The 41861-nt window shown below is 56.9% G+C and carries 45 protein-coding genes and 2 pseudogenes; 25 read left to right on the forward strand and 22 right to left on the reverse strand.

The features are described from left to right. A pseudogene (locus JJD66_RS28175) lies at nt 1-182 on the reverse strand (hypothetical protein); the annotation flags it as partial. Between the two features lie 23 nt (nt 183-205). After that, on the reverse strand, nt 206-769 hold the full coding sequence (locus tag JJD66_RS22685) for a nucleotidyltransferase family protein (RefSeq protein ID WP_198716510.1): 564 nt from the start codon (nt 767-769) through the stop codon (nt 206-208). A gap of 487 nt (nt 770-1256) precedes the next feature. Here JJD66_RS22685 and JJD66_RS22690 point away from each other — a divergent pair, with 487 nt between their 5' ends. The 12 genes from JJD66_RS22690 (at nt 1257) to JJD66_RS22745 (ending at nt 12607) form a co-directional block, all read left to right on the forward strand. After that, nucleotides 1257-1958 (forward strand): LuxR family transcriptional regulator, encoded by a 702-nt coding sequence (locus JJD66_RS22690; RefSeq protein ID WP_230960017.1) that lies wholly within the window; start codon nt 1257-1259, stop codon nt 1956-1958. Nucleotides 1959-2117: 159 nt separating this feature from the next. Then, a complete protein-coding gene (locus JJD66_RS22695; RefSeq protein ID WP_186563074.1) occupies nt 2118-2693 on the forward strand; it encodes an acyl-homoserine-lactone synthase in 576 nt (191 codons plus the stop codon). 139 nt (nt 2694-2832) lie between these two features. Further along, on the forward strand, nt 2833-3426 hold the full coding sequence (locus JJD66_RS22700; protein WP_052199940.1) for an NAD(P)H-dependent oxidoreductase: 594 nt from the start codon (nt 2833-2835) through the stop codon (nt 3424-3426). 13 nt (nt 3427-3439) lie between these two features. Beyond that, complete coding sequence (locus JJD66_RS22705; RefSeq protein WP_096143277.1) at nt 3440-3970, forward strand: DUF2867 domain-containing protein; 531 nt, start codon at nt 3440-3442, stop codon at nt 3968-3970. Next, nucleotides 3967-5166: an AfsA-related hotdog domain-containing protein gene (locus JJD66_RS22710; protein WP_200649081.1), complete on the forward strand. Its 1200-nt coding sequence runs from the start codon at nt 3967-3969 to the stop codon at nt 5164-5166. Before JJD66_RS22705 ends, JJD66_RS22710 begins: the two co-directional genes overlap by 4 nt. A 13-nt stretch (nt 5167-5179) precedes the next feature. Beyond that, the gene (locus tag JJD66_RS22715; protein ID WP_200649082.1) at nt 5180-6325 is read left to right on the forward strand and encodes an oxidoreductase; all 1146 of its coding nucleotides are present in this window, start codon (nt 5180-5182) and stop codon (nt 6323-6325) included. A 1-nt stretch (nt 6326) separates the two neighbouring features. Beyond that, a complete protein-coding gene (locus tag JJD66_RS22720) occupies nt 6327-7097 on the forward strand; it encodes an SDR family NAD(P)-dependent oxidoreductase (RefSeq protein ID WP_200649083.1) in 771 nt (256 codons plus the stop codon). Nucleotides 7098-7105: 8 nt separating this feature from the next. Continuing rightward, complete coding sequence (locus JJD66_RS22725) at nt 7106-7873, forward strand: SDR family NAD(P)-dependent oxidoreductase (protein WP_200649084.1); 768 nt, start codon at nt 7106-7108, stop codon at nt 7871-7873. Beyond that, the gene (locus JJD66_RS22730; RefSeq protein ID WP_072447925.1) at nt 7854-8291 is read left to right on the forward strand and encodes a hypothetical protein; all 438 of its coding nucleotides are present in this window, start codon (nt 7854-7856) and stop codon (nt 8289-8291) included. Before JJD66_RS22725 ends, JJD66_RS22730 begins: the two co-directional genes overlap by 20 nt. A gap of 239 nt (nt 8292-8530) precedes the next feature. Beyond that, nucleotides 8531-9871, forward strand: coding sequence for a cytochrome C (locus JJD66_RS22735; RefSeq protein WP_200649085.1), 1341 nt, complete (start codon nt 8531-8533; stop codon nt 9869-9871). A 4-nt stretch (nt 9872-9875) separates the two neighbouring features. Next, entirely contained in the window at nt 9876-10367 is a 492-nt protein-coding gene (locus JJD66_RS22740) for a sorbitol dehydrogenase (protein ID WP_198716516.1), read from the forward strand. Next, complete coding sequence (locus tag JJD66_RS22745) at nt 10364-12607, forward strand: GMC oxidoreductase (RefSeq protein WP_200649086.1); 2244 nt, start codon at nt 10364-10366, stop codon at nt 12605-12607. Before JJD66_RS22740 ends, JJD66_RS22745 begins: the two co-directional genes overlap by 4 nt. Before the next feature lie 129 nt (nt 12608-12736). On the opposite strand, the gene JJD66_RS22750 is transcribed toward JJD66_RS22745, so the two are convergent. Then, entirely contained in the window at nt 12737-13183 is a 447-nt protein-coding gene (locus JJD66_RS22750; RefSeq protein WP_200649087.1) for a GNAT family N-acetyltransferase, read from the reverse strand. Between the two features lie 444 nt (nt 13184-13627). On the opposite strand from JJD66_RS22750, the gene JJD66_RS22755 reads away from it, so the two are divergent. After that, a complete protein-coding gene (locus tag JJD66_RS22755; RefSeq protein ID WP_169912643.1) occupies nt 13628-13861 on the forward strand; it encodes a DUF6124 family protein in 234 nt (77 codons plus the stop codon). Between the two features lie 3 nt (nt 13862-13864). Here JJD66_RS22755 and JJD66_RS28545 read toward each other — a convergent pair whose 3' ends face one another. Next, on the reverse strand, nt 13865-14092 hold the full coding sequence (locus JJD66_RS28545; protein WP_442800182.1) for a hypothetical protein: 228 nt from the start codon (nt 14090-14092) through the stop codon (nt 13865-13867). A gap of 392 nt (nt 14093-14484) precedes the next feature. Here JJD66_RS28545 and JJD66_RS22760 point away from each other — a divergent pair, with 392 nt between their 5' ends. After that, nucleotides 14485-15447 carry a retron St85 family effector protein gene (locus tag JJD66_RS22760; RefSeq protein ID WP_200649088.1) on the forward strand — a complete coding sequence of 321 codons (963 nt, stop codon included), beginning with the start codon at nt 14485-14487 and terminating at the stop codon, nt 15445-15447. Next, complete coding sequence (locus tag JJD66_RS22765) at nt 15447-16385, forward strand: retron St85 family RNA-directed DNA polymerase (protein WP_200649089.1); 939 nt, start codon at nt 15447-15449, stop codon at nt 16383-16385. Before JJD66_RS22760 ends, JJD66_RS22765 begins: the two co-directional genes overlap by 1 nt. Nucleotides 16386-16666: 281 nt before the next feature. Here JJD66_RS22765 and JJD66_RS22770 read toward each other — a convergent pair whose 3' ends face one another. Together JJD66_RS22770 and JJD66_RS22775 are read right to left on the reverse strand one after the other, a co-directional pair. Continuing rightward, nucleotides 16667-17089 (reverse strand): hypothetical protein, encoded by a 423-nt coding sequence (locus tag JJD66_RS22770; RefSeq protein WP_200649090.1) that lies wholly within the window; start codon nt 17087-17089, stop codon nt 16667-16669. Nucleotides 17090-17379: 290 nt separating this feature from the next. Beyond that, nucleotides 17380-17937: a hypothetical protein gene (locus tag JJD66_RS22775; RefSeq protein ID WP_069558284.1), complete on the reverse strand. Its 558-nt coding sequence runs from the start codon at nt 17935-17937 to the stop codon at nt 17380-17382. A gap of 285 nt (nt 17938-18222) precedes the next feature. On the opposite strand from JJD66_RS22775, the gene JJD66_RS22780 reads away from it, so the two are divergent. Continuing rightward, nucleotides 18223-18516 carry a hypothetical protein gene (locus JJD66_RS22780; RefSeq protein ID WP_200649091.1) on the forward strand — a complete coding sequence of 98 codons (294 nt, stop codon included), beginning with the start codon at nt 18223-18225 and terminating at the stop codon, nt 18514-18516. 258 nt (nt 18517-18774) lie between these two features. On the opposite strand, the gene JJD66_RS22785 is transcribed toward JJD66_RS22780, so the two are convergent. Both JJD66_RS22785 and JJD66_RS22790 read right to left on the reverse strand, forming a co-directional pair. Beyond that, complete coding sequence (locus tag JJD66_RS22785) at nt 18775-20604, reverse strand: hypothetical protein (protein ID WP_200649092.1); 1830 nt, start codon at nt 20602-20604, stop codon at nt 18775-18777. Between the two features lie 274 nt (nt 20605-20878). Next, nucleotides 20879-21394, reverse strand: coding sequence for a GNAT family N-acetyltransferase (locus JJD66_RS22790; RefSeq protein ID WP_200649093.1), 516 nt, complete (start codon nt 21392-21394; stop codon nt 20879-20881). Nucleotides 21395-21513: 119 nt separating this feature from the next. On the opposite strand from JJD66_RS22790, the gene JJD66_RS22795 reads away from it, so the two are divergent. Continuing rightward, nucleotides 21514-22008 (forward strand): GNAT family N-acetyltransferase, encoded by a 495-nt coding sequence (locus JJD66_RS22795; protein WP_200649094.1) that lies wholly within the window; start codon nt 21514-21516, stop codon nt 22006-22008. Between the two features lie 6 nt (nt 22009-22014). On the opposite strand, the gene JJD66_RS22800 is transcribed toward JJD66_RS22795, so the two are convergent. Then, on the reverse strand, nt 22015-22248 hold the full coding sequence (locus JJD66_RS22800; protein WP_003192651.1) for a hypothetical protein: 234 nt from the start codon (nt 22246-22248) through the stop codon (nt 22015-22017). Nucleotides 22249-22408: 160 nt separating this feature from the next. Here JJD66_RS22800 and JJD66_RS22805 point away from each other — a divergent pair, with 160 nt between their 5' ends. After that, nucleotides 22409-22951, forward strand: coding sequence for a GNAT family N-acetyltransferase (locus JJD66_RS22805; protein WP_200649109.1), 543 nt, complete (start codon nt 22409-22411; stop codon nt 22949-22951). Nucleotides 22952-22991: 40 nt separating this feature from the next. Here the strand turns inward: JJD66_RS22805 and JJD66_RS22810 are convergent, their stop codons facing one another. Next, nucleotides 22992-23720, reverse strand: a complete 729-nt coding sequence (locus JJD66_RS22810; RefSeq protein ID WP_200649095.1) for a hypothetical protein — start codon at nt 23718-23720, stop codon at nt 22992-22994. A gap of 428 nt (nt 23721-24148) precedes the next feature. Between JJD66_RS22810 and JJD66_RS22815 the strand changes: the two genes are divergently transcribed. The 3 genes from JJD66_RS22815 to JJD66_RS22825 all read left to right on the forward strand — a co-directional run bounded on the left by JJD66_RS22815 (nt 24149) and on the right by JJD66_RS22825 (nt 25341). Continuing rightward, complete coding sequence (locus JJD66_RS22815; RefSeq protein WP_200649096.1) at nt 24149-24703, forward strand: cytochrome b; 555 nt, start codon at nt 24149-24151, stop codon at nt 24701-24703. Between the two features lie 70 nt (nt 24704-24773). Next, a complete protein-coding gene (locus tag JJD66_RS22820; RefSeq protein WP_169921996.1) occupies nt 24774-24938 on the forward strand; it encodes a hypothetical protein in 165 nt (54 codons plus the stop codon). A 37-nt stretch (nt 24939-24975) separates the two neighbouring features. After that, nucleotides 24976-25341: a hypothetical protein gene (locus JJD66_RS22825; RefSeq protein ID WP_200649097.1), complete on the forward strand. Its 366-nt coding sequence runs from the start codon at nt 24976-24978 to the stop codon at nt 25339-25341. A gap of 36 nt (nt 25342-25377) precedes the next feature. Here JJD66_RS22825 and JJD66_RS22830 read toward each other — a convergent pair whose 3' ends face one another. Continuing rightward, nucleotides 25378-26094 carry a class I SAM-dependent methyltransferase gene (locus JJD66_RS22830; protein WP_200649098.1) on the reverse strand — a complete coding sequence of 239 codons (717 nt, stop codon included), beginning with the start codon at nt 26092-26094 and terminating at the stop codon, nt 25378-25380. 185 nt (nt 26095-26279) lie between these two features. On the opposite strand from JJD66_RS22830, the gene JJD66_RS22835 reads away from it, so the two are divergent. Then, nucleotides 26280-26660 carry a cupin domain-containing protein gene (locus JJD66_RS22835; protein WP_200649099.1) on the forward strand — a complete coding sequence of 127 codons (381 nt, stop codon included), beginning with the start codon at nt 26280-26282 and terminating at the stop codon, nt 26658-26660. 144 nt (nt 26661-26804) lie between these two features. Here JJD66_RS22835 and JJD66_RS22840 read toward each other — a convergent pair whose 3' ends face one another. The 7 genes from JJD66_RS22840 to JJD66_RS22870 form a co-directional block, all read right to left on the reverse strand. Beyond that, nucleotides 26805-27890, reverse strand: a complete 1086-nt coding sequence (locus JJD66_RS22840; protein WP_054896289.1) for a GlxA family transcriptional regulator — start codon at nt 27888-27890, stop codon at nt 26805-26807. Between the two features lie 22 nt (nt 27891-27912). After that, complete coding sequence (locus tag JJD66_RS22845; RefSeq protein WP_200649100.1) at nt 27913-29319, reverse strand: amino acid permease; 1407 nt, start codon at nt 29317-29319, stop codon at nt 27913-27915. Between the two features lie 138 nt (nt 29320-29457). Next, nucleotides 29458-30198, reverse strand: coding sequence for a BPL-N domain-containing protein (locus JJD66_RS22850; RefSeq protein WP_200649101.1), 741 nt, complete (start codon nt 30196-30198; stop codon nt 29458-29460). A gap of 110 nt (nt 30199-30308) precedes the next feature. Continuing rightward, the gene (locus tag JJD66_RS22855; protein WP_200649102.1) at nt 30309-32039 is read right to left on the reverse strand and encodes an OPT family oligopeptide transporter; all 1731 of its coding nucleotides are present in this window, start codon (nt 32037-32039) and stop codon (nt 30309-30311) included. Between the two features lie 204 nt (nt 32040-32243). Then, nucleotides 32244-32870: a glutathione S-transferase family protein gene (locus tag JJD66_RS22860; RefSeq protein WP_200649103.1), complete on the reverse strand. Its 627-nt coding sequence runs from the start codon at nt 32868-32870 to the stop codon at nt 32244-32246. 67 nt (nt 32871-32937) lie between these two features. Next, complete coding sequence (locus JJD66_RS22865) at nt 32938-33633, reverse strand: tRNA (adenine(22)-N(1))-methyltransferase (protein ID WP_198715689.1); 696 nt, start codon at nt 33631-33633, stop codon at nt 32938-32940. Nucleotides 33634-33643: 10 nt separating this feature from the next. Then, entirely contained in the window at nt 33644-34357 is a 714-nt protein-coding gene (locus JJD66_RS22870; protein WP_032896089.1) for a FadR/GntR family transcriptional regulator, read from the reverse strand. A 336-nt stretch (nt 34358-34693) separates the two neighbouring features. Here JJD66_RS22870 and JJD66_RS22875 point away from each other — a divergent pair, with 336 nt between their 5' ends. Both JJD66_RS22875 and gudD read left to right on the forward strand, forming a co-directional pair. Continuing rightward, nucleotides 34694-36043 carry an MFS transporter gene (locus JJD66_RS22875; protein ID WP_200649104.1) on the forward strand — a complete coding sequence of 450 codons (1350 nt, stop codon included), beginning with the start codon at nt 34694-34696 and terminating at the stop codon, nt 36041-36043. 19 nt (nt 36044-36062) lie between these two features. After that, the gene (gudD, locus tag JJD66_RS22880; protein WP_200649105.1) at nt 36063-37388 is read left to right on the forward strand and encodes a glucarate dehydratase; all 1326 of its coding nucleotides are present in this window, start codon (nt 36063-36065) and stop codon (nt 37386-37388) included. A 196-nt stretch (nt 37389-37584) separates the two neighbouring features. On the opposite strand, the pseudogene JJD66_RS22885 reads toward gudD, so the two are convergent. The 4 genes and pseudogenes from JJD66_RS22885 to JJD66_RS22900 form a co-directional block, all read right to left on the reverse strand. Next, a pseudogene (locus JJD66_RS22885) lies at nt 37585-38586 on the reverse strand (chitinase); the annotation flags it as partial. 40 nt (nt 38587-38626) lie between these two features. Beyond that, nucleotides 38627-39262 carry a lytic polysaccharide monooxygenase auxiliary activity family 9 protein gene (locus tag JJD66_RS22890; protein ID WP_200649107.1) on the reverse strand — a complete coding sequence of 212 codons (636 nt, stop codon included), beginning with the start codon at nt 39260-39262 and terminating at the stop codon, nt 38627-38629. 323 nt (nt 39263-39585) lie between these two features. After that, nucleotides 39586-39960, reverse strand: a complete 375-nt coding sequence (locus JJD66_RS22895; RefSeq protein WP_198715692.1) for an addiction module antidote protein — start codon at nt 39958-39960, stop codon at nt 39586-39588. Between the two features lies 1 nt (nt 39961). After that, entirely contained in the window at nt 39962-40264 is a 303-nt protein-coding gene (locus tag JJD66_RS22900) for a type II toxin-antitoxin system RelE/ParE family toxin (protein ID WP_032896084.1), read from the reverse strand. Between the two features lie 328 nt (nt 40265-40592). Here JJD66_RS22900 and JJD66_RS22905 point away from each other — a divergent pair, with 328 nt between their 5' ends. After that, nucleotides 40593-41777, forward strand: a complete 1185-nt coding sequence (locus tag JJD66_RS22905; protein ID WP_200649108.1) for a hypothetical protein — start codon at nt 40593-40595, stop codon at nt 41775-41777. Nucleotides 41778-41861 lie beyond the last annotated feature (84 nt).

Raw genomic sequence — 41861 nt, forward strand, 5'->3', positions numbered from 1 at the left:
GAAGCTGTTTGGAGCTTCCTCGGATAGGCCTGATACATAGATGCAACCGGGTACCAATGTTTGAAAAGCGGGTTGAAAGTGGGGGCGAGTCCATACATAGGAGCGAGCTTGCTCGCGAAAAACTCACGGGCGCCGCGTTTAATCTGAAGGCACGCGTTATCGTTAACGATTTTCGCGAGCAAGCTCGCTCCTACAGCATTGGGGCTCAGCCCGGCTCGACTATCTTGAGCCACGGCCAACGCGCCTGATAACTCCGGGCCTTGTGCAAAAACAGCTCGGGCTCCGCGTGCAGCGGATTGATGCGCAGCACGCCCTGCTCCACATCTTCCAATCCATAAGGCGCATACACCTCGCCCGAGGCAATATCCAGCGCAATGCACGTACCCGCCACCAGGTAACGGTCAACCCCCTGCCGAGCCGAATGCAACTGCGGGTAAGGCCGGCCAAACCGCTGACCATACCAAAGGTGCACCCGCGCCTGATTCCTGACCTCCACATTCACCCCCAGGTCTTGGAATAGCCCCTGCGCCGCACGAATTACCGCGTCTTCCGCCTCGTAGGACAGGTCCTCGTCAAAGTAAAAAACGTCGTAATCCTTCACGCCCTGAGCCGCCGGCAGATTCGCCTGATGGTTCCACACCGCCTGGAACAAACAGCCCGCCGTGAGCATGCACTGCTGCACACCAAGATCCGGCAGGCGCGCGGTGATTTGCGCATTGATAGGGTTGGCCATGGCCAATTCGAGCAGGGTGTCGACCGTCAATGTCATGTTCAGTCCTCCATAATCTGGCGCAACAATACCACCCCAACATGTCACTTCTGTAGGCGCGGGCTTTTAACACCGAAACGAATCAGAAGTTTGACGAAATCACCTCGCGCCCTGCGTACAACTCGGCGCGAAGCCGAACAAATGAAACCAACATGAAGAATGCCCCCGCCTGCTTGTAAAGCAACTTTACGCAGCACTACCCTTACACGCCTTACCTCAGCTGCCCCCGCTGAAATTGATCAGGACACCGGCTAAATGGAGTTCGCCCCTTGCACGCTCCACTGCTCACTCTTAAAGGTGCGTATCGCGATACCTGCAACGCCTTCTCGCGCCTGAAGTAAGAAGGCCCAGAGCGCTGCATAAATGTGTCTAACTTTAACGCCGAGCATCTAAACCCACACCGTTGATGACACCGGCGTAGTGCCGTCATGGTTTTCGGCGCAGATAGAGCGTAAAGGTCAATTCAAGGAGAATGACAGTGAAGTGGATGGATGATGTGCTGGACACGATCGACAATGCCCGAACCGAAGCTGAATTGTTGGCTCGGATCGTCAGCACGGCAAAACACCTGGGGTTCGACTATTGCGCCTATGGAATCCGAATCCCTATCCCCGTCACCCGCCCCAAAATCGTGATGAGCAATAATTTTTTGCCTTCATGGCGACAACGCTACGCCCACTGCAAATACATCGCCGTGGACCCGACGGTACAGCACTGCACAAAATCGACGATACCGATTGTCTGGGACGAGCAAATGACCCGGCAAAACCCGCAGATGTGGGAAGAAGCCCGCGGCGCCGGGCTGGCCCATGGTTGGGCGCAATCCTGCCTGGACGGCCGCGGCAGCGGCGGCATGCTGACACTGGCGCGCTCCAATGACCCTATTACGGCACAAGAGCTTGCTGCCAATCAAAAATACATGCGGTTTTTGGTGCATGTCGCTCATCAGGGGTTCTTGCGCGTGCTGACGCCGCACTGGCAGTTACCGCAGGAAAAAACCCTGTCGCAGCGTGAATGTGAAGTGCTCAAGTGGGCAGCCGATGGCAAGACCGCCCACGAGATCGGTTTGATCCTCTCGCTATCGCGGGAAACCATCAAATTCCACCTGCGCAATGCAGGCTCGAAACTGGGCGTGCATAACTGCACCGCTACCGTCGTGCGCGCCACTTCACTGGGTTTGCTCGTCTGACACACACCTGATTGGCGCCCCCCTGATGCGTTAATGTCGCTCAGTGTGAACAACAACAATAATACGCGCCCCCTTACGACACACCTGCCCAAAAGAGCAGTACCTAAGTGCTCGATTATTCTGCCGAATGGCCCCTCGATTTTTTGCCGAGGGTTCCTCATGTATATAACCACGGGTACGCGCCTGACATTACCGACCGAGCTGTGGCAGGCCCTGTTGCTGTATCGCTATCGCGTATTTGTCGAAAAACTTGGGTGGCATCTGGACTGTGCGGTCGGTAAGGAACTGGACCAATTTGACCGCGACGACACGGTATACGTGATCGCCCGTCAAGGCCCGCACATCGTCGGTGTGGCGCGGCTGCTGCCCACGCACAAGCCCTATCTGCTCAAGGAAGTGTTCCCCCAGGTGCTGGGTGGCCAGGCACTCCCTCATTCTGCGCACATCTGGGAAATCTCCCGGTTTGCCGCCGTCGACCTGCAACAACAGACCTTCACGGGCCACTCCCTGTCATCGCCCAACGCCGTGGCGCTGCTGCACGAAGTGCTCAAGGTCGCCGCTTGCCACAAGGTTCGCCAATTGATCACGGTATCGCCGCCGGGAATTACCCGCTTGTTGCGCAACGCGGGGTTCGACGCTCATTGCGAGGGCAAGCTGACCGTGATCGACGGGCACAAGATCATGGCCAACTGGATCAGTGTGCCGCCCTGCCTGGCTGATCGAGAAGTGGCCTGAAGCAGCGCAAATGGCCTGCCGCTGCGGGCAAGTCGGCCGAGCCGACTCCCCAAAAGGTTAGGTTACAACCTCAGGCGCCTGCTCTTAAATAACACTGCATCGGCATTCCAACCGACTATAAATGGGACACACGATCTACATGAAAAAAGTCATTGTCATTTCTGGCCATCCTGATCTTTCGGTTTCCCGCGTCAATACCGCGATCATGGGCAAGATCAGCCAGCGTGGCGTCAAGGTCCATAGCCTGGCCAGCGCGGTGACGCCCACCGGGTTCGATATGGGTGCAGAGCAGGCATTGCTCAATGCCCATGACCGCATCGTGTTGCTGTTTCCGTTGTACTGGTATTCCTGCCCGGCAATCATGAAACAGTGGATCGATGAAGTCTTCACCCCAGGCTATGCCTACGCACGCGGCGGCGACAAGCTCAAAGACAAGGAATTCATGATCATCACCACAGTGGGTGCGCCCTCCACCGGCTACCGCGCCGGCGGGTTCAACCGTTACACCCTGGATGAATTGCTCAGGCCTTTGCAACAGACGGTGGCGTACGTCAAAGGCATCTACCTGCCTGTAGTCGGGATTTACGAATCGGTGTTCATCGATGACGAATCAATCGACGTCACCGCTCGGAATGTCGCCGCACAAGTGATTGAGGACCAGGCCAGCGCCGACCAACTCTACGAGAACATGCTGTTGCAGGCCGAGCAGGCACAAATCGCCCTGCTGCAATAAGGTGCCCTCACGCATGAAGACGTCAAATAACCAGATCCCACCGTGCGCCAGCCTGGTGGCCGCGCGCAACGAACTGGGTTTTCTGCACTCTGCCAGCGCACTCATCGACACCCAAGCCACGCCACTGGAACTGTACTGCCAGATGACCGCCGCGACGCCCGCCTGGCTCAAAGGCGCGTTCAGGTTGCGCGACAGCATCTCACAGCACTTTCACGTCGAGCGGATCGGCGGGTTCTCGGGTGTCACACCCCAGTGCGCCCCGGTGGTCGGCGAAAAGCTCGACTTCTTCACCATCGAAGCCATCAGCGCACAGAAGCTGGTACTGACCTCACGCGATACCCACCTGGCGGTCATGGTCTCGATCGATACCACACTCACGCAACCGCGTTGCCTGCATATCACCACCTCCGTCAAGACCTTCAACACGTTCGGCCGCCTGTACATGCTGCCGGTGGCGCCGGTACATGGGCTCATCATCAAGCGTTTGCTGTCCCGTCTCCCCCTACATTCCCCAACTCGCTCACTTGGAGATCGCAACTCATGAACAGCGCAGACTCAATTGACCCTCATCTGTTGCACAAAGACACACCCAGGGATGTATTGATCGGTCGACCCAGGCTGATTCTGCCCAGCTTTCTCAGCGCTTCGATCGGTGCCGACATACTGGCTGGCCCCCCCCAGGATCAGGACCTGTTCAAACAGCTGTACCGTGCCCAAGACGGCCGGTATGTGCTGCGCCATCTGCCCCTGACCCTCAGTGCGGAACAGGCCGGCACACTCTCCACCTTCGAGATCCGCCTGGCTGACTTCTATACCGAGTGCGACGACCGCTTCATCCTCACGGCTGAATTCATCCCCCACCAAGCCCAACGCTACCTGGCCCAGCATTTCCAAGGCGGTGATGCCCAAATACCGCCCGACCAGGTAATACGCATGATCGAATGCCTTGAGGCGCTCGCGCAGTGGGACAAGGCCAGGCAGGGCTCTTACTTGTTGATCAACGACACCAAGAATTACTACTTCTACAACAAGCAGCACGAACATGTGCCGGGCCTGATGTTGATCGAAGTGGCCAGGCAAGCCATGTACCACTACGTCTACAACTACTTGGGCCATCAGCGCGGTGCGGTTTCCATTTCCATCGAAGACTTGCGCATTTCCTTCAACGCCTACACCGAATCGGCTTACGAGGTCGAAGTCGTGGTGCAACAGACCCACGGCCTGAAGCGATCGCAACCCAAGTCCATCGACAAGTGCGCAAACTTCTATCAGAACGGCCGGCTGGTATCGCGTCTCTGGCTGCAAGGCGCAGTGATCAAGTTACCGCTGTTCAAACGCATGCGTTCGTTGAACTACCCTCAGGATCACTGGTTCACCCCTTCCGATCGCTTGCCCAAGAACATCCTCGTGCATCACGCCGACAGTGCGCTGCAAGCCAGGCTGAGCCTGCTCTCGGTACTGGGCGTGCTGGTGACTCACCAGGCCGAAGGCATCAATTGGAGCACGGTCACGACCGTATCGCTGTATATCGAAGGGGGCGGCTTCCTCAGCCTGCCTGTTGCTTCGACTTGCTCCACCGGCGAACCCGACCAGCGCGTGCTGGTGTTCGACAAACTGTCCAAGAGCCAGGCCAGCGAACTGCGTGAAACGATCAAGTGCCACTGCTTCTTTGCCGGGCAGATGCAATGGAACGCTGGCTCTTCACCTGACCCTCTGGCCCCCGAGCAAATCGTGGCATGAGGATCCTGCGCCCATGAGCTATGAGTTATCACAACGCCCACTGATGATCGGTCAGGGCGTTTCGCTGAAAAACCGCGTGTACTTCGCGCCGATGGGCATCGACCTGGCTACCTCGGACGGTTCGCTGTCCGAGGAAATGCTCAGTTTCTATCACCATGTGATCGACGGTGGCTGCGCCATGGTGGTGCTGGGCAACTCCTCCATAGCGCCCTCCACGCGTCTGCATGCGCGTGGCCTGTGCCTGCACAGCCATGCCAACGTGGAAAAGCTCGCGCCGCTGGTGGAGTACGGTCGCCAGCGGGACTGTCCAGTGGTGGTGCAACTTCAGCATTACGGCGCCCAAGGTGGCACACAGATCAGCGGCCAACCGCTGCTTTGCCCGAGCCGCAGTGCGTTATCCGGCAGCCGCGGCGCCGAGGCATTGGAGATGAGTGTCGAGGACATCGACGCCGTTTGCGATCAGTTTGCTCAAGCGGCTCTGCGAGCCAGACAGGCCGGCGCCAGGATGGTCCAGCTTCAGGCCTCCAATGGCTACCTGCTGAGCAGTTTTCTATCGCCCTGGACCAACCATCGCCATGACGCTTACGGCGGCAGCCCGCTCAAGCGAGCACGGTTTCTGTTGGAAGTCATCGACCGCATTCACAGGGTTACCGCAGGAGAGCTGGAGGTTTCCGTGCGCCTGGGCATTGATGATTGCGTAGGCGCCAACGGGCAGCAACCGGAACTGCTCCAGGATGTGGTGGCGGCCCTGGAAAACGCCGGGACCTCGGCAATCATGTGCTCGATCACCATCAAGGAAACCTTCCGCTACATGCTGTCTGCCCATCCGACGATTCAGCAACAGTTCGTCGAAGGGGTACGCCTGATCAAGTCATTCACCTCGCTGCCGGTCGGCTATGCCGGTTTCATTGGCTCCCTGCAGGAAGCAGAAAATCAACTGCAGCTGGGTCACTGTGACCTGATCGGTATGAGCCGAGCCCTTTTTGCCGATAACGACCTGATCAACAAATCGCTCGCCGGCCATGAAGACAAGGTTCAGCAATGCCGGTTTGACGGTAACTGCTTTCGGGACAAGAGCAACCCGCAACTCGACCGGGTGTATTGCTGCGTGAATGAGAACTACAAGCGTCCCGCTCACATCCACTACGGAAATCAATAACATGGAATTTCAAGACAAGAACATCGTCATTACCGGCGGTGCCAGCGGCATCGGCCTGGCGGTGGCAAAACAACTGGCCAAAGCGGGCGCACGCCTGTTTCTGATGAGCAGGAACCAGCAAAAGGCCGACGCCGCGCTGGAGATACTGGGGGCTTCGGCGCAGTTCATCTTTTGCGATGTGGTGTCGCACACCTCGGTAGCCGAGGCATTCGCGACGGTGGCTGGCGAGGTGGATCAGTTGCACTTTGCAATCAACAACGCAGGCATTACCGCCCCCTACGCGCCGATCGCGACCAGCGCACCGCAGGACTGGGACAGGGTCATCCACACCAACCTGAACGGCCCCTTTTACTGCCTGCAAAAAGAACTGGAACTGATCAGCCGGTACCCCGATGGGGCGATCGTCAATGTGTCTTCGTGCGCGGGCGTGATGCCTATGGCCAATCAGGCCGCCTACGTCGCCAGCAAGACCGCGCTCAATGCCTTGACGCAGGTCGCCGCGATGGAGAATGCCTGCGACAGCGGATCCGGTTTTGCCGTACGCGTCAACGCCGTAGCGCCCGGGCCGACACTGGGCGGTATGAACTCTGCGGAACGGCTGGCGGCCCATCCGGAAAACACCCAGCGCAAGCGTGACGTGACCGCCATGAAACGCTTTGCCCATCCAGAGGAAATCGCCGACGCGATCGTGTTTTTGTTGAGCCGCAGATCCAGCTACATCACCGGCTCGGTGCTCAGTGCCGATGGCGGCTATCACATCGGTAAATTCTAGGGGCAATCATGGCTAGCATATTGATCACCGGTGTGAGCACCGGTATCGGCAACGCTCTGGCACGTTATCACTTGGCCAGGGGCGACGAGGTGCTCGCGGTATCACGCAATCCTGCGGCCAATATCCCGTCACAGGAGCGCTTTCACTTCCTCAGGTGCGACTTGACCGATATCGACCGCGCCCCGGCAACCTTGCAGGCGTTGCTGTCGCGCTCCCCTGCCCCGGTAGACACCGTCTACCTGAATGCGGGTCGGTTCGGCAGCCCTCCACAACTGGCCACGCAAACTTCGATGCAGGAGTTCAACAGCGTCCTGGCACTTAACCTGGGCGCGGTGAAAATGGTCCTGGATATCCTGCTGAGTGCGAGGCAGCCTCCCAGCACCGTGGTGTTTTCATCATCGATTTCGGCACTGCGCCAACGTGCCGGGATGCTCTCATATTCGGTCTCCAAGGCGGCGCTGAACGCTCTGGCAAAAATCTATCATTTGGAAAACCCACACACATTCTTTGCCGTGCTGGGGCTCTGCAACGTCCAGACGACGGTGGCGAAGACCATCATGGCGGCGGACGAACGCTTCAGTGACCTTGTCGCACTCCGCCAACGGGCGGCAGTGCCCGGCTACATCGTCGACGCAGAATCCCGCGCTGCGCATATCGTTCAGGTCTTGGCCGAGCGCCATCATCTTGGACTGAAATCGGGTGAGTTCCAGGAAATCCGCGACTTGTTGAACCAGCCACTCCAGGAGGAGACCCGCAATGACCCAATCCACCCATGAAAAAATCGTACGTGTCGGCGCTGCATACGACATTCTCGCGATGGCTCCCTTCGCTTTGCCGATCGTGTCCGTCTGGGCCTATGCACTGATCCAATGGGTTGATTTGCAACTGGGCTTCGACAGCCACTTCTCGGCGCTCGACCCCACGGCTATGTTCCTGCTCAACATCGGCGCTTGGGCATACCTTGTGTGGGGCGTTGTACGTTGGCGAGCCCCTACACGCGAACATGCCCGTCTCAGCGCCCTGCTACGCGTGATCGTAGTGGTAGTGCAGGTAGTGGCCGTCAGCAGTGGCGCTTCACCTTTCCTGCTGGTGCTGGGTGCCGTTCAATTGTTGCTGGCGGTGCTGGAGTTTTCGCATAGATTATTCGAACGCAGCGGTGCCCCATCCAGCCGAGAAGAGGCACGCGCCTACTAATCCTGCCGGGGGCCAACCTGGCGCTTGATGAAGGCCCCGCCTTCATCTCCTCGACATCGCCCCCGGACCATCCACCCACTGAGCCCTCCTGCTTATCCCTACCTTTAGTCGGATATTTCTGGCGGTTCAAGCGCAACGGCTAGCCTTCAGCCTAGCGTAAGGGATAACGCTGAACTATCGGTCCATGAAGGGCCAGTACGCCTCGTCGTCCCGACGCTTTATCTGCTGAGGAGACGATAATGAAAATAACCTTGAAACGGTTGGCGTGCCTGGGTGCGAGCTTCACCAGCGTGCTCGCCATGGCCGATGCGGCCAGCCCGCCGCCGCTGTCACCTGCGATTCCCTTCGACGTCACCGCCAATGCCCCCTTCACCCTGGACAACCTGCAACACGATTTCGACGTGCTGTCGTGGCAGACCTTCGTCGCGCTGAACTGGCCCGCCAACGCCGACGGCAGCGCCAACACCTCGGCGCAGATCGGCGCGCCGGGGCAGACGGTTTGGGAGTCGTGGAAGGAGAGCTACGAGATTTTCCTGCCCCAAGGCCAGAAGCCTGTCGCCTGGAACCAGAAGGCGCCGCTACCCCCGGCCTGCCAAGGCAAGGGTGACCTGCCCGTGCTGCAGCAGATGGGCAAGGTCGCCGGTGTGCTCGACGAGACCATCCAGCCGTTCAAGACCGGCCCACTGGTCGATCAGAGCGGCACTTACACGCGCAACGCGATCATGGTCAACCAGCCGATGTTCGACACCATCGTCAACAATGGTCTGTACAGCAAGGAAGGCCAACAGGCTTTCTTCACCAAGGCCGACAACCGCATCGCCTTCTCCTGCGGCGTGAAGGAGGACAAGCAGGTCGGCGCGATCATGGTCAAGTCGGCCTGGAAGGTACTCGGCGGCAACGACAACCCGCAGGACTTCCACGCCGTCGACGCGCTGGTCTACACCCCAGGCAACGCCGACCCGAGCAAGGGCGCGGTGATCCCCGAATCGTGCAACGCGCAGAAGGTCGGGCTGGTCGGCCTGCACATCGTGCACAAGACCAAAGATGCGCCGCAGTGGGTGTGGTCAAGCTTCGAGCACGTGCGCAACGTACCGGAAAAGACCACCCCCATGAACGAGCGCAAGGGCCCCTACCTGTTCTACAACGCCCAGGCCAGCGACCGCCCGGTGAACGAGCCGCCCGCGCAGCCGTGGGACCCGTCGAAGAAAGCCACGCCCTCGCAGATCGTGCGGGAAATTCCGCTCACCGCCGCAACCCACCAGCTCAACGCGCAGTGGCAAGGCGCGCTCAAGGGCACGGTGTGGGCCAACTACCAGTTGATCAGCACCCAATGGCCAACCGCCCCCGCCGATGACTGCCAGGTGCCGTCGCCAACCAACCCGCTGGGCACGCCTGCGCCGAACTTCCTGGCCAACGCCACCCTGGAAACCTACAACCAGGGCACTACGCCGCAGGCTTCATCCAGTTGCATGGAGTGCCACAACAACGCGACCACCCGGGTGACCCAGTCACCGCGCACCAGCTTCGCCGATTTCACCTTTCTGCTTGAACGTGCCCAATCCACCGGTGCCAAGGAGTGATGCCATGAGCGACCCGAACCTGCAAGACTTCATCGACCTGTCTGCCGAGCTCACTGGCCTGTCAGCCAAGCTGCTGGCGCCTGCCGTCGACCCGATCAACCTGCCTCCGGTGTTTTTCGACACCGCCCAGCAAGGCATGGGCACCGAAGCGTTCAGCAAACTGCTGAACCTGTACGTCCCTATCAAAGGCCAACCCCATGAGCAGATCGCCAGCGCCATACTCGGCAGTTCGGACCCGCAGATCGCCAAAGGCGCCCGCTCGATCATGAAGCTGTGGCTGCTTGGCAGTTGGTACCAGCCTTATGACCAAGGCGCCGCCCACACGGGTGACATCCGCGTGGTCTCCGACCAGGCTTACAAGGAAAGCTGGGCGTGGAAAATCGCCCAATCCCACCCCATGGGCTACAGCGAGTACCACTTCGGCTACTGGGCCGAGCAGCCACCGACCCTCAAGCAATTCACCGGTGTCGACGCCAAGGAAGGGCAGCAGCCATGAGCACTCTAAACACCCAGAACATCGAAACCGCCGACGTGATCGTCGTGGGCGCCGGCATGGCCGGCAGCGTCATGGCCTACCAGCTGGGCCTGGCCGGCTTGAAAGTGCTGGTGCTCGAGTCGGGCCCGGCGATACCGCCTAACCGCAGCGAGTACCTGGAGCGTTTCTACACGGCCGTGCTCAAGGCGCCCGAGTCGCCCTACCCACCGGAGCAGAGCGAGCAGACCCCGGCCAAACAGTTCGCCCCGCGAGCGACTATCCAGGACTTGATCACCGCCGGCAGCCACGACAAGGACAAGGTGCAGAAGAGCTACCTGGTACAGAACGGGCCGCGACTGTTCGCCAGCACCTACGAGCGGGTGGGCGGCGGTACCATGTGGCACTGGATGGGAACGGCTCTGCGCCTGTTACCCAACGACTTTCGTATGCAGAGCAAGTACAAGGTCGGGGTCGACTGGCCGATCAGCTACGACGACCTGCAGACCGCCTACTGCCGCGCCGAGGAAGAGATGGGCGTGTCCGCCGATGTGGCGTTGCAGACTTACCTGGGCGTGACCTTCCCCCAGGGCTACCAATACAGCATGCACGGCATTCCTCCATCGTTGGTCGACCAGGGCGTGGGCAAGGCCATCAATGGCACGCAGTACCAGGGCATCACTCTCAACGTGCGGCAAACCCCGGCCGGGCGTAACTCGCAGAACGACAACGGCCGCCGGGTATGCGCCGGCAACACCAGCTGCACGCCGATCTGCCCGATCCAGGCCAAGTACGACGCTACCGTGACCATGGCCAAGGCGCTGGATACCGGTAACGTGCGGATCCTCTACCAGTGCGTGGCGAGCAAGGTGCAGGTGGATGCCAACGGGGTCACGGGGATCGATTTCATCCAGTACCAGAACAACGGCACGCAACAGAACGGCACGGCTCAGGGCAAGCGCTACGTGATCGCCGCCCACGCGATCGAAACGCCTAAGCTGCTGCTCAACTCCATCGGCCCGCACAGCCCAAAAGGGGTCGCCAACAGCAGCGGCCAGGTCGGCAAGTCATTGGCCGACCACCCGGTGTACCTGGCCTGGGGCCTGATGCCTGAAGGCAAGCCGTTGTTCCCCTTTCGTGGGCCACTGTCCACCTCAGGGATCGAAGACATGCGCGACGGTGCGTTCCGCAGCACGCGTGCCGCCTGGCGTATCGAGATCGGCAACGAGGGTTGGAACTGGTCGGCGAATGATCCGTACACCACGGTCTGCGATTTTATCGACGGCGAAAACAATGGCGGCACCAACAATGGCGGCGCCGACCACAAGAGCGAGGCATTGTCCGGCGTGGCGCTGGTGCAGAAGCTCAACAGCGTGCTGACCCGCCAGTTCCGCCTGGCCTTCTTGATTGAGCAAGTGGAGAAAGACCCCGAGCATGCGCTGTGCCAGGTGGAGAGTAGCAAGCATTTCACCGACGGCTTGGGCCTGCCTCGGCCAGAGATCGCCTACGAACTGTCCGACTACACCAAGGAGGGCTTCAAGCAGGCGCGCCTGGCCGCCACGCATATCATCACCAAACTGATGGGCGCCACCGAGCTGACCAACCTGAACCCCACGCTCGACCCCACGCTCGTCGCGCAAACGGTGTTCAACTACGACCACCAGAACTACGCCTTCTACGGCGCTGGCCACCTGATGGGCACCTACCGCATGGGCTCGGACCGCAACAAGTCGGTGGTGGACAAAGACCAGCGCAGCTGGGACCACCCCAACCTGTTCCTGGTCGGCGACGGCGTGTTCCCCTCCACCGGCACCGCCAACCCGACCTTGACCATCACCGCGCTGACCTTCCAGGCCGCCGACGTGGTCGCCAGCGACCTGCTCAAGCGTACCGTGCAGGTGCAAGCCAGAGACCCCTGGCAGGGCACCGGCGTGCAGGTCAACGGACAGAGCTGGCAACTGGCGGTGTGCACCGGTGGGCAGTGGACGGCCAACCCGGGCACCGGCATGGTCGGCGCGGCGGGCCACCCAGGCCTGACCGCCAAGCCAGGCTATACCTTGCCCGGTCAAGCGGAAGGCGCATTGATCGGGCGTATCGGTGAGAACGGCGTTCCGTTCCTGGTCGGCAACCAGGCGCAATTGCCGCGTGGCCAGCAGGGGGAGTTGCAGTTGTGCATCAATGACGACCTGACCGGGCGCTACGGGGCTGGCCTGAGCGATAACCAGGGCAGTCTGTCAGTGGAGGTACGTTTCGGGTCGGTGTAGGCGCTGGCATAGCAACCCCACAGTGCTGCGGCGATGTTGCAGTGTTGTGGGGTTGCTCTCTTAATCCCGTCACTTACAAGCTATCGGCCACGCCTAACGCCGTGAGCCATTGCCATTGCAGCCATCGCTTCAGAAACCGCCAAGCAGCATGATATGAGTCGCCTGAGCCTCATCTGTCCGCTTGAAGCCACAGCGCTCATAAAAGGCGCTTCCTTCAGCCGTATCCGTGAAAAGACGCACGACCTGAAACCTGAGAGCTGCACGTTCAACAAGCGCCTTTACCAGCATCTGTCCGACGCGTTGCCCCCTTGACGAAGGCGCGATGTACACCCGTCGCAGTCTGGCCACATTATTGTCAGCATAGGGATCAACTGAAAGACCGCCGATGCCTATCAGTTGCTGATTCAAATAGGCCTCCATCAGACACTCGCCTGGTGCATCAAAGCGGTTTGCTCCAAAGTGCCATTCGTTAATCAGACGCGTGAGGAACCTGAAACCCTCGCCAACGGCTTCCTTTTCCAGCGCTTGTATCTCGCGCGGAAGGTGGGTGATCCGTTGAACCTCATATCGTTTCATCCATCCCTGCCTCCAATATGAAACGCGTTCAATGCTAACAATTTCGTCTGAGGTGACGAACACGCCTGTAGGAGCGAGCTTGCTCGCGAAAACCCCAAACGATAACGCAGCGCCTGAAGGCAAAATCCGATTCCCCTGCTGCACCTTGCTCCATTGCCTACGCCTGCGTCAGAATCCGCCGGCTTGTGCGCTGAGGTGGCCGTCTCTAAGGTGGCTCGGTCGCTGAATTGTTCAGTGATCGGGTTTAGTAGCCTGAAGGTTAATCCAGACAACGTGCACAAGCTTCATCGATCAGACATTGCGTCTGTGTTTGATGGTGGCTGTGCGCAGGGCACCTTCGGGTGCGCCGGCTTTGTTTGGATTCCCCGGTCTACTAACCTGCGCACAGCCGCCACCCTTATGTTTAGTAGCTAAAGGATGATGGCCCTAAACAGGAATTCAAACATGCTCAAACCAGACTCAACCACGCTCTTCACCGTCGCCCCCAACGCCAGCAACGAAACCCTCATCACCAACAGCTACGAAACCTTCACCAGCGTCAGCACCCTGCTGCTCGACCTGTCCGAAGACCTCAACGGCAAACACCGCGACATCGCCCTCGCCATCCACCAACTGAGCGAACTGGGTGTACTCCTCACCGCCAGACTCCTGGACCGCGAAGTGCCCTGCCCTGGGTGATGATTAGCTCTTCAACTGATTAGCCCGATGACTCGCCGCGTCGTTGTAAGCCAGATACAACGACTCGGCGATTTGGCGCTTGATGGCTTTGGTGGATTCAGCCTCGGCACAAAGCCCTCTGCGATGACGAGAGCGGCGACTGCTTTCGGCCAATAGCAGTCGTTCATGAGTGACCGTCTCGTCCGTACCTGTCAGGCAATCTGATGACGTGAGTCGGAGTATGTTTGCCAAGACGCTGCAGACGTCATGGACATGTTTCTGCGTTCGTTATAGCTTGGAACGGGCTGTACGTGCCGCCCCGTGGAAAATGTGCTTAGAACCTCGTCAAGACTCATTGGACAGGCCGATGGATCAACCGAAAAGTAAGCTTGACAAAAGCTCGCACCCTAATAAGATGGCGTCCTCTTTACGCGTTTTAGGAGCTTTCGAGCTCTAGTCCGGTGTATAGCCAGACTCTAATTTATTGAACGGTATTAGTTGCGACGAAGGCTCGCGTGGGCTTCACTCGTCGCACTCGTACCTCGCACTCCTCGCAAAGCCCACGCGAGCCTTCGCCGCTATATCTTTGGTAAAGAGAACCTCCTGGAGACGCAAACAAGTGCCATGGACTAGGATTGACTAAAGTGACTTTGAAATTCGATGATAAGAGGCTCGAGTCACTAGCATATATTTCTCTCAAAAATTCCCGTGTCATCCTGACTCATCCAATACTTTTTCTCTGCGGCGGCCAGGTCGACGTTAAATCGCCTGCGCCGACTTCTGTTAGAGGGGCGCTTGTTGAGTACTTGCATAAAGCCCAATGTCATCTCGCGGACAGTATTACTCTTGCTGAAGACTTTAAAGACTGGATTCATGATGCTGTTTACAAAGATCTCTTGGCCTTTGAGAGTGACATAGCTCACATATCGTCTCTAATAGTTATAATTCTCGAAAGCCCAGGTGCGCTAGCTGAACTTGGACTATTTGTAAAAAACAAAGCGCTCAAAAATAAAATATTGGTTTTTGTAAGACAAGATCATTATGAAGAGAACTCTTTCATAAGGCTTGGGCCACTAAGATATCTACAAGGCGTAAAGGAAAGTAGCGTCTGCTCATATCCATGGAATAATGACGATCTTGCAGGAAGCCTTTCCACTTCATTGAAAGAAATGAGAGAGGATATTTTAGGTGCGATATCAAACCGAGATGATTCAGAGGCATTCAATATAGATAATGAGGGGCATATCGCTTTTGTAATCTATGAGGTAATAAAAGTTTTCAGGGCTTTAAAATTTATGGAAATCGAAGCTTATCTTCAGGCTATCGATATTAACATTACAAGAGACAAACTCAAAAGACTTCTTTTTCTTCTCGATAAGTTCAACTTAATTGACAGTTCAAGCCGAGGGCATATCGAGTATTATTATGCAACTATCGACGTGGTTATGGTGGAGTTTGCGGGTAAATTTGAACCCACCAAAGTAAAACTTGCAGCCCAGCAGTATTATGCAACCAATGATGGCGAGACAAAAAGAATGCACATCATTAAGTCAGCCTACGCTAAAGCAGTTCCCGAGCCAGTCATTTTACCAGAGGAGGTGGACTGATGCTCATTTTAGAAGAACTGGCAAGCAAGCTACTGATTAGCACAACGGAATTAGTTAGCTTCGTGAATACGGCGCCTTATCGATATAAAGTATATACAATCCCTAAAAGGAGCGGTCGAGGAGTAAGAATTATTGCGCAACCTACAGAGGTGCTAAAAGTGATGCAGCGTATGGTTCTCGATAGCTACTTGAAAGGGCTTCCAGTCCATGATTGCGCCACAGCATATAGAGAAGGAGTAAGTATTAAGGAGAACGCTATCGCGCACCTAAATAGCAAATATCTTCTAAAACTGGACTTTTCAGACTTTTTCCCTTCTATAAGCCCGAGCGACCTTGTTTCGCACATAAAAAGACACAGAGGAAGTATTTTTCGCGAAGATGCATATGCAGTAAAAAAGATTTTTTTCTGGGCTAGAAAGAAAGAACCTTTGCACAGACTTAGTATTGGGGCGCCATCATCACCCTTTATATCGAACACCTTGATGTATGAATTTGATTGCAAAGTTTTCGATGAATGTGCTCGCTTAGGTGTTAGATATACTCGGTATGCGGACGACCTTACATTTACCACTAATGCTCGAGGTGCTTTGTATGGGCTTCTCGATATGGTTAATAAGATCTGCGCCGAAATCGCTTACCCAACATTAAGAATAAATTCAGAAAAGACTGTTTTTTCATCAAAAGGAAATAATCGTCATGTCACAGGGCTTGTACTAACAAATGACAACAAGGTATCGCTAGGTCGGGAGAGAAAAAGATACTTCAGATCATTGATTCATAAGCATTCACTTGGCGAATTGTCTGATGAAGAAATTTATGCACTCAAAGGGCGACTGGCATTCGCGAAGCATGTGGAGCCAGCATTTTATAATTCTGTGATTAAGAAATACGGTGCAGAACTCATCGCCTCTATTATGGTGTTTCAGATTTTAGCATAGGGAATTTTTCTTATGATTTTTATTACCCACAAGCCAGCCTTTGTTACAGCTACTACTCGCTAAGGCTTAATAACAAAGGCCGCAACAGAGCTGCGTTAGCGTGAAATCAGGATCATTGCCTACGGTACAATTGTGGACTAATGCTGTCGATCAATCCGTAACCTATAGAATCTGTCGCTAATGTGGCAATTGGCGTATGGCATCTTTGACTTCTGCTGCGGTTTTTAGGAAGCCTAACGTGAAGTAGAGGCTTGCCGACGGCAGTCGCCTCGAACGACCGGCTAGGAGCCGCCCTCAAGCGTACTGATTCCCCGAATGAGTCCTTGGAGGGCATAAGACAAATTAACCTCATCCGTCGATTTAGACAGTGCGAGGCAATTGCTGTGCTCACACATTTTTTGAGCTCTCGCGTACGCATCTGGATAGAGATCTTTGTTCTTCTCTAAGAACGCCAGAGCGGCCTGCGTAAAACCCAGGCTGGTGTAATCCATCCTCACACCGGCAAGAAGGGTAGTCGCAGCACGCTCAACGCTGTGAATCCGAGCATTTTGCAGCCAGTACCACATTGCCACAATAGAAAATCCGGCGATAGCGATCCCGTAGGCGACGTGGACCAGCTTTTGAAACCGAGATTGCAAAGGAAGCAGAAGAGCAATGATCGATGCCACTGAACCCACTGCGCCAAGAAGAATCCAAAAGTCCATCTGATGATCCTAAATTTTTGAGCAGCGGAGTGTACCTCCTGTACATCTACATTACCCTTCTGAATCGCGCCTGATTTTGTAGAGCATTGAATGACTGCTTTTGGCCGGTTGCTGCCTCTCGCGACAGGCGGCAATTGCCCAGTTTCAGCCGGTCACGTCTAACGACTTTCGGCCAGTAGTTGACCTAGCGTTTCACTGGGTCCGTATCCCCGAATTGGTGCCGTACTGTGTCACAGGCCGGCATCTCCAGAGTGAGTCAGAACGCTGTAGTGAGGCGTTCAGCCTGCAAGTCAATGACCGACGTGCTGCCAGCCCGTAAAGAATAGTGAATTAACGGCCTTCGCTAGCATGTATGCGCAATCGGGGAACGCACACAACGAGGTTCCGACTAGCGTCAGCATTGTTGCAACGATCATTGTCCCGACCTGACCTGCCAGTGCGTAGGGAAGTGTAATTTCCTCATGGTAGCGAATGTTATCGAAGCATAGGCGCATATGCGTTTTCAGCGTGGCAAGCTCAAATGCGGCGCTATCATGCTTATCTTGGAGCGTTCTTAGGTCCTGGCGTAGCGAAGCCAATTCACGGTGCTCCTCGCTAGGGTAATTCTGTATTGCCGTGGTGTTGCTGAAGGAGAACGACTTGTTCTCAACGACCGCGGGTGTGGGCACAAAGATCGCGCGTACAGCTTGAATCTTCGCCGTGGCAGCTAAGGCGATGGTGACTAAGCCTGAGAGCACGGCCAGAAACAGGCCAAAACTCAGCATGTAGTTATTTTCGGCGAAGCCGAGCGCCGTAAAGATCGCCGCGACCAGCATTACTATCAGTGCCATCCTTAGAACTGTTTTCATTGACCTCGCCTACGCTTTTTTCGGGACGCCAGTATGAGCGGCTCCAAGCGAGGAATCCAGACGACTGAGGCGGAGCATGAACCTATTGCGCCGTGGCGCACTCCCCAGCCTACTCAGTCGATGCGGGTTGTCGCCCGATCGAGTCCGGAACGTCCTTATTAAGGCGAAAAGGGGACGGCGAAAAGGGGACAGATTTATTATCCTAGAAATAAATCCGTCCCCCTTCCGCTTATGGAGGTTGTGCTTTGGGTCGAGCAGCGCGGATCAAGTGACGTTGGCAAGAACATGCGCAGTTCGCTGGACCTAATCGGCGAGAACGCTGGGCACGTCAAACAAGGTCGAGCCAAGTTGGCTGTACAGCACCGTGGTGACGCTTGCAAGGCAGATGGAGAAACTGGTGGCAAATCGATGGTTTTCGCTGCTGCGCTGAAGTTATACCCGCCGCAGAAAGAAAAGATTCATCAAAACGATTTTTTGGATCTGCGGGAGTCAGGCCAGCTCACCGATGATTTTTCTCCCAGTCGCAGCCCCATCACCACAATGCTCATCGGTAATGTGGCCTGGTCAGAAAATCTCTGAGGACCAAAGCGGTAAAGCATCAACGTCTGCCTTCTGGTCCGTTATCGGCCAGTCTAGTTTAAACAAGAGATTTCGTCTCAAACGTTGACGATGTTATGCGAGCGATTCAGATATCGGCTTGGGTCGTTTTCTGCCCCTCATGACAGGCAGAAATCGGCCAAAAGCGGACTGCCCGCATATTAACAATATCCGCCCTCCTTCGGTCTTTACCATTACTTACCGCCTCGCCCCATCTCAATCATGGTTATATGGGGATTGTTATTTACTAAGGCTATCTAGTTGGATTTTTAGTCTCTCAAGCTCCTCTCGTAACTCTTGGTTTTCTTTTTCTAGCATCTTTGTCCGAACAGCTTTTTTGTTTGCGTTGCTGGGAATTGATAGCAGGGTTTCAAGCTCATCTTTGTAGGGCATTATTGGCTGGTAAAGCTGGTGGTATGCTCTGCCAACTGCGCCCCTGTAAAGTTGTAATTCTGGACTTTTGTCTCCTACTAGTAAAGTATGGCGAGTAGCAATTCCAGGATATGGGTCAATAAATACAATTCTGCTGATTCCAAGTTGGTAGGCTTTCTTGGAGCAGAGTTCGCATGGACTGGCTGTAGTAAATAGTATCCCGTTTCTAAGCTTCATTCCGCCATGCTTTGAAATCTGAAGGAATGCATTTTCTTCTGCGTGTAGTGAGCGTGTGTGAACTTGGTTTTTTTCACCGTCTATTTCATTTTGCATGTCTTTGAAGCAAAAAGACAAATTGCGACCTTCCAGTAGCGGTGATTTTCTTAGCTTGTCAAATTTCCCATGTAAAACCTCCCTAAATTTACTATCATTTCTTTCATACTCGCTGTATGCATAAGTATCCTGCCCAAGGAGTAAGTCTTCTGCATTTCTGAGAAGGCATGGTACTTGCCCTTGTGGCGTATTGTTCCATCCAACTGATTTGACAGAAAATTCCTCGTCAGTTACTGCTGCCCCCACCTGCCTTGATATGCAGCCAGAACTTTGCTTCACCGTGTAAGCAATTTGCATGCAGCTTTCTAAAGATGTTGGCATTACCAACCCTGGGTGCTGTATTAAAGAAACATACCAGGCAAGCTGGCATTTAAGCTCAACGTTATTGAACTGTTCTTTTCTAGGATTGTGTATGTGTATGTCTGATATTTCTATGCATTTTTGTATGTTTTGCGAGATGAATTTGCTATACCCAGAAAGTTTGCTTGGGTACTCTTTTTCATCAAGCTCTTTTATTTGGAATTCAGAAAATTTGTGTGTACTACGGAGGTGGGCTAGTCTGTTTTCATTTTCTGTGTTTATTGATACCAGATAAAACCCTGCGTAACGTTCTTTAAAAAATATTGCTTCGTATGGATTTCTGATTGCGTCAATCACAATGAAGCAGGACTCATCGTTTTTTCGGGCTACATGGTGTGCGGACTTTATTATTTTGTTTATAGTTTTGGGAAAATGAAAGACTTTTGAGTCATCAAATTTAGAGCTATTTACCTGCCCTGATGCTCGAATATTGTCACCTGCACTCTGGTATATTTTTGTGTATGCATCTATCGAAATATTTTTTAGGGCCTCTCGTATTTTGTTTGAGAAAACTGGCAATCTTTTGAAGTAAAAATCGAAAGCAAATTCTTGCTTAGCTTCTATTTCATCAAGTGTGCTTTCAGGACTCCTAAGATACTCAGATATTTCGATATGAAGATCATCGTATTCTTCTTTTATTACTCTCATGGCTTCCGAAGCTTTATGTATATCCCTAGACATCACTTCGGAAATAAAGCGGCAAAACTCTGAAAAATTAAGTGCGAGAATGTATCTAGTTATGACCGTTCTAACTTGAAGACACTGAAACGACTGCCATCGGCACTCAATAAACTTTTTGATTATTCGATGTTTTCTTAGCTCATTATTTGTAATTCCAGAATAAGCATTCTCTGGAAGCTCAATCGAGGCACTACAAAGAATTTCCGCTGATGTAGAGCATCCTGAACCAGTTCTTCCCGTCAAACCAATTACAACAAATCTTTTATTCTCTTTGTAAACGCTTCCAATAGCTCTGGATGATGGGTTTCCTAAAAGCTCTGACATATGGTTTCCATGCGTGGATTTTTGTGAGGGAGCTATCAGCTTTCGTCTAGGTTGGGTTGTGAGTCCGTAAGACAGGTTGAGCGTAGCGATACCTATCCATAATGGCTATCTGAAATTATCACTGCCGGTTCACCAACTACACACCGACCTCATCTCCATTCGCCCAATACTTTGCCCGAAAAGGGGACACATTTATTTATAGAGCAGGCAGTCTGCCCTTGGCCGATTTCTGCCGCTCGTGAAGGTCAGCATCCGGCCAACCTGATACCCGGAGTCAAACCACCGCTATCCAGTACACAACCGAATCATATTTCTCCGCCATCCGCCTCTCGATGACAACTCCCCCCAAAGCTTCAGCAATACGTCGACTCGCACGATTCTGCGTCGCAACTGGATAGATGAAGCTCTCTGCCGCCACCCACTGGCTAGCCCACTGAACAACCGCCCGCACCGCTTCACCACCAAACCCCAACCCATGTTTATCTTCACGAATCCAGATACCCAACTCCGGTGTTTCACTGCCGGTATGGTGCAGCCCGACCAAGCCGGCAAAACGAGCACCTACCCGCTCCCTGATCGTGAACACGATGTCGCTGCCATCCGCTATCGCAGGCAGCCACCGCCCCCAGACTTGCGCGTACTCTTCCAGCGAGGCAAGCGGTTCCCAGGACATGTAGCGAGTCAGTGCCGGAGTGATACAAGCGAAGGACTCAACAGCGTCCTGCTCGCAGAAGGGCTCGATGCAAAGGCGTTGCGAGAGAATGCGGATCGCGTGGGTGTCCACTGGCATCTCAATTTCCTTCCTGGGGACCGTTACTCCATGTATATCGTGAACCTACCATGCGGGTCGCTTCATCACTATCAGGCTCTCTATACTGGCTTCCCAGGATGGTAGTTGGAGCACACAATATGCCCGTCGCACCCAATCAAAATTCCCCCGTCATTTTGGTCCCGGTTCAACAAAGCGACTTGGATAATCTGGTAGCCATTCGAATCGAGGCCATGCGCGAAAGTCTGGAGCGTGTTGGGCGATTTGACCCAGTGCGTGCGCGGGAGCGGTTTCTTGGCGGCTTTGAAGCTCGCGACACACGCTATATCGAGGCGTCTGGAGAGAGGGTGGGTTTCGTAGTGGTGAAACATCACCCCAATGAACTCTTGCTCGACCATTTGTATATAAGGCCGAGCGCGCAAGGTTCAGGGGTAGGGTCTGCAGTTCTCTCTCAGATTTTCAAAGAGGCCGATGCAGCTGCGCTGCCTATCAAAGTGGGGGCTCTCAAAGAAAGCGCTTCGAATCGCTTTTATACCCGCCATGGCTTCCAGTTCATCGAAAGCAGTGAATTCGACAATTATTATGTTCGTCAGCCTATTCCGGCGATTGGCGCTCATTCCGGAACCATGGGCTGACGTGGACTAGCCCTTCAGTTCACCAGCCCGATTGCTCGCCGCGTCGTCATACGCCACATACAGAGACTCTGCAATTTGGCTTTTGATCGCCTTGGTGGCCTCCAAACCCAACACAAAACCCTCGGCTTTACCGCCAGCACGGTTGAGTTCTTCATGGGTGGAGGCGCCAGTAATAGCGTCAAGCAGCTTGGCGGCGTGGGGGCCGACGCCTTTGGGGAGGGAGATCTGGTCGATGGACATTATCGCTACCTTGAAAAATTGAGTTCGGGAGCGAGTGAAACCACTGCCGGGGCAGGCATGGTAGACCTGTTTGCCATGAAAGGGGTCGCTTTACGCGCAGCGGCGCTATTCTTTGCGGCTAGGCAGTCAGATGGGGCCATTGATCAATCTGGAGGGGTTTATGGAGTATTGCGTTGAGGGCTATTGCCTTCGGCCTTTGTCACGTGACGATTTCGAGAGGGTCAGCCGTTACGAACGCGTCAACCGCAGGCATCTGCAACCCTGGGAGCCGCTCAGGGATGAGGAATACTTCACCACCGGCAACGCCAAGGCCAGAGTCGAGCAGCAGGTCAACAATATGCACGCTGGCAACGCTCTGTGTTTCCTCTTGCTTGAACCCGAGAGCGGAGAGGTCCTAGCGCGGTGTAACTACACGAACATTGTAAGGGGCGTTTTTCAGGCCTGTCATCTCGGCTTCTCGCTGGCGGAATCTGCCCAGGGTCGCGGCCTGATGAAAAAAACACTTCAGGTCACTAACCAAAACTGTTTTGAGCAGTTGGGTCTTCACCGGATCATGGCCAATCATTTACCCCGCAATGTGCGAAGTGAACGCCTTCTGGAGTCGCTGGGGTTTGAAAAAGAAGGACATGCGCGAGCCTATCTGAAGATTGCTGGCGTTTGGGAGGACCATACGTTGAGATCGTTGATCAACCCTGAACAATAAGCGCGCCCCCTGCCACCGAGACAGTCGCAGGTTGCGCCAATCAAGCCTGGGTGCTGAACCCCTGGGCAGCACGCCGCTCCAACATCGCCCGCTCAGTCTCTTGCGTCGCGCGCTCGCCGTTGGAAGACAATTGGTTTATGAAAAACTGGTTCCTGCCCGCTTTAATATCCGACGGGTCATGCGTTCTGAACAAGGGCGCCAGATCAATAGTGCTGGCGAAGTTTTCATTGGTCAGGCTGTAGTAGCCCAGGGTGCTTCCCGACCAGGGTGAACCTGCGTCTACCATGTCGATGGCGGCGTTGCGGTAGGCCACGGCTGTGGCCTTCAGCTCAACGGATTGATTGAGCAGAACCGTCAGCCTCTCGGTCGCCTCACGGCTGAGCTGGCCAGCCGTATCGAGCACTTTCAGCCGGCCGTCAGCCTCAACGGTAAAACCGTACCCGGTGCTGGCCAGGTCGGGCGCAGTGGTTGCCAGGTTCGCTTCGAATGTCTGGAAGGAAGCTTTCAGCGCACTTTGCGCGCCATTGAACAGGTCGACGAAGCGAGGAAAGTGCGGCGATTCGGAGCGACCGACCCAGGTATCAACGGCCTCCGGGGCTTGTGCCGTGGTTGTCGCCGCTTCACTGGGATGGTAAATGGCCGCGGGGCCGGCGTTTGCCAGGGCTTGCTTGGCGGGGTCCGTCGACGCCTGGAGTACGAGCTTCTGCTCAGAAGGCGTGAGGTTGAGATTGGCCGGTGGAATATAGGCAGGGCTAACGGAAAGTGCCATTTAATCGGTCCTTGATTAGCGGGTTCATACGGGTTATCGACCATAAACGCGTCAGCTTTAGACCGTCACGGGAGCAAGCTCCCTCGCCACAGCTTTTGATCGTTCCACGCCCTGCGCAAGAACGAACACGCGCCCGAAGCATTCCTGGTGCTCAAAGGCTCGCCACGGGGCATTTTGAATACCGGGCATGAAGGTGGGGAGCGTACGGCTGAAAATGCTCGGTGGATTTGAACAGGCTACGCCCATGCCGTTGGGCATCCAGATCACACCCTGAGGGATGCATGTTTTCTTGATGTTTCGACACGACCGCTGCCTGTGTCTCCTTGTATATGATCTGGTCACCGCCAGATTCAGTCTGGCCGTTTATCATCTGTCGCCTCAATGCGCTTGAAAAAGAACGCAAGGCGACTCGCCAGAAGGATACGACAATGACGACTTGCGCACCCCCTGCTGGGTCACGTGAACACTACGACTCGGTAAGCCGAGCAGTGCATTGGCTGATGTTCTTGTTGTTTGCGTGGATCTATTGCTCAGCCATAACCCATTACCTGGCGTCAGACTCAACGCTGGATAAATGGCTGTGGCCCTTTCACAAACCCGTAGGGTTGTTATTACTGGTGTTGCTGATCCTACGTGCCGGCTGGAGTCTGCTGAACCGACACCGGCGCCCACTCAGCATCAGCCGTGTCGCCGCCGCCGGGCACGGCATGCTGTATGCACTGATGTTCCTGATCCCGCTGATCGGGATGATCCGCCAGTACGGCTCCGGCCGGGCTTTTTCTGCGTTTGGCGTGCCGGTCATGGAGGGGTTCGAGGGGGGAAAAATCCAGTGGATGGTTGATCTGGGCAGCAACTTTCATAGCTTGCTGGGTTGGACAATGCTGGTGCTTATCCTCGGGCATGTCGGGGCGGTGGTCATGCACTATAGGCAGGGCGATAAGCAGGTACTGCGGCGTATGACAAGAGGGGTGCGCCAGCACTGAAGTGACGCGGCCCACAGGTAGGGCCGCGCTGTCAGGATTGCTCCCACATTACCGGCTTGATCGCCCGCCCATGCTGGCGCGCCGTGACCAGGCCACTTGCATTGCGGTACCCTTCTCCACCGCGTTGGCGATGGAACACAAACGGGGATACCCGGATATCGTTGCCGAGGACATGAGTGGCAACGCTTGCGCCCCGCGCTTCAATAACGCCCGCTCTGATCAGCCTATCGCCTGATGCCCCAACCCACTCCCAGGATTCACGGATTTCCTCTATGCCGCCTGCCTCACGCGACCACGCCCGTATCGAACGCCGTCTCATCGCGGCCCTGACCGACGCCTGCGAGATCGCAAAGGTCGAAATTCCGGGCTTCGACTGGTTGACCCACACCGTCGACTACCACGCGTTTCCCCAAAGCCTGCGGGTGATCTGGGTGTTCGACAGCGTTGCGAGCAAGGCTCGCGCCCTTGAGACCGGCGCGGACGCCCGTATGCGCGAGCTGACTACCGCCGCGCTGGATGACGCTGACGTGCACGTCCCGAACATCGGCCGCTGCGTCAGTTTCGACTCCGAAGAGGAATGCCACCTTCGGCATGGCGGCGATTGGCGTCGGCGGCTGGCTACTCTCCGGGCGATCTGAATCGCGCCACCGGTTGTCGAGCAAGGGCAAACATCGCTACCCCACTTTGCACGTCAACCAAGCCCCCCAGAAAAGGCTGCTGAAGAAACGGATCGCGTCGCCGAAGCCAGCGTCATGCAACAGCTTCTGAACTGCGGCCTCGGAATGGGGTGGGTCGGCGCCTTGAAGGATTTTGCCGAGCTTGGCCTTCACTTCGTCCGGGGTGGCGCCATGCTGACGCCAGCGTTGGCCCCATGCGGCCAGCAGCAACGGCTGGCTGGCATACGCGTAATGATTGCCCGCGACGATCAGCGGTGCCCCCGGTTTCAGGTGCGCCCGAATCGATCGCAGCATCCGGTCCTTGGCGTCATCCCCCTCCAGATGGTGGAGCACACCGATCAAGGTGGCGGCGTCGTATGACCCGTCTGCTGCCAGGTCTTCAAGCGTCCCGAGATGCAGGGTGGTTCTGTCAAGCAAGTGGTTGGCTTCCAACTGCTGCCTTGCCGCGTCCAGCATCGGCTGGGAGGGATCAACCGCCATGAAGCGCCAGCCCGGTTCAAGGTTGGCCATGGCGATGATCTCCTGCGCCGTACCGCCGGCGCCGACCACAAGTACCTTGGCCGAAGGGGCATCGCCAAGGCTCGCCGCGAGCATGCAGGCTGCCAGATCCTGGCACGCGTCATAGCCCGCCAGCGCGATACGGCTTTGTCGTGCGTACTCGTTGGCTCTTGAGGTATCGAATTTTTCAACAGGGTTGGGTTTGGATGAGTTCAAGGCGGTTCTCCGTGGCCTTGAAGGAAATTACGTTAACCGTGGCAGTAAGAAAAATGCATTAATTTTATGTGCTGCATTCCCATGGGGAATGCGGGGGTGTAGGAGTGGAAGCGTTGCAGGATCGTACAAGCCTATGACCTGTCGGCCCGGATAGTCTGGCCTTCTCACCGACAGGAAGGCTCAGCATGACTCACCTACAGCAACCCGCCCAACCGATAAACCTCGCGCACAAAGCCTCGCTCATCAATCAACAATGGAGCCCAAGGGTAGTCGCCGAAATGAACGACTACCAGTTCAAGGTGGTGCGCATCGAGGGCGAATTCATTTGGCATTCGCACCCCGAAACCGATGAAGCGTTCCTGGTGCTTGAAGGCACGCTGCGTATCGACCTGCCGGATGGCCCGGTGTATGTGAAGCCGGGTGAGTTGTATGTGGTGCCGCGTGGCATTGAGCACAGGACGGCGGCCGAGGGAGAGGCCAAGCTGATGATGATTGAGCCACGGGGCATTTTGAATACCGGGCATGAAGGCGGTGAGCGCACCGCGTTGAATGACCAGTGGATTTGAGCGCTGAGGCTTATTGTCCTCTGTAGGAGCGAGCTTGCTCGCGAAAAACGCCAACGATAACGCGTGCTTCCTGAATGAGCGCGGCGCCTGTGAGTTTTTCGCGAGCAAGCTCGCTCCTACTGGCATTCGGGCAAGCCCCAAGCCCTATCGCCTTTGAATCTGCACCGTAGCAAACGTCGGCTCGTCGCGCGCCTGCTCCAGTGTATTTCTGGGCTGTTGCGGGGCCCGGGATTGCCCCTCTGGCCTTAACGCAGGCGGCGGATGCAGGCGCATGTCCGAGCGCTCATCGCTGGGCGCAACGCCGAAGAAATCCCGGTAGCACTTGGAAAAATGCGGCGTGGACACAAAGCCGCAAATCACCGCCAGCTCGACAATCGAAATGGGCGTCTGCATCAGCAACTGGCGCGCACGGGTCAGGCGCAGCTTGAGGTAATAGCGCGATGGCGTGCAGTACAGGTGCTTCTGGAACATGCGCTCCAACTGGCGGCGGGACACGTGCACGTAGGCGGCCAGTTCGTCGAGGTCGATGGGTTCTTCCAGGTTGGACTCCATCAGGGCGACCACTTCTTGCAGCTTGGGCTGTTGCGTGCCGAGCAGGTGTTTGAGCGGCACGCGTTGGTGGTCGCGCTCGTTGCGAATGCGCTCGTACACGAACATCTGGGAAATCGCCGCCGACAGCGTGTGCCCGTGATCGCGGCCGATCAGGTGCAGCATCATGTCCAGCGGCGCAGTGCCGCCAGAGCTGGTAAAGCGGTTGCCATCGAGCGTGAATACGCTGGAGCTGACCTTGACGCGGGTAAACGCCTCCTGCATCGACGCCATCAGCTCCCAATGCACGCTGCACTGGAAGCCATCGAGCAACCCCGCCTGGGCCAGTGCCCAACTGCCGGTGCACACCGCGCCGAGACGTTTGCAGTACAGGCGCGCCTGGCTGCGCAACCAGGCGATGAGCGCAGGGCTGATAGCCTGTTGAATGCCCACGCCGCCGCACACGATCACCGCATCGAAGCCGCGCTGGTCCTGGGCGCACGCGTCCGGGGTCACCGACACGCCATCGCTGGCCCACACCGGCTGGCCGTCCAGACTGAGGGTTTGCCAACGGTAGAGTTCTTCGCCCGCCAATTGGTTGGCCATGCGCAGCGGCTCGACCGCACACGACAGCGAGATCAGGGTGAATTGGTCCAGCAGCAAAAAGCCGATGGTCTGGCAAACAGGTGCCTCGGTTTCCATCACCGCTACCCCACAGGCGTGATCAGGAATGTTCCAGCGCCACCGGCTTGGGTGCCCGGTTGTGCTGACGCGACGTAACCAGGCCGATAAAGGAAATCACCAACGCCAGGCCAATGGTCGAGGACACTTCAGTGCGGTGTTCCGGCGTCACCATCATCACCCCCAGGGCCAGGCAGATGAATACGATCACCAGGTAAGTCAGCCACGGAAACAGCCACATGCGAAAGGTCAGTTCGACGTTCTGCCGAAGCAGCAACCGACGCATACGCAGTTGCGAGATAGCGATGACCAGGTACACCAACAACGCGATGGCGCCGGAGCTGGCGAGCAGGAACTGGAACAGACCGGCCGGCATGAAGTAGCTCAGCAACGTAACGCCCGCACCGATGATGGTGCTGGCGATCACCGCCGCCCTGGGCACGCCCGCCTTCGAGGTGATTTTAAGCGCTGCTGGCGCATCGCCGCGTTTGCCCAGGGAAAACAGCATGCGCGAAGAAATGTAGATCGAGGAGTTCATGCAACTGGCTACCGCGATCAACACCACCACATCGACCATGAATTTGGCGTTGGGGATGTTCATAATTTCCAGTGCACGCTGATAGGAACCCACGGACGCCAGTAGCGGGTCGTTCCAGGGCACCACGGAAATCACGACGGAGATCGACAGCAGGTAGAACACGCCAATACGCCAGATCACCGAGCGGGTGGCCTTGGCGATGTTCTGCGCCGGGTTGCTCGATTCCGCCGCGGCGATGGTCACCGCTTCGGTGCCGATGAAACTGAACATGATGGTAATGAACGCGCCCACCACCGCCGACAGGCCGTTGGGAGCAAACCCGCCGTGTTCCTCCATCAAGCGGCTCAAGCCGCTGGCTTCGCGATCCGGGATCCAGCCCATGAGGACGCTGAAGCCCAGGCCGATAAAGCCGACGATGGCAATCACCTTGGCCATGGCGAACCAGAATTCGAATTCGCCGTATTTGGCCACGCTGAACAGATTGGTGATCACCAGCAGAACGATTGAGATCAACGCAAACAGCCACGCATCAACCTGAGGGAACCACTGGTTGAGCACATGCCCGGCGGCCAACGCTTCGATGGGAATGACCAACACCCAGAACCACCAATACAACCAGCCGATGGTGAACCCCGCCCAGGGGCCGATGGCCTGGTCGGCGTAGGTGGAAAACGAGCCGGTGTCCGGGCGCGCCACCGCCATTTCCCCCAGCATGCGCATGACCAGCACCACCAACAGGCCGGAAAACAGGTAAGCCAGCAACACCGCTGGCCCGGCGGCGGCGATCGCATGCCCGGAGCCGACAAACAACCCCGCGCCGATGATGCCAGCGATGGACAACATGGTCACATGGCGCGGCTTGAAGCCCTGCGCAAGCTGACCGTTGGAATCGTTGCAGTTGAGGCTAGTCATTGTTTTTGTTGTTCTCGGGCGGCCAATGACCTTCACCTTAAGTGCCCGAGGCCAGGCACAAGTAGCCTGGTTACGCCACCATCGTGCCTGATATCGACATGGGGAATAGTGGCATCCTGAAGTAACGGGCGGCGCGCCCTACTCTTGCGCGCTACGTATCAACGACCCGAACAGCTCGCCACGCGGCATTTTGCTCAGCTCGATATCGGCATTTTCAAACCATTCCCGCCCAGCTTCCGGATGCGGCCCGCTCAGCACCACCACGCCACGTTCGTAGGTGTAGCGCGCCGCCGCCACGTCGCCATTGTGGTAGGTCGCGATGACCTTGTAAGGCGCAGCGGCGCTAGCTTTGGGGAAGTAAGGGCCATCCTGATAGAACACAGAGTCGGGTTGCCCGTCCCACGTCACCCGCACGGCGGCGTCCTCAATACCGGACACTTCAAAACCGGGACGGCCAGCTTCGGTATCAAGCGCCTGGGGGATCAGGCCGAAGTTGTTGTCGTCGGCCAGGTAGGCGCCCATGCACAGGCCCAGGTAGCGGCCGCCTTTGGCGACGTAATCGCGGATGGCTTCTGCACGCGCATCGCCCAGGCTGTCGAGGGCGGCCGGGATGTCCTGGCCACCGCCGGGTTGCACGTATAGATCGTAGCGCGCCAGGGTTTGCGGGGTGATGTCGATGGGTTCGTCGGCACCGACGAAGTCGATCTGGTAATTGGGGTTAAGGCGCTGCAGGGCGGTTTTCACGTTTTCCGAGCAATCCGGGCAGCCTGCCGGGCCTCGGTAGATGGCGACATGGGTGATGGGGCCTGCGCCGTGTACGGGTAAAGGATGCAGCGTAGCAACGGCGAGAAACGCGGCAGCGATGGCAGGCAGTTTCATGGGTTAGGCTCAACGGTCAGTTGAATGGGTTTGATCCGGACGTGACAGCGCCAAGCCTATAACGGTGAGCCTTTTGAATTCGTGAAGAGTTGTAAATCCACGAGGGCCATTTATCCACTTCCCAGCATCTGCCATAACGACGCGCCTACGCCGGTAATACTCTCACCGGCGATCAGCCCCGCCGCTGCCGTGATCGCAAAGCGCTGCGTCACGCTCGGCAAGCGACAGCTCACGGCCCAGGTCATGATCGCGCCAAGGGCCATCATCAGCGACACCGACGCAGGCAAGACAAACGCCAGTCCCAAGGCTGCCGCACTGGGCAGATAGCGGGCGCGATGGGCGGGCAGCGTGCTGTCGAGAAAGCCCAGCAGCACGCCGCACAGGCTTGCAACAGCAATGGCCCAGCGGATGCTGGGTGACAACGAATCCAGCCCGTGGGTCAGGGTTTGGGCCACGGCTTTCCAAGTGGCGACGGCCGGAGCTGGCCACTGTTCGGTGAGCAGCATGGTTTGCGGGTCTGGGATCAACGCCAGGTAAGCGAATACGCCGACGATGCTGCCGACAAAAATCCCGAGGATCTGAGCGATCACTTGCTTGTGCGGCGTCGCGCCAATCGCTTTGCCCACCTTGAAGTCATTCATCAGGTCTGTGCACTGCCCCGCCGAACCGCCGGCGGTGTTGGCGCTCATCAGGTTGATCGGCACCTGGCCCGGCGCAACGATGCCAAAACTCAGCTGAGATAATTGCCCGATGGCGCCAATCGGCGGAATACCGGTTGCCCCCACCACCCGCGCCGCCACGGCGGCCAGGCAGATCGCCAGGGGAATGGTCAGCAGCGCCATCCCAAGGTTGATACCGAACAACAGCGCTTGCAGGCTCACCACCAACACGATCGCCAGCGCGAACCCCACGGCAGGCCCAGGTTTTGGAATCGCCCAGGGCGTGCCGCCAGTCGCTCGGGTTGAGCGATGCAACGCCCACAGGCGAATCGCCAGGGACGCCAGGGTGGAACACACCATCAGGCTCACGCCGGGCCACAGCAGCCATTCCACCAGCGCGGCAAATTGCGGGCCGCTGCTGTCGGCGGGCAGGCTCACCAGGTCGTTGGCCAACAGCCACGGCCCCAGCCCGCCCCATGCCAGCAAGGCGCCGAGCAACAGGGTCAGGCCCACGCGAATGCCGATAATGCCGCCGAACCCCAGCAACAACAGCGAAGGGTCGGCGGTGAAGGTCAGGCGCTCCAACTGGGCGTTCGGAGACCAGCGCGGGAAGGCCCACATAAAGGTATCCACCCACTTGACCAGCCCGGACAACAGCGCCGCGCCGAGCAGCACTTTTAAACGCGTGGCGGCTTCGCGGCCATGGTTGTAGATGTGCAGCAGGGTCTCCAGGGTGGCCATGCCTTCGGGAAACTTCAGCGCCTTGTCATTGAGCAATGAAGGCCGCAGGTACCATGCGATCCAGATCCCCAGGAAACTTACCGAGAACACCCAGGCGATCATCGGCAGGGCTGCCAGTTGGTTACCCGTGAGCAGGGTATACGCCGGGATGGGCGCGACCAGCCCGCCGGAAATGATCGACGCCGCGGCAGAGGCCACGGTCTGGTTGATATTGCTCTCGTGCAGGGTCCACGGCAGGTGTTCAGCAGAACGCCGGGCCAGGCCTTGCCAGATGCCATAACCGATCAGCAAGGCGATGATCGACATATTGAACGACCAGCCGATCTTCAAGCCTGCGTAGACATTGGAAGGGGTCAGCAGGATGCCCAGCACGATCCCGGTGATGACTGCCCGCAGGCTCAGTTCGCGCTCTACGGGCGCGATTGACGAGGTGGAGTGCATGCAGATTCCTTTCGAGAAAAGCCAGTGCCACCTTTTAAGTGAGCGCTGGGAGACTCGAAGGTTCACCTGCCGAAACGGGTTCTGTAGGAGCGAGCTTGCTCGCGAAAAACCCAAAGGCGCCGCGTTCATCCAGGAAACACGCGTTATCGTTTACGTTTTTCGCGAGCAAGCTCGCTCCTACAGGAGGCGGTGTCGGTGGTCCCGCTATTTGGCGAACGCGTATTCCCCGCCCCGCTCCACCGCCTTGCGGTAAGCCGGGCGCGCCTGGAGCTTTTGCAGCCACGCGGCCAAGTTCGGGTAGGCCTGCAATTTGCCCTGGGCCTGGGCGACTTCGCCGATAAAGCTCATCTGAATATCCGCGCCGCTGAGTGCGTCGCCCACCAGGTACGGCGTGTGGCCCAGCACGTCATTCAGGTAGCCTAGGTAATTGGCCAGCTCCGATTCGATCCGAGGATGCAGCGGCGCGCCCGCTTCACCCAGGCGTCCGACGTAGAGGTTGAGCATCAGCGGCAGCATGGCCGAGCCTTCGGCGAAGTGCAGCCATTGCACATAGCTGTCGTAGGCATCGGTGGCCGGGGCGGGTTGCAGTTGGCCGTTGCCGTGGCGGCGGATGAGGTAGTCGATGATCGCGGCGGACTCGATCAGCACACGAGAGCCGTCTTCAATCACCGGGGATTTGCCCAGGGGGTGAATGGCCTTGAGTTCAGGCGGCGCCAGGTTGGTCTTGGCGTCGCGCTGGTAGCGCTTGATGTCGTAGGGCAGGCCCAGTTCTTCAAGCGCCCACAGGATACGTTGCGAGCGGGAGTTGTTGAGGTGGTGAACAGTGATCATCGAGGCAACACCTTGGGGGGATTTAAGAGAAGACTACAGCGTAGCGGTGAAGTGCCGCGAATGTGGCTCACGCGAGCAATTGCTCGATCCACTTCACCTGCTGCACGATCTCCTGCACTTTCTGCTCGGGCACCGCCTGCCGCGCCTGTTCGAGGCTGGCCAATGTCTTGCGCTTCTGGCGCAACATCCGTTGCCACTTCGCCACAAACGCCGGGCTGCGGGCCTGCATTTGCAGCGGGCCAAAGTACAGTTGCTCTTCGGTGTAGGTCACCGCTCCAACACGTTCAGCAACGATGATTTCGTAGTAGAAGCGGTTTTCCAGTAGCAACTCCTCGTGCAGGATCTGGTAGCCGTTGCCCATCAACCATTGGCGCAGGGGTTGCTCGCCGCCGTTGGGTTGCAGGATCAGGCGCTCCCGCCCATTGAGGTGCGCCTTGCCGCTGTCGAGAATGTCGCGGATCGTCTCGCCGCCCATGCCGCACAGGCTGATGGCGGTAATGTCATCGCCCGCTTGAATCGCCGCCAAACCATCGGCCAGGCGCACGGTGATGTGCTGCGCCAGGCCGTTGTCGGCCACGGTACGGTTGGCCGCCTGAAAGGGTGTAGCGGCCACTTCCCCCGCCACGGCCGCCGCAATAGCGCCGCGGTGTATCAGGGCCACCGGCAGGTAGGCGTGGTCCGAGCCGATATCGGCCAGGCGGGCACCCGCCGGTATGTGCGCGGCCACGCGCTCCAGGCGCTGGGACAAGGTGTGTTCGTTCAACGGTGATTCCTTAAGAGTGCCCGGAAAATCGATCCCGGCTGTTGGTCAAGTGCAGCACCATGGCCGCCCGTGCGGCGTCCGGGTCCTGGCGCTTGATAGCGTTGTAGATGGCCTCGTGTTCCAGGTTCGCCAACTGCCCCAGTTGGGCAAAGTCCGCGCCGCCGCGCTCGACGGCATTCACCTGGGTGCGCGGAATCATCGCCGTGCCCAGGTGCTGCATGATGTCGGTGAAAAACGTATTGCCGGTGGCTTCGGCGATCAGTTGGTGAAAGCGCTTGTCCTCCTCCACACAGCTGTCGTTGTTGGCCAGGGAGGCTTGGTAGTCGTCCAGCGCCTGGCGCATGTGGGCCAGTTGTGCCTCGCTCCTGCGCAGCGCGGCCAAGGCCACCGCTTGCACTTCCAGGCCCAGGCGTAATTCGAGCATGTTGCGCACGCTGGCGACCGTGTCCACATGCAGGCGCAGGCCCGGCTGCGTGTGCTGCTCCAGCACAAAGGTGCCGATGCCGTGACGCGTCTCCACCAGCCCCGACGCCTGCAGCTTGGACAAGGCTTCACGCACCACGGTGCGGCTCACCCCATGCTCAAGCACGATGGTGGATTCGGACGGCAGTTTTTCACCCGGCTTGAGTTGCCCCAACTGGATGCGCTGGGTCAGTGCCTCGACCACACCCTGGGCCAGGTTGGCGGAACGTTTGCGCACAGGCGGTGTGCTTTTAATCGGCATCGAGACGGGTCCACGGGGTTGGGCTGGGAGGAGCTTATCACCCTGAGCGCACGGGGCGACGGGTGGCGGCGAAAAACACCCAACTTGTATGACAACACACTCATCCCACCTCACCCGACCCTGTCTTCGCTTTGAGAGAAGCGCACACCCCGAGCCATCACCAGCGGGGCAAAACCCAATAAAATCTGGCAAATAACCAAAATAGCCAATCTCAATACCGGCTTATAAGAACAAAAACAGCCCTGACAGGATTGCGACCTTCAAAAAACAACTTGTATGATGTCTGTCAACAAAACACCAAACCCGCATAAAAATAATCAGGGGGAGTTTTCATTCGTGAAGCATTCAAGCCCAGCATCTGCCGTACCCGAAAGTGATTCAGCGCTCGCCCGCGCCGTGAGCAAAGTGAAGCGCCATGTGCTGCCACTGTTCGTGGTCATGTTCATCCTCAACTACATCGACCGGGTCAATATCGGCTTCGTGCGCACGCACATGGAGCATGACCTGGGAATCGGCGCAGCGGCCTACGGCTTCGGCGCCGGGCTGTTCTTCATTGGCTATGCGCTGTTCGAAGTGCCGTCCAACCTGCTGCTGCAAAAAGTCGGCGCGCGTATCTGGCTGACCCGCATCATGTTCACCTGGGGCATCGTCGCCACGCTGATGGCGTTTATCCAGAACGAAACCCACTTCTACATCCTGCGTTTCCTGCTGGGTGTGGCGGAAGCAGGATTCTTCCCGGGCGTGATCTATTACTTCACGCGCTGGTTGCCCGGCGTGGAACGCGGCAAGGCCATCGCGATCTTCCTCAGTGGCTCGGCGGTGGCGTCGTTGATCTCCGGGCCGTTGTCGGGTGCGTTGTTGCAGATCGAAGGTTTTGGTTTGCATGGCTGGCAATGGATGTTCGGCATCGAGGGCCTGGCCTCGGTGGCGCTGGGCTTCTTCGTGTGGTTCTGGCTGGACTCCAAACCCCATGATGCCAAGTGGATGAGCCGCGAAGAGCAGGATGCGCTGGTGGGTGCCATCGATCAGGAGCAACGTGATCGCGAAGCCCTGACCACGGTGAAACCCACCCTCGGCAAACTGCTCAAGGACCGTCAGATCCTGCTGTTCTGCGCTCTGTACTTTTGCATTCAACTGACGATCTATGCCGCCACCTTCTGGCTGCCGAGCATCATCAAGAAAATGGGCGACCTGAGTGATGTGCAGGTCGGTTTCTTCAACTCGATCCCCTGGCTGATCTCCATCATTGCCATGTATGCCTTCGCCTCGCTGTCGGGCAAGTTCAAGTTCCAACAAGCCTGGGTCGCCGCGGCCCTGCTGATCGCGGCGGCCGGCATGTTCATGTCCACCACCGGCGGGCCGATCTTCGCTTTCGTGGCAATCTGTTTTGCGGCCATCGGGTTCAAGTCTGCGTCGTCGCTGTTCTGGCCGATCCCCCAGGGCTATCTGGATGTGCGCATCGCTGCCGCGGTGATCGCGCTGATCAACTCCATTGGCAACCTGGGCGGCTTTGTGGCACCGACTACCTTCGGTTTTCTGGAACAAACCACCGGCTCGATTCAGGGCGGGCTGTATGGCCTGGCCTGCACCTCGGTGCTCGCGGCCATCCTGGTGTTCTTTGCCAAGACCTCACCCTCTGCCGTACCGGCCGTGCCCAGCGGCGCCGCCATCAGCAAACCTCTTTGAACTCAGCCAGGAACGCGCCATGAATACCCCTGTCGTTACTCATTTCCAAGTCATCCCCGTCGCCGGCCACGACAGCATGTTGCTGAACCTCAGCGGCGCCCACGGCCCCTACTTCACGCGCAATATCGTCATTCTCAAGGACAGCAGCGGCAACACCGGCGTGGGCGAAGTACCCGGCGGCGAGCGCATTCGCCAAACCCTGGAAGACGCCCGCAGCCTGGTGATCGGCCAGCCGATTGGCCAGTACCAGCGCGTTCTCAACCAGATGCGCAGTACCTTTGCGTCTCGAGACAGCGCGGGCCGCGGCCTGCAAACCTTTGATCTGCGCATCACCATCCACGCCGTCACCGCCATGGAGGCCGCACTGCTCGACTTGCTGGGCCAGTTCCTCGAAGTGCCGGTGGCCGCCTTGCTTGGCGAAGGCCAGCAACGCGATGCGGTGAAGATGCTCGGCTACCTGTTCTATGTGGGGGATCGCAACGCCACCGACCTGGCCTACCGCAACGAGGCCGACGCCGATGACGACTGGTTCCGCCTGCGCCATGAAAAAGCCCTGACCGCCGATGCGGTGGTGCGCCTGGCCGAAGCGGCCAAGGCCAAATACGGTTTCAATGATTTCAAGCTCAAGGGCGGCGTATTGAGTGGCGACGCAGAAATCGAAGCCGTCACCGCGCTGGCTGAGCGTTTTCCCGATGCGCGCATCACCCTTGACCCCAACGGCGCATGGTCGTTGAAAGAAGCCATCCGCCTATGTCGCGACCAGCATCATGTGCTGGCCTACGCCGAAGACCCTTGCGGCGCAGAAAACGGCTACTCTGGCCGCGAAGTCATGGCCGAATTCCGCCGCGCCACGGGCCTGAAAACCGCCACCAACATGATCGCTACCGACTGGCGTGAAATGGGCCATGCCATCCAGTTGCAATCAGTGGACATCCCCCTCGCCGACCCGCACTTCTGGACCATGCAGGGCTCGGTGCGCGTCGCGCAGATGTGCAACGAGTGGGGCCTGACCTGGGGCTCGCACTCCAACAACCACTTCGACATTTCCCTGGCGATGTTTACCCAGGTGGCGGCGGCCGCACCGGGGGAGATCACCGCCATCGATACCCACTGGATCTGGCAGGACGGCCAGCGCCTGACGCGGGAACCGTTGAAGATTGAAGGGGGCTATGTGAAGGTGCCGGCCAAGCCTGGCCTGGGCGTGAACATTGATATGGACGCCGTGGCCCAGGCCCATGAGCTGTACAAAGGCATGGGCCTTGGAGCGCGGGATGACAGTGTGGCGATGCAGTTTCTGATCCCGGGTTGGGGCTTTGATAACAAGCGGCCTTGTCTGGTGCGGTAAATCGGCTTTAGGAATGCTCAGCGCAATTTGAGCGTGACGCAAAAAATCCGATGCCCAAACAGGCATCGGATTTTAGTCAGATCAGAAGCGTAGCTGTTGGACCTCTGGCACGTCTGCCAGAGGCCCCTTTGCACTACTGCCGATTGGCGATCTCCAGTCCCGCCTCATCCTGCTCCAGGCCAGCGAGATCAGTGCCATTGATCATCGGCCCATAACGGCGGCTGAATTCCCAGTTGTAGGGCACGTGGTCTTTGCTGATCCCGTTGTCCCAATTCACCGACCAGGTCATCAGGCCCTTGATCGACAATCCTTTGTCGTGCAAACGCTTGAATGTATTGGTCACGGCTGTTGGGTTGATCACATAACCGGTGGCAGCCGCATCGACGTTCGCGGGCAGGCCAATGACGAACTTGTCGGCCGGGATCTTGGTAAACCCGCGCGTTCCGCTCACCAGACTTTCGGTGAGGTAAAACAGGAAGTCCTCCTTCATCGCGTCGTTGTTCTGGGCAATCCAGGCGCCATTGCCGTTGTTGACCTCCTGCACCCAGATGCCGTCGCCCCCCTGGTTGTAATACTGCGGGGCGATGAAGTCGTAATAGCCTTCCAGCGCCTGGATGTAACCGACGTATTTGCCGGCGGTGGTGAGGTACGGAAACTCCGGCGCCATGCTGATGATGAAGTGTTTGCCTTGACCTGCGTAGTGGTCCTTGACCAGTTTCAAAGCGGCAGGCAGGACAGTCTTGTTGTCGGCGAAATCAATCGCGCTCTGTTCAAGATCGATATCCAGGCCATCAAAGCCATAGGTTTCCACCAGGCGGATAATTTCGCTGGCCAGTGGCTGTTCGTTGCCTTTATGCAGTTCGATGTGTGCATCGGCGCCGCCAAGGGAAATCAGCACCGCCCTGCCCTGGCTGTTCAGCACACCCACCTGGCGACGGAACTCGGCGTCGGAAAGCTTGTACGGGGTGAAGGTTGGGATACCGTTGCCCTTCATGAAGGCCACGGCCACCACGTTGTAATCCTTTGGCACATCCACCAGGCTCATATTGGCGAACTGGCCACGCTGGTAGCCATCGCTCGGGCCGGCAGGCCAGTTGTGCCAGAAGCCCATGAGGATCTTTTTGCCGGCAATGCTCGGCATCAGCGAAGCGGCATCGTTGAGCGGCGATTGCAGTGAGGTAAAGTCAATCTTTGACATGTTCTAATCCTTCAGAACGTGTGGGTTTAACGGCGCGGGCTTATTTGAAGTCCACATCGAAGGCTTGATAGAAGGCGTTGCCGGTGTTGGCGACGATCCACATCAACACAATCACATGCTGGCCCTTCTTGTTGGCCGGCAGTTTCACTTCATGATTGACCTTGGCCTTCAGTTCGCCGGCATGGCTGTAGTACGGCACCTGGGCATAGAAGTCTTCAGCGAACGGCTGGGTTTCCAGTTGTGCGCGGGTGATGCGCTGTTTCGGGTCCCAACCATCCTTGGTGATCAGCCAGCGATAGCCACGGGTGGTGTGCGGCGCGGTGTATGCCCAGGTGACCTTGAAGGTCTGGCCCGGCTCGACATTGAGCAACGGCCAAGTGAAAGCACGGCCGAGTTTCTTGGCCATTTCCTCGTGGGTGAAGTTGATGCAGTCACGGGCATCGGTCTTGCCACCGCTGAGAATAAAGCCGTCGGCTGGCGGGGTGACGCTGTCACTGTCGGTTTGATAAGGCGCCGGGAACGGACCGGCCGTCAGTGCCGGGAAGTTCTTGCCGCCTTCCATTTCGTTGACCTGCCAGGTCTCCAGCAGGCCAAGATCCACGGCGACTGCGCCACGGCTGGAAGGGGATGTGACACGACCATGGCGAAGAGGTGCCTGGGTTTGTGGTTTGTTCATTTTGGGACTCCATTGATTTGATTAAGAACCCTCCTTCCTTGAAGGAGAGGACCTCAACCTAACGGAGTGGCTTTTTTTTGCTACAGGCCCATTTTTCACTCATTTTCGTTTTGTGAGCGCGCCGACCTGCAAATACTGGATATATAGCCAGTATCATGGAGGAAACCTTACGCTGCCAGAGGTCGATTTCCTACAAGACCAGGCGCACATCAACACGCCTTCTCTCGTAAATGGCTTAATCCCGTTCGTAACGGATGGGCGCTCTGTCGACAAAAAGGGACGTATCTATTTTCAATCAAATAAACCGTCCTGTTTTTGGTTCATCACGCTTTGCCAATGACGACCGTTTTATTAATTGCGGTCGCGGCAATCGGTTGCACCGTCAGTTCCACCCCTAATGCCAACATCAGCTTCTGGACCGTCTCATATCGCGTCTTTGAGCCGCCTTTCAGGGTTTTATACAGGCTCTCCCGATTCACCCCCGCCGCTTCGGCAACCTTGTTCACTCCCTGGGCCTTGGCAACCTCGGCCAGCGCCTTCATAAGGACTTGCGGGTCATGGCACGCCATGCTTTGCGCAAGATAGGCACTGATGGTTTCCGGGCTATCAAGGAAACGTGAAGCCTCATAGGCGCTGGTGCCGGATGTATCCAGCTCGAGGATCGGCATGTCCTCTGGTTTGAATGTCGACTTACTCATGTCATTGACCTCTCAGAGCATCGAGAATCTCTTTTGCCCGCTTGATTCCTCGTTTCTGGTCGGTTTTATCGCTCCCCCACAGCATCAGGTAAGCGGTGATGCCCGTGCGCACAAAGTAAATCCTGTAGCCGGGCCCGACAAACACACGCATTTCACTCATGCCATCGCCTACAGGCTGGCAATCGCCAAAATTGTTTTCTTCGGCTCGATCCAGGCGGATCAGCACAGCCGTTTTTCCCCACACATCCCTCATACCGTCGAGCCATGTATCGAACTCGGGCGTCCTGCCTATAGTATTGATCACAGAGTCACATGTAGCCTACTGGCTACTCCTTGTAGATGCCAGTGAATTTTTAATGTCGGTGTGCACCGCCAGCCTCCGCGCAGGCAGCCGGGCAATACTATTAGCGCTTGTGTCCTCGGGCACCGAGTCGCCTTGGAGTAGCGCCATCAACCCTCCCACATCTTCCACCCACTTGAAAGATCGCTGAGTGGTTGTGACCACATTCATGACTGCTCGGCGATTTTATCTAGGGTAATTAAATCAGCCCCCCTCATCCGATATTGCAGAGCGTCTGACTGTCAGCTATCGTCCATAAAGGCACAACGCCATCTAACAAAAGGACTCGAAAATGAGCACAGTACAACGACTGGCTATGCTCGTTTTGATGGCGACACTTAGTACCGCCTGTATGCCACAAGGGCCCTATCGAGTAACGCCTGATCCTGCGCCTGGCCCAGACGGCCGGATTACCCCACACAAAACACTCGACGCGCAAAAAACCATGCAATGTGCGGACTCAGACGAGAAAAACCAAAACTGTATTTACTTTGTTGAATTTGACGAGTTTGGTAATTCATTTAGTCGGCGCCAGTTGGACTCAGGCGTGAATACAGCTCGAGACGTCGCGCGATCTGGGGGCAACATTATTGTTTATATCCACGGGTGGCATCACTCCTCCAGAGTCGACGACAGTGACATTGATAATTTTCAAAACCTGGTAACCAGATTCGGTAATACAAAAAACACACCGAATAAAACAATGGGCATTTATGTCGCTTGGCGCGGCGACTCTATCGACAAGCAAACTCCGCTCGTCGGCTGGAGCAGCTATTTACTTACATTCTGGGATAGAAAAGCTACAGCGCATAACGTTGGAAACGGCGGCGGGGTTTCGGAGCTTCTACGCAAGCTATCTAATATCCGCGAAATGAACCCCGACTCCCGTTTAATCGTGATTGGGCACAGCTTTGGCGGAGCAATTCTTTATTCCTCCATCTCACAGACGCTTGGGGACCAAATCCGCCGCGACGCCTATGGGAGCGAAAGCTCGAAAGCGACATCGGTTGCCGACTTAACGCTTCTAGTTAATCCTGCCTTCGAAGCTATGCGCATGAAACCGCTCTTTGACTTGGCAAGATCCTATGAATACTACAGTCCTCTCAGACCGAGTTTGGTGGTCGTCACGACCACTGCTGATTGGGCTACGAAGGATGCCTTCTCATGGGGCAGAAATTTAGGAACCTTATTTCAAGCATACCCGGAAAAATATTACCGGGCTTTGAATACTACGGCGATAGGGCATTATGAGCCCTACATCACTCATCAGTTAGTGGCAGCAACTTGCACAAGCTCTACGCTCGACCCACTTCCACTGGAGGCCATCAATAAATCCCCAAAAGACTTATGCATTCCAGGTACTGGAGCCGACGGAGTGTCACCTTTATTACTTACTCGTTGCGAGAAAGCTTATGACTGCGAACGTGTAATAGGGGGGCGGTTGCAGAAGCTGAGTGCAACACGGTTATTGATTTGAAGCTGGAGCATGATGCCGCATAGCCATGGCTTCCTGCATCACCTCGCCCATGACTTCGATCGGGCACTTGAAATCGAAGCGTTT

It is taken from the genome of Pseudomonas sp. MF6751, assembly GCF_016613265.1.
Lineage (GTDB): Bacteria > Pseudomonadota > Gammaproteobacteria > Pseudomonadales > Pseudomonadaceae > Aquipseudomonas > Aquipseudomonas fluorescens_BV.

Coding starts and splice junctions, on each gene's coding strand:
- JJD66_RS22685 (WP_198716510.1), bottom strand. CDS start 769: ATGACATTGACGGTCGACACCCTGCTCGAATTGGCCATGGCCAACCCT.
- JJD66_RS22690 (WP_230960017.1), top strand. CDS start 1,257: ATGGATGATGTGCTGGACACGATCGACAATGCCCGAACCGAAGCTGAA.
- JJD66_RS22695 (WP_186563074.1), top strand. CDS start 2,118: ATGTATATAACCACGGGTACGCGCCTGACATTACCGACCGAGCTGTGG.
- JJD66_RS22700 (WP_052199940.1), top strand. CDS start 2,833: ATGAAAAAAGTCATTGTCATTTCTGGCCATCCTGATCTTTCGGTTTCC.
- JJD66_RS22705 (WP_096143277.1), top strand. CDS start 3,440: ATGAAGACGTCAAATAACCAGATCCCACCGTGCGCCAGCCTGGTGGCC.
- JJD66_RS22710 (WP_200649081.1), top strand. CDS start 3,967: ATGAACAGCGCAGACTCAATTGACCCTCATCTGTTGCACAAAGACACA.
- JJD66_RS22715 (WP_200649082.1), top strand. CDS start 5,180: ATGAGCTATGAGTTATCACAACGCCCACTGATGATCGGTCAGGGCGTT.
- JJD66_RS22720 (WP_200649083.1), top strand. CDS start 6,327: ATGGAATTTCAAGACAAGAACATCGTCATTACCGGCGGTGCCAGCGGC.
- JJD66_RS22725 (WP_200649084.1), top strand. CDS start 7,106: ATGGCTAGCATATTGATCACCGGTGTGAGCACCGGTATCGGCAACGCT.
- JJD66_RS22730 (WP_072447925.1), top strand. CDS start 7,854: ATGACCCAATCCACCCATGAAAAAATCGTACGTGTCGGCGCTGCATAC.
- JJD66_RS22735 (WP_200649085.1), top strand. CDS start 8,531: ATGAAAATAACCTTGAAACGGTTGGCGTGCCTGGGTGCGAGCTTCACC.
- JJD66_RS22740 (WP_198716516.1), top strand. CDS start 9,876: ATGAGCGACCCGAACCTGCAAGACTTCATCGACCTGTCTGCCGAGCTC.
- JJD66_RS22745 (WP_200649086.1), top strand. CDS start 10,364: ATGAGCACTCTAAACACCCAGAACATCGAAACCGCCGACGTGATCGTC.
- JJD66_RS22750 (WP_200649087.1), bottom strand. CDS start 13,183: ATGAAACGATATGAGGTTCAACGGATCACCCACCTTCCGCGCGAGATA.
- JJD66_RS22755 (WP_169912643.1), top strand. CDS start 13,628: ATGCTCAAACCAGACTCAACCACGCTCTTCACCGTCGCCCCCAACGCC.
- JJD66_RS22765 (WP_200649089.1), top strand. CDS start 15,447: ATGCTCATTTTAGAAGAACTGGCAAGCAAGCTACTGATTAGCACAACG.
- JJD66_RS22770 (WP_200649090.1), bottom strand. CDS start 17,089: ATGGACTTTTGGATTCTTCTTGGCGCAGTGGGTTCAGTGGCATCGATC.
- JJD66_RS22775 (WP_069558284.1), bottom strand. CDS start 17,937: ATGAAAACAGTTCTAAGGATGGCACTGATAGTAATGCTGGTCGCGGCG.
- JJD66_RS22780 (WP_200649091.1), top strand. CDS start 18,223: ATGCGCAGTTCGCTGGACCTAATCGGCGAGAACGCTGGGCACGTCAAA.
- JJD66_RS22785 (WP_200649092.1), bottom strand. CDS start 20,604: ATGTCAGAGCTTTTAGGAAACCCATCATCCAGAGCTATTGGAAGCGTT.
- JJD66_RS22790 (WP_200649093.1), bottom strand. CDS start 21,394: ATGCCAGTGGACACCCACGCGATCCGCATTCTCTCGCAACGCCTTTGC.
- JJD66_RS22795 (WP_200649094.1), top strand. CDS start 21,514: ATGCCCGTCGCACCCAATCAAAATTCCCCCGTCATTTTGGTCCCGGTT.
- JJD66_RS22800 (WP_003192651.1), bottom strand. CDS start 22,248: ATGTCCATCGACCAGATCTCCCTCCCCAAAGGCGTCGGCCCCCACGCC.
- JJD66_RS22805 (WP_200649109.1), top strand. CDS start 22,409: ATGGAGTATTGCGTTGAGGGCTATTGCCTTCGGCCTTTGTCACGTGAC.
- JJD66_RS22810 (WP_200649095.1), bottom strand. CDS start 23,720: ATGGCACTTTCCGTTAGCCCTGCCTATATTCCACCGGCCAATCTCAAC.
- JJD66_RS22815 (WP_200649096.1), top strand. CDS start 24,149: ATGACGACTTGCGCACCCCCTGCTGGGTCACGTGAACACTACGACTCG.
- JJD66_RS22820 (WP_169921996.1), top strand. CDS start 24,774: ATGCTGGCGCGCCGTGACCAGGCCACTTGCATTGCGGTACCCTTCTCC.
- JJD66_RS22825 (WP_200649097.1), top strand. CDS start 24,976: ATGCCGCCTGCCTCACGCGACCACGCCCGTATCGAACGCCGTCTCATC.
- JJD66_RS22835 (WP_200649099.1), top strand. CDS start 26,280: ATGACTCACCTACAGCAACCCGCCCAACCGATAAACCTCGCGCACAAA.
- JJD66_RS22840 (WP_054896289.1), bottom strand. CDS start 27,890: ATGGAAACCGAGGCACCTGTTTGCCAGACCATCGGCTTTTTGCTGCTG.
- JJD66_RS22845 (WP_200649100.1), bottom strand. CDS start 29,319: ATGACTAGCCTCAACTGCAACGATTCCAACGGTCAGCTTGCGCAGGGC.
- JJD66_RS22850 (WP_200649101.1), bottom strand. CDS start 30,198: ATGAAACTGCCTGCCATCGCTGCCGCGTTTCTCGCCGTTGCTACGCTG.
- JJD66_RS22855 (WP_200649102.1), bottom strand. CDS start 32,039: ATGCACTCCACCTCGTCAATCGCGCCCGTAGAGCGCGAACTGAGCCTG.
- JJD66_RS22860 (WP_200649103.1), bottom strand. CDS start 32,870: ATGATCACTGTTCACCACCTCAACAACTCCCGCTCGCAACGTATCCTG.
- JJD66_RS22870 (WP_032896089.1), bottom strand. CDS start 34,357: ATGCCGATTAAAAGCACACCGCCTGTGCGCAAACGTTCCGCCAACCTG.
- gudD (WP_200649105.1), top strand. CDS start 36,063: ATGAATACCCCTGTCGTTACTCATTTCCAAGTCATCCCCGTCGCCGGC.
- JJD66_RS22890 (WP_200649107.1), bottom strand. CDS start 39,262: ATGAACAAACCACAAACCCAGGCACCTCTTCGCCATGGTCGTGTCACA.
- JJD66_RS22895 (WP_198715692.1), bottom strand. CDS start 39,960: ATGAGTAAGTCGACATTCAAACCAGAGGACATGCCGATCCTCGAGCTG.
- JJD66_RS22905 (WP_200649108.1), top strand. CDS start 40,593: ATGAGCACAGTACAACGACTGGCTATGCTCGTTTTGATGGCGACACTT.